This window comes from Methyloversatilis sp. RAC08 (assembly GCF_001713355.1).
Taxonomy (GTDB): domain Bacteria; phylum Pseudomonadota; class Gammaproteobacteria; order Burkholderiales; family Rhodocyclaceae; genus Methyloversatilis.
This window is the reverse complement of the sequence record NZ_CP016448.1, coordinates 395,966-453,636: the sequence shown is the minus strand read 5'-3', so window position 1 is coordinate 453,636 and position 57,671 is coordinate 395,966. Positions and strand designations below refer to the sequence as shown.

Genomic DNA, 57,671 nt, shown 5'->3' with positions numbered 1-57,671 from the left:
CGACCCGTTTTGCGATGGTTTTACCCTCATCAAGAGAAATCGCCCCCGTCGTCGGTAAAGCGGGCGGCGACGAACCCTCGTCATGTCAGCGTCCGCCGACACCGCGCCGTCACTTGACCGCAACCGTGACGTAGTACTCTGCGGAAGGTTGCACTGCAACATGCATCCGGCTACTTTCGGGACTGTCACACATCGTGAGATGGTCGCCTTCAGACCTTGAAGGTCAAGGGGCATACTTCGTAGCCCGGTTTCTCACATTGCAACGGTTCCCGCGTCACTGATGAAAAAATCGCGTACCCCTGCGCTGGCACCCGCCGTATTCAAGAAATCTGCCTTGCCGATCGATGCTGTCGCGGTGCCCTTAGAGGCGGCCCTCCCGTGGCGTTCTGGCGCTTCGTACGTCGTTGCTTCTGGCGCAAGGGTTCCACATGATTTGCAGCCCCAAGGCGACTCTGGACACGCTCTTGGGAGACACAGCGATTCACAGCATCACCAGCCGACAATTTCCGCCGACTGGCGGCGCACATCTGTGAATAAACTCCAATCAATTTGCATGCAAGATATTCGAATTTCATGAGAAAAAATCTGATTATGGCGGTAGTCGCAACTGCCCTGATGAGTTCCGCCGCCGCTCTTGCGTACGTTCTTAAACCTGATCTTCGCGCAGCAACGACAGTCCGCCTCGAAAAACTTGAAGATATTGTTCCTAAGCAGTTTGGAGATTGGAAACTCAACGAACGTGCGTCCGGAGGTTTGGTGAATCCTCAAACAGAGGAGATCCTCAATAGTCTCTATGACGAAATTCTCACGAGAACCTATGTTAATCAAAAAGGGCAGTATGTGATGCTGTCGCTTGCATTTGGTGCTGATCAATCAAAAGCGACGCAGATCCATCGCCCGGAAGTGTGTTACCCAGCTCAGGGATTTCAAATCAAGAAGGCGGAGAAAAGCGAATTACTGTTGAATGAGAAAAGTATTCCAGTGATGAAACTCGTAGCGGTCGCTGGTAGTCGAGTCGAGCCGATAATCTACTGGATCGTTGTTGGCGATCAGGTCGTACGAGGCTGGTTCGAACAGAAGATGGCGGCAATCGATTATGGTGTTCGCGGACTGATCCCGTATGGTCTTTTGTTCAGAGTATCGACCATCGGACCTGATTCGGATAAACAATTTGAAGTTCAGCAGGAATTTCTCACGTCACTGCAATCAGCTGTAGACGAAGAAAATCAGACTCGTCTTTTTGGCAACAAGAACGGTTTATGATCAGATTTACTTTGAAAATCTGATCGGTGAAGAAAAATTTCATTTTCACAGGCGTCTCGGTGGCGAGTCGTCTGCTTACCAGTCTTTTCCTGTTCGTACTGCTTGCGAGGCTTTGGGGGCCTGAGGAGTTCGGACTATTCAGTTTTTTCTTCAGTGTCGCGACAATGGTTGCTCTGCTGGTCGATTTTGGCTTTCAGGGCTACCTCCTAAGAGAGATAGGCGCGCACTCAGAGCGGGCGGCTGGATTGGTTTCTGAGGTTTTTTCGACAAAACTGGTTCTACTTGGATTCTGTTCGCTGATTGCATTGCTTGTTGTTTTTATTTTTCGAGACTCGCCGAGTGTCTCACTGGTCGTGCCGTTGTTTCTGGCAGCTTTTGCGGTGTCGTTTTCGGAGTTTTTTATTTCACCACTTCGAGCACTTGGGCGCTATGAACTCGAAACGGGATTGATTACCGCAGCGAATATCATGCTTTTTTGTGTTGTCGGACTGGCTGCCTATCGTGGCGATAACCCCGCGATGGTGGCATGGTTGATTGCGGGGGTACGATTTCTTCAACTTGCAATGTCAGCCCTTCTCTGTCGGAAAGTGGTATCTGGCATTGTGCTCGGGTTTTCGTCGATACGCTCCTCCTGGGCGGTAGGCAAAAGGGCGTTCCCCTATGGTTTCGATACTGCACTGGTCGTCGGCTGGAACCACGTTGACATCATTGCCGTGCGAATTCTTTACGGAGACCACATCGTAGGTATTTACGCTGCAGGCCAGAAAATTGTTCAAGGCGCGTGTGCTCTTGCACCTGTCATAGGGAATGTGATGATTCCGCGATTGGCACGAGAGTCGCGGGCTCAAAATCCGAAGCTGACGAGAACTTCGATCATCACGACTCGTCTTTTGTTCGGGATGGGTGTGTTTTTCGCGATCCCGATCATCGTTTTTTCTGGCCAGATTGCACCTTTAGCGTTTGGGCCGGCGTTTGCTTCCCTCTCCGACTACCTCTGGTTTTTCGGTCTGGTGATCATTTTTCGATATCTCGCCGCCGGGTATGGGGTATTGGTGACAGCCGTCGGATTGCAGGCAAAACGTGTAGTGTCACAGGTTGTCGCATTCTTGATATTTCTACTCATGATTGTCTGCATATGGATTTTCTCTCTGCAAATTGAGTTTGTGTTGGGCGCGTTGGTTTTTTGTGCAATAACCTTGGCGGTACTTTATCGATCTCTCTGGTTGGGATTCAGGCGCGGTTTTTTGGCTGCAGATAATGGCGGTAGTGCAAATTGAAAAAGAAAATCCGTGTTGGCCTGCTGTGGCACAGTGCAGACTCTGCAAACCTGGGTGTTGGCGCATTGACGTTTTCGCAGATCACGCTTGCGGAGCGCGCTGCAACCACTGCTGGCGTCGAATTGGAGTTTCTTCTGATTGGATGGGGTCGCGATCAGATCGCTTACTCGAAGCCCATCGTCGGTTCATGTCAGATTAATTTCAAGCGATTCTCATTGCGAGACAGAAAACTCGTCGACGCATTCCGCTCTTGCGACCTCGTACTCGATATTGGGGAAGGGGACAGTTTTTCGGATATTTACGGAGCGAAGCGGCTTACTTACTTGATCGGCTCCAAGCTATACGCTCTGGTTTTGAAGAAGCCTCTCGTAATGAGCCCTCAGACACTTGGGCCATTCAAGGGCAAAATCGCCGCGTGGTGTGCTGATTTCGTAATGAATCGTTCGCGCGTCGTCTGCTCCCGTGACGTGCTGTCGACCGAGTATTTCCGCAGCAGATCTTTGAAGGCCCGTTTTCATGAGGCAATAGACGTCGCTTTTGCCTTGCCTTTCAAAATGCTTGAGAAGTCTGCCGGGCGCGTATCCGTAGGCTTGAATGTTTCTGGTCTTCTATGGGCTGGCGGCTACAGCGGGAAAAACCAGTTCGGTTTGACCTTCGACTATCGCGCCATGATTGAACGACTTGTCGAGTTCTTCATTGCTCAGCCTGATGTTGACTTGTATCTGGTTTCACATGTTGTTCCCGACAATCGAGTCGAGGAAGATGACCTTCATGCTGCGCGTGAAATCGCTGGCAAGTTTCCGTCGGTGAGAGTGGTCGATAAGTTTGAAAACCCGTCTTCCGCCAAATCGTTCATTTCTGGCCTGGATTACTTCGTGGGCGCGCGTATGCACGCCTGCATCGCTGCATTTTCTTCTGGGGTAGCGGTCGTGCCGATGGCATACAGCCGCAAGTTCAGAGGTTTATTCTCGACACTGGACTATCCGTACGTGGCGGATTGCTTCAGCGATGACGCCGAGCATGTTTATGGGCTGATCACGCGGTCGTTCCATGAGCGGGCGGAAATCGCGACAAAGGTTGCGGAAGGAAACGTCAAAGCCCAGCAGCGGCTGGATGGTTACGTGGCATTGCTTGCTGAAGTGTTCGAAGAGGCTGCCAATGCTTGATCATCCTGAAGACATCGCGCGCGCCGGCCTCTGCTCGGGTTGCGGAGGGTGCGTTGTTGCAGCGCCCGACAAGATCAGGATGGAAATTGACCGCACCGGTTTCTTTCGCCCCGTTGTGTCCTCGGACCTCTCCGACGCGGAGCGCCTTGTGGTGGGTAGCCTATGCCCGGGCATATCGCTGGAACATCAGCCCAGCCAGGACTACCTTCCGGCGTGGGGTCCGGTTAAGTCATGCTGGGTAGGCCATGCTTCCGCTGAAGATGTTCGTTATGTCGGGTCCTCGGGTGGGGTTGTGACCGGGACCGCGCTTTATCTGCTTGAAACGGGGCAGATCGATTTCGTGGTGCATGTGCGCGGCTCGACTACGCACGCTCTCGAGAACGAGGTGGTATTCAGTCGCAATCGTGAATCCTTGCTGGGCGGCGCCGGTTCAAGATACAGCCCCGCTGCTCCGGCTGCCGCGATCCCTCGTGCCCTTGCAGAGCCCGGTCGTTTTGCGTTCATCGGCAAACCCTGTGATGTTGCGGCTGTGCGCAAGATGCTTGATGCACGCCCTGAACTGAACGCGCGGATTCCTTATTTGCTTTCATTCATGTGCGCCGGCACGCCGAGCGCACATGGAACGATAGAAATCATCAAGAAGTTTTCACTCGATCCCGCACAGGTGGTCGAATTCCGCTATCGAGGCCGAGGTTGGCCAGGAACGACGGCTGCCCGGACGAAAGATGGCGCTGAAGCGCAGATGGACTACAACACCGCCTGGGGAAAAATCCTGAATCGTCACCTTCAGCCGCGCTGCAAGATATGCGCAGACGGAACGGGCGAGTTCGCCGATCTGGTCGGTGCGGATGCGTGGTACGGCAAGGACGGTTATCCTGATTTTGCCGAGCGGGATGGTCGCAGCCTTGTCATCGCCCGCACGCTCAAAGGCGAAGGCCTGCTGGGCAATGCGGCAGCAAGCGGCCATCTGGTGGTCGAGACCTTTGAACCGTCGCAGATCACCCCGATACAGCCCTATCAGGTGAAACGTAAGCGAAGTCTGCTCGCCCGCCTTCTTGCATTGAAAGTCATGCAGCGGCGGACGCCGCGATACAAGGGCATGCATCTGTGGCGCCTGGCTGTCTCAGCGGGACCGGTCGAGAACCTGAAAGTGTTCCTCGGATCGGTGAAACGCATCGCCGGCAACAGGCTTTGATTGCAGTGCCTGCAATCCATTTCAAGGCGACACCCATGTCGCAAGGGGATCAGTAGTGTTCGGTTACAGCCTGAAGCAGGGATCTTTCGTGCTGTTCGCAGTCTTCTTCGGGGCCTTTCTCGCACTGGCCCTCGTGCTGACGGGACCAATACCACCTTTCATTCTGCTGTTGCCTGTCCTCGCACTTAGCGTCTTCGCGATCCCCCGCCAGGAAGGCGTGAACTACAACCGATTGTTTTTGCTCACGATCGGGTGGTTGGTCTTCACTTTGCTGTGGCCGCGCTATGTGAGCTTCAGGTTGCCAGGGGTCCCCGACATCCTGCCTGGCCGTGTGCTCTTTGGCCTGTTGCTTGTCATGTGGATTTTCCTGTTGGTCAACAGCAAGACGCTCTGGGCAGATTTTGCAGCCGTGGTGCGCCGGCACCGATTTGTTTTCGGAATCTTCTTTGCCTATGTGGCATTGCGTTTGCTGAGCGCGGTGTTCTCGCGCTACTTCGTCAACTCGGCCTACGTTCTGCTGAACGAACTGCTGACCTATTTCCCGCTGATTGCGATTGGTGCCATCGTGTTTTCAACCGCTGAGCGGCTACGCTACTTGATGATGGCGTTTGCCGGCACCGCGATTGCCTTGGGGGCGCTGGGTGTGATGGAAGCTGCACTTGGTAAAAATATCTTTGCAGCCTATCTGCCAGGCTTCTTTTCGCTTTCTTCAGAATATCTTGAGCAAATCGTCCAGGAAAAGATACGTGGCGGTTCGTATCGAGTACAGGGCACCTTCGGCCATCCTTTGCTATACGCACAGTTTCTGCTCTTCGCTACGCCATTCGTGGCTTTGTTTTTGAATCCCGAAAGAAAATTCAGAAGCTTTCTTATTTTGCTTGCGCTGGCCGTGATTGGCGTGGCCGTCGTCCGCTCTGGTTCGCGCTCCGCAGTAATCGGCGCTGTGATTGTGGGTATGTTATGGCTGGCGCTTGCGTTGTTTGGTCAGATCATTGCCAAGACCACGTCGCGAATGTCCTGGCTGGCTTTATTCGCCGTGCCACTTGTACTTACATCCGCAGTACTGATCGCCTTGCAATCGACCGACTATGTGATTGGCCGTGATCGAGCCGAGTACAACAGTTCTAACGCACGCGTTGAAATGTACCTGAAGGGCTTCGAGGTCACGTCGGAGTCTCCGGCCGTCGGCCACGGGCCAGGTCTAGCCATTGAGTTAATGGGTTTCGTTGGAACTGGCGGTGTGAGAACTCTCGACAGCTATTATGTTTCAGTAATGGTTGAATCCGGGTTTCTCGCTATAAGCGCGTTCCTTCTTTTTGGTATTTCCGGTGCCCTTGTGGCCGCAAAGGTTGGGCTTACGTCGAGAAGCGCATTCAACAGAGCTGTCGGTCGCTCGATAGCGTGCGCAATCGTGGGCGTGATGCTGATGTGTTCGATTCTGTCCACCCCACATAATCTGCCGTTTTATTTTCTTCTGATCGGGGTCTCGCTCGCGCTGAAGCAAGTCGATGAAAACGACGCGCGTGAGAGCGCTTAGTTGCTGACCATGTTCTTGAGATATCTCCGCGGGCTTGCGTGGCTGATGGCAGGGCTAGCCTCACAGCCCCTGCACGCCGCCAGCCTACCGCCAGATTGCCGTGCCTTTGGTGTCAATTACTTTGATGTTTTTTCATCGTTGCTTGCTAATTCGACCAGTACGCGCACGGAGGATGGCTTTGTAGAATTGGCTGCTGCAAGAGTGCCTTTCGCACGCTTCATGGCTACCGGTTTCTGGCCTGATGAGCTAAAGCTCTACTCGGAAGATCGTGACGGCTACTTCAGGTTAATGGACCGCGTTTTCCGAGCGGCGGAGAATAACGGTGTCGGTCTGATTCCCAGCCTGTTCTGGAATTATTCGACAGTGCCCGATCTGGTCGGGGAACCCGTGGCGAAGTGGGGCGACCCGAGCAGCCGCACGACCGCTTTTGCGCGGCAGTACATTTCCGATTTCGTGCAGCGCTACAAGGACTCACCAGTCTTGTGGGCGTACGAATTCGGAAATGAAATGAATCTGTACGTGGATCTGCCCAACGCTGCAAAGCTGCGCCCGAAAACGCTTCCTCATAAGGGCACGCCCGAATTCAGAACGGCTGGCGACGAGATTACCAACGAGGATCTGTCCGTCGCTTATCGGATTTTCGTTGAGACGGTGCGGAAGTACGACACTCGCACACTGCTGTCCACCGGTGCAGGCTTGCCGCGCAAGTACGCATTCAACAACGCTAAGAGTCGATCCTGGAAGGTGGATAGCGAAGGCGAATTCCGCACGATGCTCGGGCGGCACAATCCCGACGACTTCGGACTGCTATCGTTTCATGTCTATCCTCATCACGAGCATCAGTACTTCGGGAAGGCATCTTTCGGTCAACTGTTCGATGCGATCGTTTCCGCCGCGAAGCATTCTGGCCAACTCGTTTTTGCTGGTGAATTCGGGGCTTCACGTGAAGTGCCTGCGCAGCGGGATGCATTCGAAAAGCTGATACATGCTCTCGATGAGAGCGGCGTGAATCTTGCCGCGCTGTGGGTCTATCGATTCGACTATCAGTCGGCCACGTTCGATGTGCGTCCCGGAGGCGATACGGCCTGGATGCTGGACCGTATCTCGGCATTCAATGCTCAGTACGCGGCCAAAGGGCGTCTTTGCGGTCTTAGAAATTGAGTTCAGGCATTGAGGTGGTATGTGCGAGTCGGTCTTGCTTACGTCAATTACAACTCCAGCCGGTTCGTCATTGAAAGCCTGCGATCGCTTGATCGCAGCATGTTTGATGCGATCGTCGTCGTCGACAACTGTTCGCCGAAGGATGATGTTGCGATCATCTGTTCGACGTATCCGGAAGTCCACCTGCTGCAACTGCGGGAGAACGTAGGTTTCGGCGAGGGCTGCAATGCCGGGGCACGCTGGCTGATCGATGAACGCGGCGTAGATGTGGTGTTCTTTCTCAACCCGGATACCCGGGTTGATCCACGTGCTGTCGCCGAAATGCTGAAGGGATTCGAGGATCCGTGTGTCGGTGTTGTTGCACCACGGATCACCACCGACGAGACGCGCCCTCGCATCTGGTATGGCGGCGGCGAAATGAAATGGTGGAAGGGTTCGGTTTCGATCGACCATTTCGGCGAGCTCGATGAATCCGTCAGCATGCACGCTCGCGACGTCGGTTTCGCATCGGGATGCGCATTCATGGTGACGCGAGCGGTGTACCTCGAAGTCGGCGGCTTCCATCCGGCCTATTTCATGTACGAGGAGGATGTCGAATTCTCGCTCGCGGTGCTGCAGGCCGGCAAGCGCATTCGCTTGATACCGTCGGCGGTCGTACGCCATGTTGGCCAAGGCAGCATTCTCGGTGACGAGCAGGAAGAAACTCGCAAGGTGCGCGGCATCCTCAATCCGCGCAATCCGAAGCTGCCCTTCTACGTTCGGCTGCTGAGCCGAAATCGCTGGCTCACGGTGCGCCGTCATGGCGGCGTGCGCGGGTTTGCCATCTATGCCTTCGCAGGCAGTGCGTGGTGGATGTTGAAATTGTTCCGATTCCTGATGGCCGGCCGCCTGGACGCTGTGCGGGCCGCCCTGAAGGGTTCGATGGAAGGTCTTCTTTACCGTTTTTGAGGTCACCATGGTTGCGCAGATCGACAAGCAGTATTTGAAGTTCCGGCCGACCAAGGCTGTGTCACGCCTCGTCAGCTACGGACTGTTCGAGGGGCGTCCGCTGACGACCAAGGGCCGCTGGATCAATCCGCTGGTGTTCATGCATTTCGCGCTCGAGAAGGCGTTACCTGCCGTGCGCGAGGTCAAGGCGCCCATATTCATCATTGGAACCGGGCGCAGCGGCACCACGATTCTTGGTGTGGTGATGTCCATGCACAAGGATGTGGGGTTTCTGAACGAGCCCAAGGCGCTATGGCATGCCGGTGTGGGCTTCGAGGATGTCATCGGCAGCTACACGCGCAAACCGGCCCGTTATCGGCTCGATGCATCCGACTGTACCGAACCGATCCGCAGCAATATCAGGAAGATGTTCGGCGCCTATCTCGCTTCGGTGATGTCGAAGCGTCTGGTCGACAAATACCCCGAACTGGTGTTCCGGGTTCCATTCGTGAAGAGCATCTTTCCCGATGCCAGGTTCGTTTTTCTCGTCCGCAACGGGTGGGACACGTGTGCGTCGATCAACAAGTGGTCCCGGCGCCTGGGGGTCACCGAGTCTGGCGAGGTGCACGACTGGTGGGGTGCCGACAATCGGAAATGGGCGCTCATGCTGGACGAACTGATTGCAACGGACGAACTGCTCGCGCCGGTCATCGATGAGATCCGGGGTTTCAGCAAGCACACCGACATGGCGGCCGTCGAATGGATCGTCACCATGCGCGAGGGCATGAGGCGCAAGCGCGAGTATCCCGACGATGTGCATATGGTTCGCTATGAGGACATGGTGCAGCAGCCCCGTCAGGTCTTGGACGAGGTACTGCGCTTCTGTGGCCTTCCCGACGACTCGGTGTTTTTCGAGTATGCCGAGACCGTGCTTTCTCCGGCACCGATGCACGAACCGTTCGAACTGCCGGAAGTCATCCGGTCACAGTTCAAGCAGACGATGTGCGAACTGGGATACGGAGAGCCGACTTGACGGCGCTTTCGGTCGCGCTGATCGAACCGGTCGGCAGTCATGGCGGGATGGATTACTACGATTGCGGTTTCGCAGCAGGTCTGGCCGACAACGGCGTGCGTTGCATCTGGTATTCCTGCGACATCTCCGAAGTGCGGGGGGCACGCCCTGTCACGCTGAAGCGCACCTTCCAGGGCATCTGGGGGAAGTCCAGTCCGGTGCTGCGCGGGATGCGATACGTGCGTGGCCTGATTGCCACCCTTCAGGATGCCGGCCGTGAGCGGCTGAACCTTGTGCACCTTCATTTTTTTCATGTGGGCGCGCTTGAGTTTCTGTCGGTGCTCTTCGCTCGCATGGGCCGTTTCGGGGTTTTCGTCACCGTTCATGACGTCGAGGCATTCAAAGCCGGTGCCCGGGCCATGTGGCTGCAGAAGATCACTTACGGCATGGTGTCCGGCATCGTTGTCCACAACGAGGTGAGCCGGACAGAGTTGTTGAATCACTTTCCGATACTTGCGCCGAGGGTGTCCGTAGTGCCGCATGGGAGCTATCTCGGATTGGTGCCCCCACTCGTACCCATGCAGGACGCGCGCCGTTCGCTGAATCTTGGTGCAAGTGATCGAGTGATCCTGTTTTTCGGGCAGATCAAGTCGGTCAAGGGGCTGGACGTTCTGATCAATGCGTTTTCGCGGATCGCATCTTCCGATCATCGTTATCGTCTGGTGATTGCCGGGAAGGTCTGGAAGGACGATTTCTCCCTCTACCAGCGGCTGATCGAGGAAGGCGGCGCGGCCGAGCGCATCTCGCTGAACATCCGCTATATACCCGATGCCGAGATTCCGGCCTTCTACGGAGCGGCGGACGTGGTGGTGCTGCCCTATCGAAAGATCTATCAGAGCGGTGTGCTTCTGATGGCCATGAGTCTTGGTACGCCTGTCGTGGTCAGCGATCTTCCGGGAATGACGGCCATTGTCGAAGACAGGCGGAACGGGCTCGTCTTCAGCTCGGAGGATGAAAGCCATCTCGCGCAGGTGCTTGAGGGATTCTTCGCCGAGCCAGCACTGCGCGACACCGTCGTGCACAACGCACGTCAGGACATGCAGGATAAATTCGGCTGGACGTCGGTTGCCGGACAGTTGCGCACCTTTTACGAAAACAAATCTGCAGGACGACATCAAGCATGACAGCTTCTGCCGGCAAACCTTGTCTGCGCATTCTCGGCACTCGCGGTGTACCTGCCGCCCACGGCGGGTTCGAAACCTTCGCTGAATATCTGGCGCGCCATCTGGTCAGCAAGGGCTGGCGAGTCATCGTCTACTGCCAGGAGGACGGCGAAGGCCCGATCTTCACGGATGTCTGGGAAGGCATCGAGCGTGTGCGCATTCCGGTGTCCGCAGGCGGGCCGCGCGGAACCATCATCTTCGACTGGAAGGCCACCGTGCATGCCGCGCGATCGAAGGAGCTCTGCCTGACGCTTGGCTACAACACCGCGGTGTTCTGCACTCTGTTGCGAGTGAAGGGCATCCCGAACGTCATCAATATGGATGGCATCGAGTGGAAGCGTCAAAAGTGGGGAACGGTGGCCAAATTCTGGTTCTGGGCTAACGACTGGGCCGGATGCTGGCTGGGCAATCACCTCGTAGCTGATAACCCTGGAATCAAGGACCATCTTCTGACACGCGTTGGCGAGAAGAAGATCACCATGATTCCCTACGGTGCAGACCGACTGTCGTCAATGCCCGAGGAACCCGTGCTGGCCCTCGGCTTGGAACCGGGCCGATACTGGACGGTGATCGCGCGTCCCGAACCGGAAAATTCAATCCTCGAGATCGTGTCCGCGTTCTCGCGTCATCCGCGCGGCGCAAAACTGGCAGTTCTCGGCAAATATGAGCCGGAACGAAATGCCTACCACAGGGCAATCATGGATGCGGCTTCAGATGAAGTCGTTTTCTTGGGGGCCATCTACGATGCCCCGATCGTAAAGGCACTGCGGTTTCATTCAGAAGGCTATATACATGGCCATCAGGTTGGTGGGACGAATCCATCGCTCGTAGAAGCGATGGGTGCAGGAAATGCAATCGTCGCGCATGGGAACAAATTTAATCAATGGGTTGCTGGCGAAAGTGTCGCCTACTTCAACTGCGAAGAGGATTTGGATCACATTCTTGGTGGTCTGATTGGAAGTGTAGAGTCAATAGAAAAAATTAAGTCTGTTGTCGCTTGCCGATACAATAAAGAATTTACTTGGGGGGTGGTGCTGGGCGAATACGAGATCATGCTTCAGCGGTTTTCGTAAATTAGCGAGGGTGTTGCTTGGTCTCGTGAATTTTTGGTACGGAATGGTTTTGATAATTCAAGGTCGAAAATGGCGAATTTTTTTGCGGTAAATCGAACTATTTCGGAAAGAGTTCAAGAGACTGGTGGTCGAGCTACGGGTTTCGATTACATGCGACTAATTCTTGCTGTGTTAATTATTGTTTGGCATAGCTTGGCAACTGCATATGGAACGTCGGTTCCAAAGGGGATAATGGAATCGCCGGTGCGCGCTTTTATAGCACTCATACTTCCTATGTTTTTCGCACTTAGTGGCTTTCTGGTAGCAGGAAGCTTGGAGCGCTCTAAAACGTTGTTCGTTTTCCTTGGCCTTCGAGTGATTCGAATATTTCCGGCGTTAAGTGTCGAGGTATTGATTTCTGCGTTCATTATTGGGCCTTTTTTTACAACGTACAGCCTTGGTGAATATTTTTCAAGCGAGATTTTTCTTAAGTATTTCTTTAATATCGTCGGTCATATACAGTACGCCTTGCCTGGTGTTTTTGAAAGCAATCCGCTTCCAAATATCGTCAACGGGCAGCTTTGGACCGTTCCTTATGAACTTCAGTGTTATGTGGCGTTGGCTTTAATTGCCGGAGTTGGGGCGGTAAAGCGTCACTACGCATTTTTGTGCATACTGTTGCTTCTCACTGTACTGGCGATAGTGAAATATTTGCTGGCGAATACAGGTGAGATTTCTGTTGCTAATGGAGCAGTGCCTGGTACTGTCCTTGTTTTGAGTTTTTTGGCAGGGGTTGCGATCTATATATTTAAGGAATCGATTCCTTGGGACGGACGCTTGGCGTTTGCGTCGGCTATAGTGTCCTTGGTTCTCCTTTCTGTTCCGCTTGGAGATTTCTTTTCACCTTTGATTATTGGTTACCTTACTGTTTATCTAGGCTTGATGAACCCGGCAAAGTTTTTTCTACTCCGAGGGGCGGACTACTCCTATGGGATATTTTTGTACGGGTTCGCGATCCAGCAAGCGGTATCGGCAATCGGTGCCTGGACGCATCATTGGTGGGTGAATGTCGCGATAGTTCTGCCATGTTCTCTCCTAATTGCTGCCTTGTCTTGGCATTTTATCGAGAAGCCTGCTCTTGGTTGGCGAAAGTACTTGTATGCAGCAGAGCCGACCTGGTTGAGAGTCTTCTCCAGAGCCAAGAATGCTTGAGGCTTATTTTTTGTCTCGCGCAGCGTTTCGACGAGCGTAAATACATGGTGGCGCGGGATATCAAAGGGTGATTGTTCGCAATGAGATGACAGGCGCTTCAAACACGGGTTTTATGGCGCGCCGCCACCATTTTTCTCTTATATGTTTTCATCGCATGTGATTCAACGAGGGCTGGTGGCCGGTTGGTCCATATCATGTCATTGACAAAAAATACATATTTCCCGGCAGTGGATGGCCTGAGAGCCGTCGCTGTACTTTCTGTCCTTTTATTTCACGTAGACGCGATAGTTCCGGCTGGTTTCATCGGGGTCGATATATTTTTCGTGATCTCGGGCTTTGTCGTGGCATCAGCGGCGATGAGCTTGCCCGTGGATTCATTCCGGGAGTTTCTGAACGCCTTCTACGCGCGGCGTGTCCTCAGAATCGTTCCGGCGCTGGCGGTCGTTGTTCTGGTGACTTTCGTCGTGGATGCCCTGATCGTGCCCGACGCGTGGCTTAGCGATGCGAATCCGAAGTCGGGCCTGGCTGCGCTTTTCGGTCTGAGCAACGTATTCTTTGCCTTGACTTCGAATGATTACTGGTCGCCGCGGACCGAGTTCAACCCGTTCACCCATACATGGTCACTTGGCGTCGAAGAACAGTTCTATCTGATCTTTCCGATTTTATTTTTCGGGTGGATGCAGGGTAGACGTCGATTTGTGACATTTCTTCTGGTGAGCCTTATCGGGCTCTCTCTCCTCGCCTTGTATGTCGTTCAGGAAAGTTATTCGAGAACGATTGCGTTTTACAGTCTGCCAACGCGCTTCTGGGAACTTGGACTGGGTGTGCTGCTGTTCATGTCCCGTGACGTCTGGCGTCCGGCATTTTCGGGCATGAACCGATCCAGCGCTGAAGCGGTAGGCGCAGTCGCATTGGCTGCGATGGTCGGTTGCCTGCTATGGATTGATGCATCTCGCTTTCCATGGCCGTCAGGGCTTATACCTGTGCTGCTGACGCTACTCCTGATCATGCTGGGGACGACCCGGGACGACTGCGGAGTTGTACGGCTGCTTTCGAAGCCTGCGGCAGTGTTCGTCGGAAAGCTGTCGTACTCGCTTTACCTGTGGCACTGGCCTGTGATCGTATTCATGAAATGGACCACTGGCCTTGCCGACTGGCCACATCAGCTAGCGGCATGTGTCATTTCGTTCGCACTTGCCTGGGCTTCATGGCGGTATGTCGAGAATCCGGTTCGTTACTCGCAGAAATTGAAGTCTCTGCCAAAGGGGCGATTGGTACTGTCAGGCATCGGCGCGATGGCGGCATTTGCAGCCGTTGCGGTGCTAGTGGTATTTGCGAAACCCCACATTTCAATGAGTGTGACCAGCGATGAAGCCGTCTGGCATCCCGATGCGGTGCTTCCGGTCACCGCCGCGGATCGAACCTGTGCGGTGAAGGACGGGAAGGACAGTTTCGGCTCGGGAAGGCGGTTCGACTTCTCCCCTGTGGATTGCGAGAACGTCGATGCCCCGAGAGTGTTTGTCGCCGGTGATTCCCACGCATGGGCTTATTCTTCGATGCTTCGTTTCTACGCGGCGACAACTGGATCCAGCGTCTCGATGTTCACGTCTCCGGGGTGCAGCGTATTCAATATGCGCAACTCCTCAGCTACGATCGGACGAGGCTGTGAGGAATTCGTCGCAAGCCTGTTCGCCACACTCCAGAAGGAGGCACGGCCAGGTGATGTGTTGTTTTTGCCATCACTGCGTTTGCCGCGATTCGGTGACCAGTGGGGGGGGGCGAAAATTTCGCCAGTGGCGTCGATTGATAGGCAAGCCGCGGTTACCGAGGCAATCGGCCGACTCGAAACGCTTTCGGTAATTGGCGTGAAGGTGTTTTTCGAAGCGCCCAAGCCTGTCTTTCGAGTGCCGCTGTTCCGGTGTTCCGATTTCTTCAACAAGGACAATCCCGATTGTGACGGCGGGCTGGAGGTTTCTCGCAAGGAACTCGATGAACTTCGAACGCCTGTTCTTTCGGCGATGAGGCAGGTCAAGGATCAGGTGACCGGCGTAGAGATCTGGGATCCATACGTTCTTCTGTGCCCGGACGATGTCTGTTCGCCCGTTCGCGCTGGCAAGCCATTGTTCTTTGACGGTGATCACCTTACTGCTTATGGAAATTCCATCGTTGCCGAAAGCTTCCACCAAGCACTTCGTGCACATTGACCTGTCCTGGGTTGTGCTTCGTCGATGCTGCATCGTCTTATTTTGTTGTCTGTTGCCATCCGTGGGAGCCGTCAGGGCCAATGAGCTCCGGTTGGCCGGCATATTCAATGATTACGGCGTACTGCAGCGGGACACACCTGTTCCGGTATGGGGCTGGGCTGCTCCTGGTGCAACGGTAAGTGTCCGTTTTGGGGCGCAGACCCGGGAGGCCACCGCGTCCATAACTGACGGATACTGGCATGTGACGCTCGAGTCCATGCCGGCTGATGGAAAAGGGCGGGAACTGGACGTCTCGGCGGGCAAGACATCGGTTCGGAAGCGAAACCTCGTAGTAGGGGACGTGTGGCTGGTGTCCGGCCAGTCGAACATGGTCATCACGATGCAGGCACCACAGACAACGGTCCTGCAGGAAAAGATTGGGGCTGCGAGCAACGGCAAGATTCGGCTCTTCCAACTGCCCAATGCATCGTCCGACGTTCCGCTCAAGGATACGTCGGGGCTTTGGCGTCCTGCGGTATCGCCGAAAGCCGTGCAGTCGATGCCTGCGATCGGCTATTTGTTCGGCGAACGTATCCAGACCGAACTCACCATACCGGTTGGTATCGTCGTGGCCGCGACGCCTTCGACCGTCATACAGAACTGGATCCCGGCGGATGTCCTTCGGGCCAACCCGCTGAGTCGCCGGTTTGTCTTGCAGTACGAGTCGGCACGTGCCCGGTTATCCGCCGGATCGGCGCGCGCTGGAGGCAGCAGGATTCCGGCGGGAGCGCCTGATTCACCCTGGAATCCTTCGGCATCGTTCAACTCGAAAATCCTGCCCCTGGCACCTTTCGCGTTCAAAGGGGTGCTCTGGTATCAGGGCGAAGGCAATGTCGAGGACTCGGAGATCTATCCGTCGCTGTTGAACGACTTGGTCGACTCATGGAGGGAAGTCTTTCAGAGAGCTGATCTTCCATTCATCGTCGCAGAATTGGCACCGTATCAACGCCCCGCATCGAGCGTCAAGGACAGCGCTCGTGCAAGGTTTGGTGAAGGGTTACACGCGTTCGCTGCGCGTAAGAGCAAGGTTTGGGTGGTCACTCTGGTGGATGCAGGCAGCCGCGATGACATTCATCCCGCACGCAAGGAGATCCCTGCCGATCGCTTTGCGCGTATGGCGCTTGCAAAGGTTTATCAGCTGAAGATCGATGCCGAAGGCCCGCGATACGTCGGTATCGAGATCAGGAGCGGTGACGTCATGGTGAAGTTCGATAGTGCTGCTGCACATCTCGCTATCCGGAGTACTGACAGTGCAGGCGTGATGAGTGACGCCGATCGCGCCGTCGGTTTCGAGCTGGCGGGTGAGGACCAGGTGTTCCATCCAGCGGACGCAGAGATCACGGGCATTAATGTTGTCACCGTACGCTCTTCGAAGGTCATGAATCCTGTCGCCGTGCGCTACGCGTGGCGGGATTATCCGGAGTGCAATTTGGTCGGCGCCAACCAGATACCGGTCGCTCCGTTCAGAACGGATGACTGGCCCATGAAGGCGTTCTGACAGCGCGGACGTCGGTATCTCGGTTGCCGTGCTGTCCCACTCGCACCCCAAGCCTGTCAGTTTTCGCAGCGCATTCAGGCTGGAGATCCTTCGTGCCGTTCTAGGCCCGATCAGGCGCTCGGCCAGGTAGCTTGTCAGCGAAGCTGCGCGAGATTCAGGAATGAATCCTGAGCCATGTAGTGTCGCAGCAGAATCACGCAAAGCCACAGCACGTCACACTCTCCTGACATCTTGGGGTGGTACCGTCTGTGCGGTTGCCGACTTAACAGATGTTTCCATTTGTTAGTTTTGCTTAATCCTGTCGTGGCGTACCCGTGTACCCCCCATGAGCTGACGCGACCTGCCGTGTGACTGGGTAACAGCGCGCCACCTTTCTGCGGAGCCTGCCATCACGTCGGCAAGTTGCCTGGTTGTCCCTTTCAGCTGGTGAATTTCGAGTGTTCCTTCTGCGCTTTTCTGTTGGCCTGGCCTTGGTGTTCCTGTCGTCGTTGGCGGGTGCTGCCGGGCTTGTGGTCAGATTGGTCGACCATGTGACGGACGTTGGGATGTCCAACCATGAACTCCACGCATTCGAACGCACCGCCACGGGCGACTTGTGGCGTGCAAAACGCAGCACGGACAGCTCAGGTACGGCCAGCTTCGAGCTGGATGGGTTAGGCGCAGGCAGGAACTACATTCTGAAAGCGCAGCCTTTCGGACCGTGGGTGGAAGGTAGTTTGATCACAGCTGGCGGTACGCAAGAGTTGCGTGTGGGCAAGCTGCAGGTACAGGTGTTTGACGGGATGACGGGCCTGCCCCGGAGCGGTCAGACCCTCGCACTAAAGCGGTGGTCAGCGGACGGCGCCCATACGTGGGTCATGAGCGGAATCAGCGATGCGCAGGGCTGGGTGAAGATTGATCCGCCAGGTGTGGGTACGGAGCGCTACATCGTAACGGCGACCAGTCCGACGGTTGGCTATGAAAAGGTCAGCGAGATCCTTTTGACCAAAGGGCCGCACAGGTTTGTGCTTGGCAATGATCCGGTCGTGATTGAAATGGCGGATTCGCTCAGCGGTTCGGCGCTGACAGGAAAAGTAGTTGAGGTATGGGATCGATCGACGTCCGAATTCGTCATCAGGCGCACGACCGACGGCAGCGGCCATGTAAGGCTTGATCTCGATGGGCTTCTGTCCGGTCGGCGCTATGTCGCCAAGTCCCAACCCTATCTTCAGCAGGTGCAAGCGGAAATCGCGTCCGCCGGGGTGAAAAAGCTCGTTGCAGGCGCCTTGCAGGTTCAGGTGGTTGATGCACGAAACAATTTGCCCTTTGCCTGGAAGGACGTATCGCTGCAGGAGCGTTTGCCGGACGGAAGCCATCAGGGTGCAGGTGTCTTCCGCACCGACGGCGAAGGACGGGTAAGGCTGGATCCTGCCGGTTTCGGTAGCCGCAGTTATGCGATTCGCGCGGTGAGCCCGGTTGACGGCGTCAGCAAGACGAGCGAAGCCTACAGTTCCCCCGGCAGCTATCGATTCATGGTCGCTCAGGGTGCCGTTACCGTGCGCCTTATCGATCATGTAACCGACGCGGGGCTTGCAGGGCTCGAATTGCACGCCTACGAGCGTTCTGCCACTGGCGATACATGGCGCGCAAAAAAAACGACCGACGCTCAGGGAAATGCCAGCTTCGATCTTGACGGGCTAGGCGGCGGTCGCAACTATGTTCTGAAGGTGCAACCCTTCGGCTTCTGGGTCGAGAGCGAGTTGCTCACGGCGCCGCGAAATTTCGGCTTTCGGGTCGGGACACTGCAGGCACAGGTGGTGGACGGCGTGACCGGGCAGGGCAGGGCGGGGCAGCAGGTCGGCCTCAAGAAATGGTCGCCCGACGGCGCCCACACCTGGGTCATGGGGGGCAAGACCGACGCGTCGGGCTGGATCAAGCTCGACCCACCCAATGTCGGAACCGTGCCCTATGTCTTTACAGCGACCAGCCCCACCGATGGCGTGGAGAAGATCAGCGATGTCTATCGGAGCAAGGGCCCGCATCGATTCGTGATGGGCAATGCACCGATCGTTGCGCAACTTCGCGATGCGGTGACCGGTGCGGGCATTGCAGGGAAGCTTGTCGAGATTTGGGAAGTGACAGACAACGCACCAGTCCTCCGGCTGAAGCGTACGACCAGTGAATCAGGTCAGGCCAGCTTTGATGTGGATGGCCTTGCGTCAGGCCGTAAGTATTTTCTGAGGACGCAGCCCTATCTTCAGACGGTTCAGAGCGCAGTGATCAATGCTGCCGGAGCGCAACTGCTGAATGCCGGCACCCTGCAGGTGCAGTTGATCGACGCAAGGAGTGGCAAAGGCCTTTCGCTGCGATCGGTGTCACTGCTTGAGGTAGTGAGCGATGGCGCCCTCAGGTCGGCAGGTACGTTCTCCGCTGACGTGGAGGGGCGCGTCCGGCTGAATCCGGAAGGGCTGGGCAGTCGCAGATATGTCCTTCGCACCACAAGTCCGATAGACGGGACGACGAAGACCAGTCAAACCTACAGCGCTGTGGGAAGCCATCAGTTCAGGCTGGCTGCGAGTGCGCTCACGGTCAAACTGATCAATCACGTAACCGATGCGGGCATGCCGAATGTCGAACTGAATGTGTTTGAGCGGACTCCTGCGGGTGATGTCTGGCGTGTCAAGCGCGCGACCGAAGGCGAAGGCACGGCTAGTTTCGATCTCGATGGGCTCGGTGAAGGACGCAACTATGTAGTCAAGACGCAACCCTTCGGCGCCTGGGTCGAAAGCGAACTGATCACGGAACCGCGCGGTCTCGGTTTCCGGGTGGGCGCACTGCAGGTCCAGGTAATCGATGGACAGACCGGGCAAGGACGCGCGGATCAGGCGGTGACGCTCAAACGCTGGTCGCCGGACGGTGCGCATGTATGGGTGATGGCAGGACGCACTGATGCTCAGGGCTGGGCGAAGCTCGACCCACCCAACGTTGGAACGGTGCCTTATGTCTTGACGGCAACCAGCCCGACGGATGGTCGCGAAAAAATCAGCGACATCTATCGTGGCAAGGGGCCGTATCGCTTTGTACTCGGTAACGATTCGGTGGTTGTGCGCGTTCAGGATTCGGTCAGTGGAGCAGCGATTTCCGGCAAGAATGTTGAGGTTTGGGAAAAGACAGGCGCTACTCAAGTCCTTCGCCTGACGCGAACTACGGATACCGCTGGCGAGGTGAAATTCGATCTCGATGGCCTTGCCGAGGGCCGCCGTTACGTCTTGACGACAAAGCCGTATCTGCAGGCCGTTCAGAGCGCAGAGATCTCATCGGCCGGATCGAAGGTGATCAAGGTCGGGGCGCTGCAGGTTCAGTTGATCGACGCCCGTAACGGGCTGCCGCTTGCTTGGAAGGATGTGTCGCTGCAGGAGGTGCTGGCAGACGGAAGCTTCAAGGGAGAAGGGGCGTTCCGGACGGACGGTGAAGGACGGGTGCGTCTGGACCCCGATCGGCTCGGCAGCCGGAAATTCGCACTCAGGGCGGTCAGTCCGCTCGATGGCGCGACCAAGACAAGTGCGACCTACAGCGCCGCTGGGAGTTATCAGTTCAAGCTCGCTCAAGGGGCGCTCACGGTCAAGCTTATCGATCACATGACCGAGGCTGGCGTCGCGAACGTCGAGCTTCACGCTTACGAAAGGACTGCTGGGGGCGACGTCTGGCGGGCCAAGCGTCTGACAGATGCCCAGGGCGGCGCCAGCTTCGATCTCGACGGTCTTGGCAGCGGGCGAAACTATGTCCTCAAGACTCAGCCCTTTGGCGTGTGGGTCGAAAGTGATCTGCTGACTGAACCACGTGGCTATGGCTTCCGCGTGGGTTCGGTTCCGGTCACTCTCATCGATGGTGCAAGGGGTACCGTGCTGTCGTCGGTCACCGTTATTGCATTCGAGAAATTGCCGGATGGCGCGCTGAAGGTTGCGAAACAGGGCATTTCCGATGGTACTGGCTTGATACGTTTCGATTTCGAGGGTTTGGGACAGGGGCGCGAATATGTGATGCGTGCCACCAATCCATTCGCCGACGGGCAGGATCATTTCAGCGATGTGCTGGCGTCACGGGGCGCGTATCGTTTCGCGATGATTCAGGGCGAAGACGAAGATCTGGACCGTACGCTACCGAGTATCGAGATCATGGATCCGGTGACCGATTCGCGCATTGCCTTCAACGGATTCCGCATCAGTGGTGTAGCCGATGACAACGTGTCGATTCGGGAAGTCCGACTCAAGCTTTCCCTCCCATCCGGCGCGACGATAGACAAGTCGGCTACTTGGCGTCCATCGAGCAAGACGTGGTTTGTTGAAACGGGTGCGCTTCCGGTCAGTTCGCCAGGAACCGTGACTATCGCGATGACTGCGGTAGACAAGTCTTGGAATGAGGCGACAGCGACCTTGTCGCTCGCGCTCATCAAAGACGTCACGCCACCGACAATCAGGGTCAACTCACGGCAGAGCGGAACTCAGGTTCCGACTGGGGGGTTCGTGGTCAGCGGAGCGGTCATTGACGACACGCTCGGTGTCGAACTGACTGCTGAAGTGAGTGGCGGCGGCATGGTCGGTGTGTCCAAGTTGGTTGAGGTGGCGCAGCGCACGGGCCGCTGGAGTGTGGTGGTTGCCCCCGAAGCCCTACTGGCTGGCGGTGTCTCCGTTGCGCTCGTCGCACGTGATGGCGGAGGCAACGAAAGCAGTCAGACCTTGTCCCTGACCCCGGTGGCCACGTTCAGCCGCGTCTGGCATGTCCTGCAGCGAACCTCGTTCGGCCCTTCACCGGACGCCTATCTGGCTGCAAGTCCTGGCGGCATGGGTGTCGATGCCTGGCTTTCCGCGCAACTTGTTCCAGATGAAGTGGCTGATGATGGCTGGGTATCGAGAGCAGAGAGCTTCGGCAGCAGCGTCAATATCGCGACCGGTGCCCTAAGGCAGGCTGCATACAGTGATCGTGCCTTGCGGGAAGTGATGACCTGGTTCTGGGACAACCACTTCAATACCCTCTTCAATTCGCATCACAACAGTCTGTTCGAGCAGAACGAGAACAATGCTTTCCGGACATTGGCTGTGGGTCGATTCCGTGATCTGCTTGCTGCGAGTGCCAAAAGTCCTGCGATGCTCTACACGCTGGATGGTCGGCACAATCGGATGGGGCGCCCCAATGAGAACTACGCCAGAGAACTCATGGAATTGCACACGATGGGCGTCGATGGCGGATACACCGAGCGCGATGTGGCGGAAGTGGCCCGCGCGATGACTGGCTGGACGGTGGTCGATGGCCAGTTCGCTTTCGATGCAGCGGGCCACGATGTCGGAGCCAAGAACGTTCTCGGAGTAGTGATCCCTGCCGGAGGCGGACAGGCGGATGGCGAGAGAGTCCTGGACATCGTGGCGTCACATCCCTCGACTGCACGCTTCATCTGCAGGAAGCTGGTGACGTACTTTGTGTCGGATGTGCCTGTCGATGCTCTCGTGACGAGCTGCGCGCAGACGTTCATCAGTCAGCAGAACGCGCCGGATCAGATCAGACAGGTGCTGATGGTGATTCTTTCTTCCTCGGCGTTTCGAGGGGACAGCCATGTGCGGGCGAAGCTGAAGACGCCTCTGGAGTTCGTACTCGGTTCGGTCCGGCAACTTGGCGGCGAAAATGTCGGAGACGACATCCCGATCGAACTGCAGCGTCAGGGAATGCCCCTGTTCCTCAATCCCGTGCCGACTGGTTACAGCGATCTCGGATCCGCATGGCTCAGCAGCAGCATGCTGCATTCACGCGCGCGTTTTGCCGATCGACTGCTGGCTTACGCGCCTGCCGGGGCGCAGGTCCAGTTCAACCTTTCGGGCCTGATGAACGACGAGGGATTCGATACTGCGGAAGGCGTGTGCGGCAGGTTGCTGGAACGCCTGCTGGGCCCGACTTTCGTGAAACGCCACATGGATGTCGCAATGAACATCTTGACGGAGGGGGGGCTTTACCCCTGGCTTCCGAGCGCCCCGGATCGCGAGGTCCGCCTGCGGCGTCTTGCCAAGGCGCTGCTGCTGCTTCCTGATTATCAGTACCAATGACGCCAATCGAATCTATTTCCTCAGGGACGATGCAATGAAACGACGTGAATTTCTTCGTGCCCTGGGTCTTGGGGCCATCGCTTGCGGAAGCGGAATGCCGCTTGCGCATGCCGCGAGCGACAGGGTGCTGGTCCTTGTTTTCATGCGCGGTGGATGGGATGGCTTGAATGTCGTTGTTCCGCATGGTGACGACAGCTATTACGCGCTCCGTCCGACGATTGCCGTGCCCGCACCCGCTACGGGGGGCAGTAGCGCAGCATTGGACCTCGATGGGTTCTTCGGCTTTCACTCTGCGATGACTGACCTGTGGCGTCTGTATCAGGAAGGGTGGGTTGCAGTCCTGCCTGCTGTTCACTATTCGAACTCGTCGCGTTCGCATTTCTCAGGCCAGGACGTCATTGAATCTGCCACGACCCCCGCAGTCGTCAATGGTTGGCTGGCGAGATACATTCAGGCGTTCGGTGCCGGCGATTCATCACGCGCGCTGAGTTTCGGTGTGAAGCCGCCTTTGAGCCTGATGGGCCTTCCATCTCCCGCGTCTGCGTATCAGGACATATCCGGGCTGAATCTCGCATCGGCTGCTACCGATCAGACGCTGCTTTCCAATCTGATCCAGGAGACCTATGCGTGGCCAGCAGAAAGCCGGAATCCGAACGGAAGCGCCTTGAAGACAGTTGGCTCGAATCTCGTGCCCGAGTTGGAGTCCTTGCGCTCGATAGGTCAGGCCGCCGCCGGGGGCGGGGCAATCTATCCGTCCAGCGTTTTCGGAAGGCAGATGCGGCAAGCCGCAGCGCTCATCAAGGCAAGGTCAGGCCTCGAAATCATTACGGTCGATTGCGGAGGATGGGATACGCACAGCAATCAGGGAAACGATGCGTCGGGCCGTATGGGTCGGTTGCTGACCGATTTCTCGTCGACCATAGGCGCCTTCTTCCAGGATCTGGGCGGCACTGCGTCGCGTGTGACGGTACTTACAGCGACCGAGTTCGGTCGTACTGCGGCCGAGAACGGCAGCCTCGGTACCGATCATGGCGACGCGTCTGCGTGGCTGGCGATGGGGCCGAACGTGCGAGGCGGACTGCATCTGGGGAGCGGTTGGCCCGGACTCGGAACCGATCAGCTGGTAGACGCCCGTGCCCTGAGGCATACAGTCGATTTCAGGTCTGTTTACGCGAACGTGTTGAGTCGTTTCATGGGTGCATCGGGAGTGGGGTCAGTGCTTTCGGGCTACTCGGGACACGAGGTAGACATCATCGCCTGACGGCGCGGCCTTTCATCCTCCGCTTCAGCGCGCGAACGGAAAAAACACCGGTACAAGCAGCAGGACGGTGGCGCCATAGGCGATCGAAACCGGCAGACCGACGCGTACGAAGTCGAGCATGCGGTAGCGGCCGGGTGAGTACACCATCAGATGGGTCTGGTAGCCGAACGGAATCAGGAAGCCGGCGCTGGCTCCGTACATGACGGCCATGATGAAGGGCATCGGGTCGGCGTCGAAGGCGCGTGCCGTCGACAGCGCGATGGGGAAGGCCAGCGCGGCGGCTGCGTTGTTGGTGACCAGCTCGGTCAGGATCACCGTCAGCAGATAGATGCCGATGAAGGCGCCGATCACGCCGTGACCGTCGTACAGCATGCGCAGCGCACCGGTCATCAATTCGGCGGCGCCGCTGCTGTCGAGCACCTGGGCGATCGCCAGCGATGAACCGATGGTGAGCACCAGGTCGAACGGGAAGCGCCGCCGCATTTCCGCGAGGGTGAGCAGCCCGCTCAGCACGAGGCCCGCCAGCAACAGCAGCAGGCCGGTGAACAGCGGCAGGATTTCGAGACCCGAAAGCGCAATCACTGCCGCGAAGGCGGTCAGCGTGAGCCGGCTCTGCATCGGTGTGAGGCGCGGCCGCACGGTGCCGCCCACCAGGTGGAAGTTGCGGTCGATGTTGCGGTGATTCGCGAAATCGGGGCCGACCGCGAGCAGCAGGCTGTCGCCGACGTGCAGCGGCACCCGGCCGAGCTGACCGGTGAGCCGCTTTTCACCGCGGCGTATGCCGACCACGCCCGCATCGAACATGGTGCGGAAGTCGACCTCGCGCAGGGTTTTGTTGGCCAGTTCGGACTGGCTGGACACGACCACTTCGAGCAGGTTGGACCGCAGCAGCGCGTCGGCTTCGACACCGAACACCTGCAACCCGTCGAAACGTTGCAGCGCGCTCATCTTGTCGATCTCGCCGGTGAAGATGAGCACGTCGCCCACTTCGATCACTTCAGCCGGCGCGACCGGGGAAATCAGCCGGCCGTCACGCATGATTTCGAGCAGGAACAGCCCTTCGAGATTGCGCAGGCTGTTCTGTTCGATGCTGCGGCCGATCAGCGACGAGGTGTGCTCGACCCGCGCTTCGAGAAAATACGCCTGCTGCGCTTCGCGGCTGTTGGCCGAATGGCGCGGCAGCAGCCGCACGCTGAACGCGAGTACGACGATGCATACGAGCGCAACCGGTACGCCCACCCATGCGGGATCGAACATGCCGAGCGGCGACATGCCCGCATTCACCATCAGCGAACTCACCACCAGGTTGGTCGAAGTGCCGACCAGAGTGGTGACGCCCCCGGCAATCGCGGCAAACGACAGCGGAATCAGCAGCAGCGATGCCGGGTGATGGCGCTGCTTGGTGACCACGCCGAGCAGCGCACCGACGACGGCGGTGTTGTTCAGGAACGCCGAAAACAGCGCGGTGATCGAGGTGAAACGCATGACCGCGCCGACGGGCGAGCCGCGCAGCAGCTTGTCCGACACCCGTTCGAGTATCGGAGAGCGTTCGATGACCAGTGACACCAGCAGCAGCATGACCAGCATGGCCAGCGCCGGGTTGGTGTAGCTGGCAAGCCATGCCTTCTGGTCGAGCAGGCCGAACAGGTAGTAACAGCTTGCGAGGCCTGCGAACAGCGGTGCCGGTGCAATGCGCCCGTGCACCAGCAGGATCAGCAGCAGCGCGATGGACGACAGAACAATCCAGGCAGTCATCGCATGCGGCTCAGCCGCCAAGCCCCCAGGCTGCGAAATGCGGATTCGCGAAATCCGGCTTGCCGTAGGTGAACGCCGAGCCATCGATCTGCTCGATGTGCCCGCCGGCAGCGATCAGCACGGCGTGGCCTGCGGCGATGTCCCATTCCATCGTGCGTCCGAGACGCGGATAGACATCGGCTTCGCCGGCGGCAATCAGGCAGATCTTCAGTGACGAACCGGCGTTGCGCAGCTCGGCGACCTTGCGGCCCGCAAGATAGGCATCGAGTGCCGCCGCGTCACCGTGCGAGCGGCTCGCGACCACGGTCAGGCCGGCTTCAGGCGTGGCGCGGCAACGGATTTCACGTACACCCGCCGCGTCGTCCACCCAGGCGCCAACGCCTGAAACGCCGGAGAACATGCGGCCCTGAGCCGGCGCCTGAACCACGCCCAGCACCGGCTGGCCGTTCTCGATCAAGGCGACATTCACGGTGAATTCGCCGTTGCGGTTGATGAACTCTTTAGTGCCATCGAGCGGATCAACAAGCCAGAACGATGCGCCGTCGGCAGGGCGCTGGCCTGCTTCCGTCGATTCTTCCGACACGATGAACACGTCGGGCGTCAGCGCCTTCAGCCGTGCCACGATGAGGTCGTCGGCCTTGCGGTCTGCGAGGGTGACCGGAGAGTTGTCTGATTTATCAGTGACTTCGAAATCCGTCGCATAGACGTCCATCACGCATTGCCCGGCGTCGCGGACGATGTCGAGCAGTGCTGCGTGCAGTGCCTTGAGGTCGGCGGTGGTTCTCATGAGCGCTTCCAGATGAGGGGGCTGATGGCAACAAACCTGGTCATTAAATAATTAATTCACACTGTTTGCGCACTGAATGGTTTTACTCTACATGACGCCTGCCACACCTGTCTGTGAATAATGGACGCTCGAAACCTGTCTGCCGACATCCTCAACGAACGCCGCCGTCAGGCGGTGAAACTGCGCCTGTCGGGCATGACGGTGGCGGCGGTGTCGAGCGCGGTCGAGCTGAGCGCGCCGACGGTGATTGCCGCGCACAAGGCGTATCTGGCGGGCGGGTGGGAGGCGGTGCTGGTGAAGCGCCGAGGCCGGGTTTCGGGCAGCGGGCGCAAGCTCGACAGCGCGACCGAACAGCGGCTCGCCCGCGCATTCGAAAATCTGCCCGATGCGCTCGGGCTGCCGTTCGGGCTGTGGAGTGACGAAGCCGTTGCCGCATGGTTCGAACAACAGAAGATTGCCGTGCCGCCCCGACGCAGTCTCGCGCGCTATCGCATCGACTGGGGTGTGCAGCCGGAATTCGACCGGGACGGCGAGGCGACGTTGCGCGAACAGAGCCCGGCCGTGTCCGGTGGTGAGCCCTGGTGGACCGGTGCCATGGCGTGGCGCCCGACCACGGTGCCTTCAAGCGGGCAATGGCTTCTCTTTGTGCGCGGGCGGCGCGGGCAGTTGTATTGGATGCTCTGCCCGCACGCGCCGCGAGCCGATGACTGGACCAACCTGTGGTCAAGGCTGGCAACGATGACTGCGGCGCCGATGTATCTGCTGGTCAGCGGCGTGTCACTCGAGCCGGGCGGCATCTTGAGCACCTGGATGCGCGACCAGTCACCCGGCGTGAGCGCGACGGCGACCACGCTGGCGGTGCGCCCCAGTCGCCGCTCCGGCAACGACTCTGCGGTGCCGGCTGCATCCTCACGCCGGTCGGCCCCTTCGCGTCGCGCCACGCAGTCGGCGGCGCCCGCCACTTTTTCTGCAAACTCTTCGAGAACCCTCATGCAGACCACTCCCGAACTCGTCGATCCGGACACCCTCACTCATCTGCAGCGGCTGGAAGCCGAGAGCATCCACATCATGCGCGAGGTGGTGGCGGAGGCTGAAAACCCGGTCATGCTCTATTCGGTCGGCAAGGACAGCGCAGTCATGCTGCACCTCGCGATGAAGGCCTTCTATCCGGCGGTGCCGCCGTTTCCGCTGTTGCACGTCGATACCACGTGGAAATTCAGGGCGATGTACGAATTCCGCGATGAGATGGCGAAAAAGCTGGGCATGGATCTGCTCGTGCATGTGAATCAGGAGGGGCTGGCCAAGGGCATCAACCCGTTCACGCACGGTTCGGCCATCCACACCGACGTCATGAAGACCGAGGGGCTGAAGCAGGCGCTGGACAAGTACGGCTTCGACGTGGCGTTCGGCGGTGCCCGCCGCGACGAAGAGAAGTCGCGCGCCAAGGAACGCATCTTTTCCTTCCGCAGTGCGCAGCACCGCTGGGACCCGAAAAGCCAGCGGCCGGAGCTGTGGAGTCTGTACAACACGCGCAAGCACAAGGGCGAGTCGATCCGCGTGTTCCCGATCTCGAACTGGACCGAGCTCGACATCTGGCAATACATCTATCTGCAGAACATCCCGATCGTGCCGCTCTATTACTCGGCGCCGCGACCAGTGGTGGAGCGCGACGGCACCTTGATCATGGTGGACGACGAGCGCATGCCGCTGCGCCCGGGCGAGGTGCCGCAGATGAAAAGCGTGCGCTTCCGTACGCTGGGTTGCTACCCGCTGACCGGCGCCGTCGAATCGACCGCCACCACGCTGACCGACATCATCCAGGAAATGCTGCTGACGACGACTTCGGAACGGCAGGGCCGCGTGATCGACCACGATTCCACCGGTTCGATGGAAAAGAAAAAGCAGGAGGGCTACTTCTGATGCGCCCCCACACTCATATTCGTTCGTTGCCCCCCAAGGGGGCTGAGGCCTCATTTGGGGCGGCCCGGCAGGAGGCCTTCTGATGTCAAACGTTTCCGATCTGATAGCCGAAGACATCGGCGCCTACCTGAAGCAGCACGAGCACAAGAGCCTGCTGCGCTTCATCACCTGCGGCAGCGTCGATGACGGCAAGAGCACGCTGATCGGCCGCCTGCTGTACGAATCGAAAATGCTGTTCGAAGACCAGTTGGCCGCGCTCGAAGCCGACTCGAAGAAGGTCGGCACGCAGGGCGGCGATCTCGACTTCGCGCTGCTGGTCGACGGTCTGTCGGCCGAGCGCGAGCAGGGCATCACGATCGACGTCGCCTACCGCTTCTTCTCGACCGACCGGCGCAAGTTCATCGTCGCCGACACGCCGGGTCATGAGCAGTACACGCGCAACATGGTGACCGGTGCATCGACCGCCGACCTGGCGATCATCCTGGTCGATGCGCGCTACGGCGTGCAGACGCAGACGCGCCGGCACAGCTTCCTGGTGTCGCTGATCGGCATCAAGCGCGTGGTGGTCGCCATCAACAAGATGGATCTGGTCGGCTACTCGGAAGCCACGTTCCGCCGCATCGTCGACGACTACCGCGCCTTCGCCGCCCAGCTCGGGCTGGAGGACATCGTCGCGATTCCGATGTCGGCGCTCAAGGGCGACAACATCACGACGCCCAGCGATGCCATGCCCTGGTATCACGGCTCGACGCTGATGGGCTATCTCGAAACCGTGGAGGTGGATCAGAAGCGGCGCCTGAAAAGCCCGTTCCGGCTGCCTGTGCAGTGGGTCAACCGGCCCAATCTCGATTTTCGCGGCTTCGCCGGTACGATCGCCGGCGGCAGCATCACGCCGGGTGCGGCCATCCGGGTTCAGCCGTCGGGGCGAACCAGCACGGTCAAGCGCATCGTCACCGCCGACGGCGACCTGCCGCGCGCGATCGCCGGCCAGTCGATCACGCTGGTGCTGGACGACGAAGTCGACATTTCGCGTGGCGACGTCATTTCGACGCTCGACTCACCGGCCGAAGTGGCCGACCAGTTCGAGGCGACCCTCGTCTGGATGCAGGACGAACCGCTGATGCCCGGCCGCGCCTATCTGATGAAGATCGGTGCGCGCACGGTCACCGTCACGGTCACCGACATCAAGCACAAGGTGAACGTCAATACCCTGGAACATCTCGCAGCGAAGCAGCTCGCGCTGAACGAGATCGCGGTGTGCAAGCTCAGCGTCGACCGGCCGATCGCGTTCGACCCGTACGAGCGGGTGCGTGAAACCGGCGGCTTCATCCTGATCGACCGCATCAGCAACGCCACCATCGGTGCCGGCATGCTGAGCTTCGCGCTGCGCCGTTCGCACAACATCCACATGCAGCACGTGGATGTGGACAAGACGTCGCGCGGTGCGATGAAAGGCCAGCGCCCCTGCGTGCTGTGGTTCACCGGCCTGTCGGGGGCCGGCAAATCGACGCTGGCGAACCAGGTCGAAAAGCGCCTGCATGCGCTGGGCCGCCACACCTATCTGCTGGACGGCGACAACGTGCGCCACGGGCTGAACAAGGACCTCGGTTTCACCGAAGCCGATCGCGTGGAAAACATCCGCCGCGTGGCCGAAGTGTCGAAGCTGATGGTCGACGCCGGCCTGCTCGTCCTGACCGCCTTCATTTCACCGTTCCGGTCCGAACGCCGCATGGCGCGCGGTCTGATGGAAGAGGGTGAGTTCATCGAAGTCTTCGTCGATACGCCGATCGCCGTGGCCGAAGAGCGCGATCCGAAGGGGCTGTACAAAAAGGCGAGACGCGGCGAGATCAAGAATTTCACCGGCATCGATTCGCCCTACGAAGCGCCCGAGCACGCCGAGATCCGCGTGGATACCAGCACGCAGGACATCCAGGCAACGGTGGACATCATCATGCAGCACCTGCGCGAGCGAGGCATCCTGGTCGGCGAGATCGGCGCGGCCGACTGAGTTTCAGCGATGTAATCCAGGCGCGGAGGCCTGCGGGGATGCTCCCCTGGTGGAGCTTCCCCTGCATGAGCGGCCGTCTGTGGGAGCTTCCCCTTGCGGGGGCTCCCGCCCCTGTGGGAGTGGCGCCCCCTTGTGGGGGGCTCCCGCCCCTATGGGAGTGGCGCCCCCTTGTGGGAGCGGCGGCCTCGCCGCGATACGCGCTCTGCAATGCGATGGTCGTGGCACTCATCGCGGCGAGGCCGCCGCTCCCACAAAAAACCCCGCCGCTCACTGCCCAAAACCCCGCAGCTCAGTGCCCAAAACCCCGCAGCTCACTGCCCAAAACCCCGCAGCTCACTGCTCAACCCCTGGCAGCTCGCCTGCGGTGCAGGCCGCAGAAAATCGCGCGGTCTGAGGGGTTTGTCACCCAATCGCGCAGGGTTGTCATCGAACGCTCAATCTGGTGCGATATCCTGCACTGCAATATTGTGTGGAATCGACCATGACCTTACTTGTCACCGGCGGTGCCGGCTTCATCGGCAGCAACTTCGTTCTTGACTGGCTGGGCGGATCGGACGAGCCGGTCGTCAATCTTGATGCGCTGACCTATGCCGGCAACCGGCAGAACCTGGCGTCGCTCGACGGCGACCCGCGCCACATCTTCGTGCAGGGCGACATCTGCGATCGTGACCTGATCGACCGGCTGCTGCTGGCGCACCGCCCGCGTGCCATCGTGCATTTCGCGGCCGAGTCGCACGTTGATCGTTCGATTCACGGCCCGGGCGCCTTCATGCAGACGAATGTCAACGGCACCTTCACGCTGCTCGAAGCGGCGCGCGGATACTGGGGCGCGCTGGACGGTGACGAGAAGGCGGCGTTCCGCTTTCACCATGTCAGCACCGACGAGGTGTATGGCTCGCTCGGGCCGACCGACGCGCCCTTCACCGAAACCCATGCCTACGAGCCGAACAGCCCGTATTCGGCGAGCAAGGCGGCGAGCGACCACCTGGTGCGCGCCTGGCACCACACTTACGGCCTGCCGGTGGTGACCACCAACTGCTCGAACAATTACGGCCCGTTCCACTTTCCGGAAAAGCTCATCCCGCTGATCATCGTCAATGCGCTGGCCGGCAAGCCGCTGCCGGTGTACGGCGACGGGCAGCAGGTGCGCGACTGGCTGTACGTGAAGGACCACTGCTCGGCGATCCGCGAAGTGCTGGCGCGCGGCCGGCTGGGCGAGACCTACAACATCGGCGGCTGGAACGAGAAGCCGAACATCGACATCGTGACAACCGTGTGCGCGCTGCTCGACGAGTTTCAGCCGGACGCGGCCGGCCCGTATGCGCGCCTGATCAGCTATGTGAAGGACCGTCCGGGCCACGACCGGCGCTACGCCATCGACGCGCGCAAGATCGAGCGCGAACTGGGCTGGCGGCCGGCGGAAACCTTCGATACCGGCATCCGCAAGACGGTGCGCTGGTATCTCGACAACCAGCCCTGGGTGCATAACGTTCTGACTGGCGGCTACCGCGACTGGGTCACTCAGCAGTACGGCGCGGAGCAGGGCACATGAAGATTCTTCTGTTCGGCAAGGGTGGTCAGGTCGGCTGGGAATTGCAGCGCGCGCTGGCGCCGCTGGGCAATGTGATCGCGCTCGATTTCGACAATTCGGGCGAGCTGTCGGGTGACTTCAGCCAGCCGGACGCGGTGGCGGCCACGGTGCGCAAGGTGGCGCCCGCCCTGATCGTGAATGCCGCCGCGCACACCGCGGTGGACAAGGCCGAAAGCGAACCCGAACTGGCCCGCATGCTCAACGCCACCACGCCCGGACGCATCGCCGCCGAAGCGGCCGCACTGGGCGCGCACCTGATCCATTACTCGACCGATTACGTGTTCGATGGCAGCGGAGACGCGCCGCGCGACGAAACCGCGCAGACGAATCCGCTCAGTGTGTACGGCCGCACCAAGCTCGAAGGCGAACAGCTCATCGCGGCCTCGGGTGCGCACCATCTCATCCTGCGCACCAGCTGGGTGTATGCGGCGCGCGGCGGCAACTTCGCGAAGACCATGCTCAGGCTTGCCAGGGAACGCGACCGGCTGACGGTGATCAGTGACCAGTTCGGCGCGCCGACCGGTGCCGAGCTGCTGGCCGACATCACCGCGCACACCGCACGCGCGCTGCGCCACAACCCGCAGCTTGCCGGGTTGTATCACTGTGTCGCCGCGGGCGAAACGTCGTGGCACGGCTACGCGATGCACGTGATCGAGACCGCGCGGGCGGCCGGGCACGACATCAAGGTGGGCGCAGACGCCGTGCTGCCCATCCCCACGTCCGACTACCCGACACCGGCCGCACGACCACTCAATTCACGGCTGGACACACGCAAGCTGCACGACACGTTCGGGCTGGTGCTGCCGCACTGGCAGCTGGGCGTCGATCGCATGCTGGCCGAGATTCTCTGAACGACATCCGGAACGGATTCGGGCGCACACCATGACACGCAAGGACATCGCATGACACGAAAAGGCATCGTACTGGCCGGCGGATCCGGCACCCGTCTGCATCCGGTCACCATCGCGGTATCGAAGCAACTGATGCCGGTGTACGACAAGCCGATGATCTACTACCCGCTCAGCACGCTGATGCTGGCCGGCATTCGCGACGTGCTCATCATTTCGACGCCGCAGGACACGCCGCGCTTCGAGCAGCTGCTGGGCAACGGTTCGAACTGGGGCATGAACATCGAGTACGCGGTGCAGCCCAGCCCGGACGGTCTGGCGCAGGCCTTCATCATCGGTGAAGACTTCGTCGGCGATGCGCCGTCGGCCCTGGTGCTGGGCGACAACCTGTTCTACGGCCACGAGTTTGCCGACGACCTGAAGGCGGCCAGTGCGCGCACCGCGGGCGCCACCGTGTTCGCCTATCCGGTGACCGACCCGGAACGCTATGGCGTGGTCGAATTCGACGCTGACGGGCATGCGATCAGCCTGGAAGAAAAGCCCGCCAAGCCGCGCAGCCGTTATGCGGTCACCGGCCTGTACTTCTACGACCAGCAGGTGGTGGAGATCGCGAAGGCGTTGAAGCCGTCGCCGCGCGGCGAGCTTGAAATCACCGACCTGAACCGCGTGTATCTCGAACGCGGTGCGCTCGACGTGCAAGTGATGGGCCGCGGTCATGCGTGGCTGGATACCGGCACGCACGATTCGCTGATCGACGCGGCGCAATTCATCCAGACGCTGGAAAAGCGTCAGGGCCTGAAGATTTCCTGCCCGGAAGAGATTGCCTGGCGGCAGGGCTGGATCGGCGACGAGCAGTTGCGGCGCATCGCCGCGCCGCTGGCCAAGAGCGGCTACGGGCAGTATCTGCTGCGCATCATCGACGAGAGGGTGTTCTGATGAAGGTGGTCGAAACCGGTATCGCCGGCCTGCTGGTGCTCGAGCCCAAGGTGTTCGGCGACGCGCGAGGCTTCTTCATGGAAAGCTTCAACGCGCGGGCGTTCCGCGAGGCGACCGGGCTCGATGTGCCATTCGTGCAGGACAACCATTCGCGCAGCGGCAAAGGCGTGCTGCGCGGTCTGCATTACCAGGTCAATCAGCCGCAGGGCAAGCTGGTGCGGGTGGTGCAGGGCGCGGTGTTCGACGTGGCCGTCGATCTGCGCCGCAGCTCGCCCACCTTCGGCAAATGGTACGGCGTGGAACTGAGCGGCGAAAACCATCGCCAGTTCTGGGTACCCGCCGGCTTCGCGCACGGTTTCTACGTGCTGAGCGAATCGGCAGACTTCCTGTACAAGACCACCGATTACTACGCGCCCGAGTACGAGCGCAGCCTCGCCTGGAACGACCCGACAGTCGGCGTCGAATGGCCGCTGCAAGGCTCGCCCCTGCTGTCCCCCAAGGACATCGCCGGCAAGCCGCTTGCCGAGTGCGAGGTGTTCGCCGACCTCTGACAAGGCTGCGGGGGCGGCCCCTGTGGGAGAAGTGACCCAGTGTGACCTGGGGGCGGCCTCTGTGGGAGCGGCGGCCTCGCCGCGATCGTACCGCGACCATCGCAGTGCAAAGTGCCCATCGCGGCGAGGCCGCCGCTCCCACAGTCCGCCGCTCCCACAGTCCGCCGCTCCCACAGTCCGCCGCTCCCACAGTCCGCCGCTCCCACAGTCCGCCGCTCCCACAGTCCGCCGCTCCCACAGTCCGCCGCGCTCCCACGAAAATCGCGCGGATCGTGGCGGGATGCTGTGTGTCGATACAAACCGTGTGGATGCCACATCGCCGTAGATCGTGGGGGCCGGTTGGCGTGATTCACGCCTGCCATGGACTGCGCGCACTGCGCAGCTACCCCAGTGGAATCAAGCCCCTCGGGGCGCACCCCCCCCTGTGGGAGAAGTGACCCAGTGTGACCTGGGGGCGGCCCCTGTGGGAGCGGCGGCCTCGCCGCGATCGTGCCGCGACCATCGCAGTGCAAAGTGCCCATCGCGGCGAGGCCGCCGCTCCCACAGAGGAAGCTCCCACAGAGGAAGCTCCCACAGAGGAAGCTCCCACAGAGGAAGCTCCCACAGGCCACTGCTCCTCCTCAAAACGCCGCTGCAGCCGACGGGGCCGGAGCGATGTTTCATGGCTGGATTCTTGTTCGGCCGACGGGGCGGGTGCTCATATGCCGTGAGGCTATCCCGGGGTGGGTTTCGCCTGCTAACATGATGTTTTTATGACAGGGAGTTCGGTCATGAAGCAGCGATACGGCGGTGGAAAAGGTGGTGCGGAAGCAACTGCAGAGAGATCGCCGCAGCCGTCTTTGACGTCGTCCGTCGATATGCTGAAGCGCTTGCTCGATCTCCCGCCCGATGCGACGTTCATGGGCTTCGGGCTTGAATGCCGCATCAGCCTCAGATACCTCTGCCGCGCCTTGACACCGCACGAGCGGGCTGACAATCACTGGCTGGATTCGCCCGAGACCGCCGTCACCTTCTCCAACTGGACCGATGCCCAGAACGCGGAGGTCTCGTACCCCACGTCGCGCCTGGTGCTGATGTTCGATCTGGGCGACGAAATCCGCGTGTACCCGGCGCGGTAACGCACACCGGCGAGCCCTGCACGGATCGGTCGGTGCGCGCACCCGCGCTACACTCGCCGGCCAGATGATCCAGGCCTGATTGATTCCCATGAAGTTTGACGTGATCGTGATCGGTGCCGGCGCGGCGGGCATGATGTGTGCCGCCACGGCCGGCACGCGCGGACGCTCGGTGTTGCTGATCGATCACGCGGCGAAGCTGGCCGAGAAGATCCGCATTTCGGGCGGCGGGCGCTGCAATTTCACCAACCGCGATCTCACGCCGGCGAGCTTCCTGTCGCAGAACCCGCATTTCTGCCGCTCGGCGCTGTCGCGCTACACGCCGCAGCATTTCATCGCACTGGTCGAGCGCCACGGCATCGCGTACCACGAAAAGACGCTGGGCCAGCTGTTCTGCGACGATTCGTCGATGCAGATCATCGACATGCTGAAGGCCGAGTGCGACGTGGCGGGCGTGCGCTGGCAGATGCCGTCGGCGGTGACGGCTGTGACCCGCACCGATACGGGGTTTCGCGTCGACACCGACGTCGGTCCGCGCGAGTGTGCCTCGCTGGTGGTGGCGACCGGCGGACTGACGGTGCCGAAGATAGGCGCCACACCCTTCGGTTACCGGCTGGCCGAACAATTCGGGCTGGCCGTGGTGCCGCCGAAGCCGGCGCTGGTGCCGCTGGCGCTTGACCCGGCGTGGCTGGCGCGCTTCGGCGAACTGTCGGGCGCGTCCTTCGATTCGGTGGCGTCGTGCCATGGTCCGGCGTTCCGCGAACAGACCTTGCTCACGCATCGCGGCCTGTCGGGCCCGGCGATTCTGCAGGCGTCCAGTTACTGGCAGCAGGCCGGTGCGCGCGAGCCGGTCGTCATCGATCTGCTGCCCGAGGTGCACGACGCGGAAGGCTGGCTGCACGGCGCGCGCGCCGGCAGGCATACGCTGGCTGCCTTGCTGGCCGATCATCTGCCGAAGCGCTTTGCGCAGCAGTGGGTGGACGTCGAAGGCGCGGGCAGCTGGAACGCCGCGCTGGTCGAGTTGCCGCGTGCCGCGCTCGGCGACATTGCGCGGCGCCTGAAGGGCTGGCCGATACAGCCTGCCGGCACGCTGGGCTACAACAAGGCGGAGGTGACGCTGGGCGGTGTGGATACGCGCGGCCTCGACCAGAAGACGATGGCCGCCCGTGCCGTGCCCGGGCTGTTCTTTATCGGTGAGGTGGTGGACGTGACCGGCTGGCTCGGTGGCTACAACTTCCAGTGGGCCTGGTCGTCCGGCTGGTGCGCGGGGCAGGCCGCCTGAGTCGTCGATGCGCGTCGTCCAGCCGCGCGCTACCGGCAGCGCCTGAATACATCTGAGCCGGTGGTTGGCGTGGGCAGCCGTCATGCAGTGCTCCGCATTGCGCCAAATGTCGATCGCCGGGGTGCGCAAGGGCTCAAGTCAGGCGAAAATTCTTCGGGTGCGGCGGTGGTGGCGTGTCGGACGCGGACTACGTGGCGTTTGCGTAGCGTGCCACCTCGACGCGAGCCCGGTGCGAGACGCTTCGGCGATCGACGCGTCTGCACGCGTTGTTGATGTAAACGTTGGCCTGGCAAGCTTTTCCGGCTGATTTAAAGTTCATCGGCATGTTTCGTCGAGGCGCTTCCGAGCGGTAATCTTGCGGGCGCAAGGCGTATCCCGCCGCATGCCGCGACGGACATCGCCCCGCGGCGGACCCCGTCCTGCGGATGGCTGTTGAAATAGCATTTGCATCGCTTCGTTAAATCCCGTATAAGCACGTCTGTAGGTGATTTCAAGCATGAACGTGTTGTGCGTCGGTTCTCGATTTTCAAGTCAGTACTCCGCTTGCCATATTCCCCTTGAGGTTTCCCTGCACTACGGTCATTGCACAACGTGATGGCCTGTTTAAATCTGTATTCAAAGGAATTGAAAATGGCAACTGGTACTGTTAAGTGGTTCAACGACGCCAAGGGTTTTGGTTTTATTTCGCCGGACGACGGTGGTGAAGACCTGTTCGCGCACTTCTCCGCCATTCAAGGCAACGGCTTCAAGTCGCTCCAGGAAAACCAGAAGGTTTCCTTCGAAGTGACCCGCGGCCCGAAGGGTCTGCAAGCCTCGGAAATCAAGCCGCTCTGATTCTTCAGGCAGCGTGACACCGCCGCAAGGCGGTCTCCGATGAAAAAAGCGCACTGCAAAGTGCGCTTTTTTTTCGTCTGCAGGTTTTCGATCAGCTGGTTAGGGGGCGGTGCATGTTTCTTGTGTGAGCGGTGGTGATCCTGGTGGAGCGGCGGCCCCTTGTGGGAGCGGCGGCCTCGCCGCGATACTCACTCTGCACTGCGGCCATCGCGGCACGATCGCGGCGAGGCCGCCGCTCCCACAGGGGAGCAACCCTCCCACAGAGGAGCAACCCTCCCACAGAGGAGCAACCCTCCCACAGTGCGCCGCTCCTTTCCACAGTGCGTACCTCCCGCCAGCGCGGCTTGCGCGCGCGATCGGGCAGCGACTTCATCAAAGCCACACTGCGTCCCAGTGGGGGTAGTCGCCGACATGCCGCACAAGACCCGCGCGTAGCGGATTGGCGACCAGGTAGCGCGCAGCCGCGGCGAGGTCTTCGTCGCGGCGCAGCGCGTGGTCGTGGAATCCCGGTTGCCACAGCGCCGCGCCGGCGGCGTGGGCGCTGAATGACTTCATCTGCTGAACGACGCGGCTCAGGTTGAAGGTAGGGCCGAGCTGCAGCATCCAGTGCAGGTGATCCGGCATCAGTACGAACGCCAGTGTTGTGGCATGGCCACGCGCGTCCGAATTCATCAGAGAGCAGATCACCCGGCGTGCCGCGGACAGATCTCCAAACACTGGCTCGCGTTCGCGCGTCACGGTCGTGACCAGATAAACCTGGCCCGGAATCGATATCCGGCCCGTCCGGAGTCGTCGCGATGCGGGCAGCTCATTCATGAAAAAGAGAATAGACCGCATTTACCCATAACGGGTAAAAAGATCGCGGGAAGCGTTCGCTGGATCTGTGAGCAATGCGGCTGGCGAGCCGCGAGCTTCTTATGGGAGCAGCGGCCTGTGGGAGCGGCGGCCTCGCCGCGATCGTGCCGCGACCATCGCCGTGCATAGTGCGTATCGCGGCGGTGCCGCCGCTCCCACAGCTGGAGCGTCCAGCATCGCGATAGCCAAAGCTGGAGCGTCTAGCATCGCGATAGCCACAGCCGGAGCATCCTGCATCGGGAATCCCGCAGGCAGAACTTCTGGAGCGATCGCCTGTTGCATCGATCCTGACGGAAGCAGCGCCGGTGCGGCTGGCGAGCCGCGAGCTTCTTGTGGGAGCGGCGGCCTGTGGGAGCGGCGGCCTCGCCGCGATCGTGCCGCGACCATCGCCGTGCAAAGTGCGTATCGCGGCGAGGCCGCCGCTTGTATGTTCTGTCTCGGCAAGTTGTAGTGAGAACTTGTCGGGGTGGAGGGACTAACGCCGCTTCTGGCTTTTGCACAGACCGTGGGAGATATCGTCCCGCCCCTCACCATCGAGCACCCATGAGGAATCCATCGACGCGGCCCTCGCCGGCCCTGATCGACCATATCCTGCAAGCGATTGCCTGGTGAGTCCCGACAAGTCCCTAAACCTTAGTCGGGAGCGCCTGTTCATGACAAGTCAGCCTTCGCCGATTCACATCGGCATCGACGTATCCAAAGCCAGCCTCGATATCGCACTGGGCGAGCACGGCCCGGTGCAGCGCATCGACAACACCCCTCTAGCCATCCGGGCCTGGCTGCGCACCTTGCCCAGCGGCCCGCTGCACATCGGCTGCGAGGCCACCGGCACCTACCACCTCGCGCTGCGCGACGCCGTGATCAAGGCCGGGCACCCGCTCTACCTGATCGACGGCTACCGCCTCTCGCGCTACCGCGGCGCCACCAGCGTGCGGGCCAAGACCGACCCGATCGACGCCCGGCTCATCGCCCGCTACGTCGCCAAAGAGGGCTCGCACCTGCGCCCCTACACGCTGCCGCCCGAGGCCACGCAACGCGTGCAGCAACTGCTGCGTCGTCGCGCCACCCTGGTCCGGACCGCCGTCATCTTGCGCCAGAGCCTGTTCGATCTGCCCGGCTTCAAGCGCGAGGTGCGCGCCTTGCTGGCCAAGGCCGACCGGCTCGCCCAGCAGATTCAGGCCCAGATCGTGGAAAAGCTCAAAGCCAGCGACTGGATCGACGATCACCGCCGCTGCCAGGGTATCGAAGGCGTCGGTCCGCTGAGCGCCGCCGCCTTGTGCGCGACCTTCCATCGGGGCGCCTTCAAAAGCGCAGACGCCTTCATCGCCTATCTCGGGCTCGATGTGTGCGTGCGCCAATCGGGAAACCAGAACGCCCGCGGCACCCTGAGCAAAAAGGGCGACCCGGAGGTGCGCCGACTCCTGCACAACGCCGCCATGGCAGCCAGCCGCTCAGCCACCTGGAAACCCTTCTATCAGGCCTGCATCGCTCGCGGATTCTCCTGCACTCAGGCCCTCGTCGCACTCGCGAGAAAGATCGCTCGCGTTGCGTTCTCTCTCATGAAAACCGGCTCGCAATACCAACCCAGGGAGCACAAAAACACTTGTGCTCAGACATAGAATCTCCCACAGCTGGAGCGTCCAGCATCGCGATAGCCACAGCTGGAGCATCCTGCATCGGGAATCTCGCAGGCAGAACTTCTGGAGCGATCGCCTGTTGCATCGATCCTGACGGAAGCAGCGCCGGTGCGGCTGGCGAGCCGCGAGCTTCTTGTGGGAGCGGCGGCCTGTGGGAGCGGCGGCCTCGCCGCGATCGTGCCGCGACCATCGCCGTGCAAAGTGCGTATCGCGGCGGGGCCGCCGCTCCCACAGCTGGAGCGTCCAGCATCGCGATAGCCACAGCTGGAGCGTCCAGCATCGCGATAGCCACAGCCAGAGCGTCCAGCGTCGCAATCACCTCAGCCCGAGCGCCCAGCGTCGTGATGCCCACCGACCAAGCAGCGCCGCTCGTCGCGCGTGAAGGTGCTGCGGTGCTTACTTCTCTTTGGCGTGGGCGGCGAGCTTGAGCCAGGTTTCGACGACGGTGTCGGGGTTCAGCGACATGCTCTGGATGCCTTCGTCCATCAGCCACAGTGCGAAATCGGCGTGGTCCGACGGGCCCTGGCCGCAGATGCCTACGTACTTGCCGAGGCGGTTGGCGGTGCGGATGGCCATCGACAGCAGCATCTTGACCGCCGGGTCGCGTTCGTCGAAGGCGCCGGCGACGAGGCCGGAGTCGCGGTCGAGGCCGAGCGTGAGCTGGGTCAGGTCGTTCGATCCGATCGAGAAGCCGTCGAAGTACTCGAGGAACTGCTCTGCCAGCAGCGCGTTCGACGGAATCTCGCACATCATGATGAGGCGCAGGCCGTTCTCGCCGCGCTTCAGGCCGTGCTCGCCGAGCAGCTTAACGACTTCGGCCGCTTCGCCCAGATTGCGTACGAAGGGCACCATGATTTCGACGTTGGTCAGGCCGAGCTCGTTGCGCACGTAGCGCATGGCGCGGCATTCCAGTTCGAAGCAGTCGCGGAAGCTGTGCGCGATGTAGCGCGACGCGCCGCGGAAGCCGAGCATCGGGTTTTCTTCGTCCGGCTCGTAGATGTCGCCGCCGAGCAGCTTCTTGTATTCGTTCGACTTGAAATCCGACAGGCGCACGATGACCGGCTTGGGCCAGAAGGCAGCGCCGATGGTGGCCACACCTTCGACCAGCTTGTCGACGAAGAAGGTTTCCGGATTCGCGTAGCCGCGAGCGCGGCGGCGGATCTCATCGCGCAGCCGGGCCGGTGCCTGGTCGATTTCGAGGATGGCCTTCGGGTGGATGCCGATCGTGTTGTTGATGACGAATTCGAGCCGCGCCAGACCCACACCTTCGTTCGGCAGCTGCGCGAAATCGAAGGCCAGTTCGGGATTGCCGACGTTCATCATGATCTTCAGATCGAGATCGGGCAGGTTCGACAGATCGGACGTGACCACTTCGAAATCCAGCCGGCCGCGATAGATGTTGCCGGTGTCGCCCTCGGCGCAGCTGGCGGTCACCAGTTCGCCCTCGGTCAGCGTTTCGGTCGCGTCGCCGCAGCCGACGATGGCCGGAATGCCCAGTTCGCGCGCGATGATGGCGGCGTGGCAGGTGCGCCCGCCGCGGTTGGTCACGATGGCGGCGGCCTTCTTCATGACCGGTTCCCAGTTCGGGTCGGTCATGTCGGTGACGAGCACGTCGCCGGCCTGCACCTTGTCCATCTCGGTAGCGCTTTCGACGATGCGCACCGGGCCGGCGCCGATCTTCTGGCCGATGGCGCGGCCGCTGGCCAGCACCTTGCCGTACTGCTTCAGGCGGAATTTATGCTGCGTCATGCCGGATTCGTGCGACTTCACGGTTTCCGGGCGCGCCTGCAGGATGTAGAGCTGGCTGTCGATGCCGTCCAGGCCCCACTCGATGTCCATCGGGCGACCGTAGTGACCCTCGATCGTCATCGCGTAGCGCGCCAGTTCGAGCACCTGTTCGTCGGTCAGCGAAAAGCGCTGGCGGTCGGCGTCGGTCACATCGACGGTCTGCACGCTGCGGCCGGCCGACGCACTGGCGGTGAATTCCATCTTGATCATCTTGCTGCCGAGGTTGCGGCGGATGACCGCCGGGCGACCCTGGGCCAGCATGGGCTTGTGCACGTAGAACTCGTCCGGATTGACCGCGCCTTGCACGACGGTTTCGCCCAGACCATAGCTGGACGTGATGAACACGACGTCGCGGAAACCCGATTCGGTGTCGAGCGTGAACATGACGCCGGCAGCGCCCTTGTCGGAGCGCACCATGCGCTGCACGCCCGCCGACAGCGCGACTCCCGCGTGCATGAAGCCCTTGTGCGCGCGGTAGCTGATCGCGCGGTCGTTGTAGAGCGACGCGAACACTTCGCGGATCGCATGCAGCACGTTGTCGATGCCGGATATGTTCAGGAAGGTTTCCTGCTGGCCGGCGAAGGAGGCATCGGGCAGGTCTTCGGCGGTGGCCGAGCTGCGTACCGCGAACGAGCCGTTGCCGGCGGCATCGAGTTCGGCGTACGACGCGCGGATGCCGGCTTCTAGTGCGGCCGGGAAGGGCGTGTCCATCATCCACTGACGGATCTGCGCGCCGGTGCGCGCGAGTGCATTCACGTCATCCACATCCAGCGCCTCGAGTGCGGCGTGGATGCGATCGGCCAGCGCGTCCTGTGCGAGAAACTCGCGGAAGGCCTCTGCCGTGGTGGCAAAGCCGCCGGGTACGCGCACTGACTTGGGCAACTGGCTGATCATTTCGCCCAGTGACGCATTCTTGCCACCGACGCTTTCGACGTCGGTCATGCGCAGCTGTTCGAACGGGATGACGTAGCGAGACATGGGTATCCTCTCTTGAACAAGGGGCGATCGCTTGTTGCGGCGACCGTGCAGTCTTCCGATGCACCGGATGGGTGCGCGGAAACGCGGTATTTTAGTTAATGTCGGTGGTGCACTGCGGAAAATTTTGCGCCGACTGTGCGGTTTGCGCACCGAACTGGATCAGAACACATCATGAGAACCGTCTTCTTCATTTCCGACAGCACCGGCATCACCGCCGAAACGCTCGGCCGCAGCCTGCTTTCGCAGTTCGAGGGCGTGAAGTTCCGGCACACCCGCGTGCCCTTCGTCGATTCGGTCGACAACGCGCTCGACTGTGTCGAACGCATCACCGAGTCGCAGATGCGTGACGGCGTGCGGCCCATCGTGGTCACGTCCATCGTCAATGCCGAGGTGGCGCGCACCGTGCGACAGGCCGACGCGCTGTTCCTCGATCTGTTCGAGCACTTCGTCGGGCCGCTTGAAGATGAACTGGGGCAGGCCGCCAATCACAACGTCGGCCGGCAGAAGGGGCTGGAAGAGAGCGCCGATTACCAGAACCGCATCGAGGCGATCAATTTTTCGCTGGCGCACGATGATGGCATGTCGCACAAGGAGCTGGAAAAGGCCGACGTGATCCTGGTCGGCGTGTCGCGCTCGGGCAAGACGCCGACCAGCCTGTACATGGCGATGCAGTTCGGCGTGAAGGTCGCCAATTACCCGCTGATTCCGGAAGATTTCGAGCGCGGCAAGCTGCCGACCGAACTGGTGAAGCACCGCAGCAAGCTGTTCGGCCTGACGATCGCGCCCGAGCGTCTGTCGCAGATCCGCGAAGAGCGCCGGCGCGGCAGCCAGTACGCCTCGCTGTCCAACTGCCGCTACGAAGTCGATGCGGCGCAGAAGCTGATGCGCATGGAAGGCATACGCTGGCTGGAATCGACGCACAAGTCGATCGAGGAGATTGCCGCCGTGGTGCTGCAGGCGGTGCATGTCGAGGACGACAGCTGACGCCTTGGTGTTGCTTTGCGGTGCTTTGTGGTGCAATGGCCGCCCCGCACGATCCCGCGCCGCCCCATGTTCAATCCCACCCGCGACCAGGCCCGGCAGTTCTTTCTCGACACCTGGGCCAAGCGCCACAGCGGCCAGCCGCTGACGCAGATGGAAACCATCGCGCTGACGCTGATCGGCCGCCATCCGGAGTACCACGCGCTGCTCGACCAGGGCGAACGCGCGCTGACGCGCGAATATCCGCCCGAGCTGGGTGAGACGAACCCCTTCCTGCACCTGTCGCTGCATCTGGCGATCGAGGAACAGCTGGCGATCGACCAGCCGCCAGGGCTGCGCGCCGCCTTCGAGGCGCAGCGCGCGAAGATGGGTGACGAACACGAGGCGCTGCACCGGGTGCTCGACTGTCTGGGCGAGAGCATCTGGCGCGCCCAGCGCGACCGCCAGCCGCCCGACGGCGCGGCCTATGTGGCCTGCGTGCGGGCCGGGCTCGACGACTGAATTCTTACTTTGACGACACCATGACCGACAAGACCGGACTCATCCTTCCCACCGAATTCCACGGTCAGCCCGCGCTGTCGCTCGAAGCAGCCGACGGCGCGCGCTGCGTCGTCAGCCTGTTCGGCGGTCACATCCTGTCGTGGGTGCCGGCCGGCGGCAAGGAGCGGCTCTATCTGTCGCCCGATGCGCGCTTCGACGGGCAGGCGGCGATCCGCGGCGGCATTCCGGTCATCTTTCCGCAGTTCGCGGCGCGTGGTGACGGGCCGCGCCACGGCTTCGCGCGCACCCGGGTGTGGCAAGTGACCGAACAGCGGGCGGCCGCCGATTTCGTCACCGTGACGCTGACACTGCAGGACGACGACGCCACGCGCGCACTGTGGCCGCATGCCTTCCTGCTCGAACTGACCGTGATGCTGAGCGGCAACCGGCTCGATCTCGAACTGAGCGCCGAAAACACCGGGGATGCGCCCTTCGCGTTCGCCGCCGCGCTGCACACTTATCTTCGTGTCGGCGAAGTCGAGAACTGCCGCGTCGAAGGCCTGCGCGGCAAGCGCTACCTGGACGCGACCGCAGGTGACCGGGCGACGCAGGACAAATTCGATGCGGTGGTGGTCGAGGACGAAATCGACCGCGTGTACGTCGGCGCGCCCGACAGCGTCGTGCTGAACGAACCCGGCCGCGCACTCGGTCTGCAGAGCACCGGCTTTCCGGACCTCGTCGTGTGGAACCCGTGGGAACACAAGTGCCGCGCGCTGCCCGACGTCCCGGATCGCGACTTCCGCCATTTCCTTTGCCTCGAACCGGCGCTGGCCGAGAAGCCGCTCGAACTGGCGCCCGGCGCGCTGTGGAGCGGCCTGCATACGCTGGTTTCCGCCTGAGGGAAAAGCTGCACGGGGCGGACGCTCAGTCGGCGTCGTCGCGGATCCAGCCGATGCGGCCTTGCGTGACGTCGTTCAGGCGCGCCATGAAAGCCGCTGCGGCGGGCTCAGGCAGCTCGATGCGCATGTCGACCAGCGAGCCATGGCTCACCGTGCCCAGCGTCGCGCCAGCCGCATCGATCTCGCGCCGCACCGTGCCTTCGAGCGCATAGGGCAGGGTGCAGCGCAGCGTGATGCGGCGGGTCAGCGGCACCTTGGTCGCGGAAAGCAGCGCCTGCGCCACCGCGTCGGTGTAGGCGCGCACCAGACCGCCAGCACCGAGATTGATGCCACCGTAGTAGCGCACCACGGTCGCCAGCACGCCTTCCAGATCCTGATGGCGCAGCACTTCGAGCATCGGCCGCCCGGCCGTGCCGCTGGGTTCGCCGTCATCGACCGCCGCCGACTGTCCGCCCGCCAGCAGCGCCCAGCACACATGCGTCGCCCCCGGATGCTGCCGCCACAGCTCGATCACCCGCGCCTGCGCCGCCGCGCGGTCGCGCATCGGCTCGACGCAACCGATGAAGCGGCTCTTCTTGATGAGCAGTTCGCTGTGAACCGCGGCGGCAAGGGTGTTCGGCATGGCGGCGCAGCTTACCGGCAGCACCCGACCTTGTGGAATCGGCCTTTGTGGGAATGGCGGCCTGTGGGAGCAGCGCCCTGTGTGAGCGACCCCTGTGGGAGCGGCGGCCTGTGGGAGCGGCGGCCCCGCCGCGATCGTGCCTTGATGGTCGCATTGCAAAGTGAGTATCGCGGCGAGGCCGCCGCTCCCACAAAGAAAGCAGCGCGCTTGCCGGCCTACGCGCCGATATGCCGGAGGGTCGTGCGAGCGGTCTGCATCGGAGTGACTTCTGTGGGAGCAGCGCCCAGTGGGAGCGGCGGCCTGTGGGAGCGGCGGCCCCGCCGCGATCAGTGCCTTGATGGTCACATTGCAGAGTGAGCATCGCGGCGAGGCCGCCGCTCCCACAAAGAAAGCAGCGCGCTTGCCGGCCTACGCGCCGATATGCCGGAGGGTCGTGAGCGCGGTCTGCATCGGAGGGACTTCTGTGGGAGCAGCGGCCTGAGTGAGCAACCCCTGTGGGAGCGGCGGCCCCGCCGCGATCGTGCCTTGATGGTCGCATTGCAGCGTGAGCATCGCGGCGAGGCCGCCGCTCCCACAAAGAAAGCAGCGCGCTTGCCGGCCTACGCGCCGATATGCGGGAGGGTCTTGCGAGCGGTCTGCATCGGAGTGACTTCTGTGGGAGCAGCGCCCAGTGGGAGCAGCGGCCTGTGGGAGCGGCGGCCCCGCCGCGATCAGTGCCTTGATGGTCGCATTGCAGCGTGAGCATCGCGGCGAGGCCGCCGCTCCCACAGAAAGTAGCAGCGCGCTTGCCGGCCGATGTGCCGATGTGCCGGAGAGCGACCCCCGGTTGTAGCGGTGGCCTGCGGCTGGTTCTGCACACCTGAGAACCTCAGTTACAATGTTGCCATGCAACAAGAACTTCTTGTCTCCGACCTGCGTCACGCCGGTCCGCCATAGCGTTTCAGCGCTGCTGCCGGCGCCCTGATTGCGGGCGCCGTGTCCGTTCCTCCCCCTTCGATATTCGTGCCGCACCGCCGCAGGCAGGTGCGTGCTCCCGTCCCGTGCAGGCGGAGCGCAAATAACTTCAGGATTCATATGTCGCTCAAAACACTGCGCCAGGACTGGTTGTCCAATGTGCGCAACGATCTGCTGGCCGGCCTCGTGGTCGCGCTGGCACTGATTCCCGAGGCGATCGCCTTTTCCATTATTGCTGGCGTCGATCCCAAGGTCGGGCTCTACGCCTCCTTCTGCATCGCCACCGTGATTGCCTTCGTCGGCGGTCGGCCGGGCATGATTTCGGCGGCCACCGGCGCTATGGCACTGGTCATGGTGTTGCTGGTGAAGGAGCACGGGCTTCAGTACCTGCTGGCGGCCACATTGCTCACGGGTGTGCTGCAGATCGTGGCCGGCGTGTTCCGGTTGGGGGCGCTGATGCGCTTCGTGTCGCGCTCGGTCATCACCGGCTTCGTCAATGCGCTGGCCATTCTCATCTTCATGGCGCAACTGCCGGAACTGACCGGCGTCGGCTGGCAGGTGTATGCGATGACGGCCGCCGGGCTGGGCATCATCTATCTGTTCCCCTACGTCACGAAGGCCGTGCCGTCACCGCTGGTCACCATCGTCGTGCTGACCGCGGTGGCGATAGCGCTCGATCTGGACATCCGCACCGTGGGCGACATGGGTGAGCTGCCGGACAGCCTGCCGGTGTTCCTGCTGCCCGACGTGCCGCTGAATTTCGACACCCTGCGCATCATCTTCCCGTACGCGCTGACGCTGGCCGTGGTCGGGCTGCTGGAATCGATGATGACCGCGTCCATCGTCGATGACCTGACTGACACAAACAGCAACAAGAACCGCGAATGCGTGGGGCAGGGCGTGGCCAATATCGCCAGCGGCTTCATCGGCGGCATGGCCGGATGCGCGATGATCGGCCAGTCGGTCATCAACGTGAAATCGGGCGGCCGCGGGCGTCTTTCGGCGCTGACCGCCGGTGTGGTGCTGCTGATTCTGGTGGTGTTCGCGGGCGACTGGGTGGCGCGCATCCCGATGGCGGCGCTGGTGGCGGTGATGATCATGGTGTCCATCGGCACCTTCAGCTGGAGCTCGCTGCGCAACCTGCGCGAGCACCCGGCCAGTTCTAGTGTGGTGATGGTCGCGACTACGGTGATGACCGTGCTGACGCACGACCTCGCGCAGGGCGTGCTGGTCGGCGTGCTGCTGTCGGGCTTCTTCTTCGCGCACAAGGTCGGTCGCATCCTGCACATCACGTCGCAGACCGGCGACGAAGGTCGTGAACGTACGTATCTAATCAGTGGCCAGGTGTTCTTCGCTTCGGCTGACCGCTTCGTTGCGGCCTTCGACTACCGCGAAGTGATCGATCGCGTGCGCATCGACGTCAGCCGCGCGCATTTCTGGGACATCACCGCGATCAGCGCGCTCGACAAGGTGGTGATCAAGTTCCGTCGCGAAGGCACCGACGTCGAGGTGATCGGCATGAACGAAGCCAGCGCCACGCTGGTGGACCGGTTCGCCGTGCATGACAAGGATGGCGCCGACATGCTGATGGGAGGTCACTGATCATGAATATGGACAACAAGGTGCTCGCCTGCGTCGACCAGTCGCCCTGGGCCGACCATGTCGCCGACTACGCCGCGTGGGCGGCACAGCGGCTCGACGCGCCGCTGGAATTCCTGCATGTGATCGACCGCCACCCCGAGCGCGGCTCGGGCAAGGATCACAGCGGCAGTATCGGCGTCGGCGCGCAGGAGGCGTTGCTCACCGAACTGAGCGAACACGACGCCGCCTTTGCCCGCGCCGCGCGCGAGCAGGGGCGCGTGTTCCTGAACCGGCTGCGCGAGCGTGCCGCCGGTGCGGGTGCCGGCTGCATCGACACCCGCCAGCGTTATGGCGAACTGGAGGAAACACTGGTCGAACAGCAGCAGGACGTTCGCCTGCTGGTGATCGGCCGGCGCGGTGAATCGGCAGCGACCACACAGCGCGACCTCGGCCGCAATGTCGAACGTGTGGTGCGTGCGCTGACACGGCCCATCCTCACCGTCACCGACGCGTTCCGTGCGCCGCAGAAGGTGCTGGTGGCCTACGACGGCGGCGGCATCACCCGGCGCGGCATCGACATGCTGGCCGCCAGTCCGCTGTTGCGCGGTCTTGACGTGCATGTGCTGATGTCCGGTCCCGAGCGTCCGGGGGCACCGAAAGATATCGACCAGGCTTGCGCCACGCTGAGCGCCGGCGGCCTGACCGCGAGCGGCCGCATCATTCCGGGCGACCCGGAACAGGTGATTGCGCAGTACGCCGCGAACGAGGCCATGGACCTGCTGGTGATGGGCGCCTGGAGTCACTCGCCGCTGCGCTGATCAAGCCGATCGGTGCGCAGCGCCGCAATGATCGGTTACAGGCCGCAGCATGAGCGGCCTCTGTGGGAGCGGCGGCCTGTGGGAGCGGCGGCCCCGCCGCGATCGTGCCTTGATGGTCGCATTGCAGAGTGAGTATCGCGGCGAGGCCGCCGCTCCCACAAAGAGAGCAACGCCCTGAGGGAGCAACCCCTGTGGGAGCGGCGGCCCCGCCGCGATCAGTGCCTTGATGGTCGCATTGCAAAGTGAGTATCGCGGCGAGGCCGCCGCTCCCACAAAGGTAAGCAGCGCGCTTGCCGGCCTACGCCCCTGGCGATGTCCGGATCGCGGTGCGGGGCCCGGCCTGCGTTCAGCGGATGCCGTCGGTCGACAGTGCTTCGCTGCAGTGCTGCGGCAGCATCATGTTTCGCGACGGATCGTCGATTGCGGTGGCGCGGATGAACGGGGCTTGCGACAGCACGCCACCGAAAATCGTGGCGAAGGCGACGTCGGCGGCGTCGCGGCCGGTGCCCAGGCGCACCAGTCCCATCGGGATGGCGGTGCCGGACGGATCGAAGATGTACCAGCGGTCGCCCAGATACACCTCGACATAGGCATGGAAGTCCGGCGGGCCGAGTATCGGGTCGGCGCCGTAGTCGGTGCCGGTCACGAAGCGGGCCGGAATGTTGATGGCGCGGCACAGCGCGATCATCAGGTGGGCGAAATCGCGGCAGATGCCGACGCGTTCGATCACGGTGTCGACCGCGGACGTGCTCGAATTCGAGCTGTTCGACGTGAAGGCGACGTGGCTCAGCACCCAGTCGCGGATCGCCTGCACGCGGCTGTGGCCCTGCCACATGCTGCCGAATTCGCGCGTCGCCAGCCGGATCAGCCGGTCGGACTGGCAATAGCGGCTGGGGTAGATGTAGCCCATGACTTCGGGCGGCAGGCGGTGCACCGGCACTTCGGCCAGTTGTGCCGGGTCGGCCCAGTGATGCACCAGATCGACGGTCGCCTGGTATGAAACGGTGAGCGGCCCGGGTTCGGCGCGCAGCCGCATGTAGCGGTTGCCGGTCAGCGGATCGGCGTGGATGTGCGGCTCGACCGCCTGGCTCAGCGTCAGGGTTTCGCCCGACACGGTCTGACTGGCAGTTTGCGCGACATGGATGTTGAAAACGAAGTCGGCGCCCTGGAAGTCGATCTGGTAGTTCAGTTCAATCTGCAGTTCGATGCGGATCATGGTGCGGGCTCCGCGGGGTGGGGTCGCGTGCGCGACCCGGGAGGTTGTCGGAAAGAGGGAAACACGGCGGATGGCGAGCAACGCATTGTTTACAGCACCACCCGGGGCGAAGCATGACGCGTGCCACGGCGTGTTTCCGTGCGCTGGCGAACAGTGCCCGTGGTGACACGAGCCGGCCCGATATGCGTGCCGCCGTACATACACCGGTCCGCGGCACGCCCACAGTCCTCGCTCGAACAACGAGGAAAGACAACAACATGAAGAACGCCAACAAGAAGACCGATGCGCAACTGCTGGCCGACGTGCAGGCCGAACTGAGCTGGGATCCGTCGATCAAGGCGGATGACGTCAGCGTGCGCGTCAAGGACGGCGTCGTGACGCTGGGCGGCCACACGACCACGTTTGCCGACAAGTGGCACGCCGGGTGCGCCGCACAGCGCGTATCGGGCGTCGCATCGCTGGTGTCCGAAATCAAGGTCGAACTGGCCAAGGGCGAAGGTCGGGACGACACCGAAGTGGCCCGCAATGCCGAGATCGCGCTGTACTGGATGGCCGGTCTGCCGAAGGGTTCGATCAAGGTCAAGGTCGACAACGGCATGATGTCGCTCAACGGCGATGTGGTCTGGGCCTACCAGATCGATGCCGCCAACGCTGCCGTGAGCCGGCTGCAGGGCGTGACCGACGTCAGCAACAATCTGGTGCTCACGCCGCGCTCGTGCAACGACACGGTGCAGTCGGACATCGCCGCTGCACTGAAGCGTTGCGCGAGTGCCGGCGCCACGCCTGTCGATGTCGCCGTGAAGGGGTCGCAGGCCACGCTGACCGGTCAGGTTGCGAGCGCTGGGGAGCGTGAACTGGCGCGGCGTGCCGCATGGAGCGCGGCCGGCGTGAACAAGGTGGTCGACCACATCACCATCGCCGCCTGAGCCGCATGAAGCCGCCGCCCGCAGCGCATCGCTGCGGGTGCGTCAGCGCACAGACCAGCCAGTGCAGTCCGCGCAGGCTGGCCCGAACGAGTGCTGTCGGGAAGCCTTGCCCGGCAGGCCGAAGTGATCAACGGGGGAGCCTGCATGACGGCACTACAGCACGTGCGCGACGCCGGCCAGAGTCTCTGGCTGGACAGCATCAGCCGCGGCCTGATCGATGACGGCCGGCTGGCGCGCTACATCGAGCAGTACGCCATCACCGGTCTGACGTCGAATCCGGCCATTTTCGACGCTGCGCTGGGTGAGGGGAGTGCCTACGACGAAGACATCCGCGCCGCTGCGCGCGACGGCCTGTCCGGCGAAGCGCTGTTTGCCGGGCTGGCGCTGGCCGACCTCCGGCGCGCGGCGGCGCTGTTGCAACCCTGCTTCGACGCCAGCGGTCATGCCGACGGCTGGGTGTCGATGGAGGTGTCGCCGCTGCTCGCTGCCGACAGTGCTGCAACGGTCGCCGCGGCGCGGCAGATCCATGCCGACGCGGCGTGCGCCAATCTGCTGGTGAAGATTCCGGGTACGCCGGAAGGCTTGCCGGCCATCGAACAGACCGTGTTCGCCGGCATTCCGGTCAACGTGACGCTGCTCTTTTCGCGCGAGCAGTATCTGGCCGCCAACGACGCCTGCCTGCGCGGCATCGAGCGGCGCATCGCGGCCGGGCTCGATCCGAAAATCGCCACCGTGGCATCGCTGTTCGTCAGCCGCTGGGATGTGGCGGCCAACAGCGTGATTTCGGTGTCGCTGCAGAACAGGCTCGGCATCGCCGTCGCCCGCCAGGTCTGGCGCAGCCATGTCGATACGCAGGCATCGCCGCGCTGGCAGGCTGCAGTGGCGAGCGGTGCCCTGCCACAGCGCCTGCTGTGGGCCAGCACCGGCAGCAAGGATCCGGCCGTAGCCGACACCCTGTATGTCGATGCGCTGATCGCGCCCGGCAGCATCAACACCTTGCCCGAAGCGACCTTGCTCGCGTTCGCCGATCATGGCCGGCCGCAGCCCGCCATGCCGGACGACGGCGGCGACTGCGATGCGGTGATCGCGCGCATCGACGTCGCAGGCGTGAAGGTCGCACTGCTCGCAGACCGACTTCAGCGCGATGGCGTGGGCTCGTTCGCCAAGGCCTGGCGGCAACTGCTCAAGCGCATCGACAGTCGCGCCAGCCCCGGCCCCGTCCTCATGCCCCGGGTGGCCGTCTCTTGACCGCCGCCCTGCTGGAACGCGCACCGCGCGACGCACTGCTGGCCCGCATGCATGCCTGGTGGCGTGCCGCCAACTACCTGTCGGTCGGACAGATCTATCTGCGCGCCAATCCGCTGCTCGAAATGCCGCTGACGCGCGAACACATCAAGCCGCGCCTGCTCGGCCACTGGGGCACCACGCCCGGGCTGAATTTTCTTTATGTACACCTGAACCGGCTGATCAAGGAGCACGACCTCGACCTGATCAACATCATCGGTCCGGGGCACGGCGGACCGGCGCTGGTCGCGTCGACCTATATGGAAGGCTCGTACGGCGAAATCTGGCCGGCGATCACGCAGGACCGTGCCGGCATGCAGGCGCTGTTCCGCCAGTTCTCATGGCCGGGCGGCATTCCGAGCCATGTCGCGCCGGAAACGCCGGGCTCGATCCACGAAGGTGGCGAGCTGGGTTATTCGCTGGCGCACGCCTATGGCGCCGCCTTCGACAATCCCGGGCTGATCGTCGCCTGCGTCATCGGCGATGGCGAGGCGGAGACCGGCGCGCTGGCCGCCAGCTGGCACTCCAACAAATTCCTGAATCCGGCACGCGACGGCGCGGTGCTGCCCATCCTGCACCTGAATGGCTACAAGATCGCCAATCCGGCGGTACTGGCGCGCATCGGCCGCGATGAACTGACCGAATTGCTGCGCGGCTACGGCTACGCGCCGCATTTCGTGTCGGGCGATGACCCGATGACGATGCACGGTCAGCTGGCCGACACGCTGGACACCATGCTGGCGGACATCCGTGCCATCCAGACCGCCGCGCGCGCGGTTGATGCCCCGGTGCCGCCGCCGCGGCCCCGCTGGCCGATGCTGGTGTTCGAGTCGCCCAAGGGCTGGACCGGCCCGGCCGAGGTTGATGGCCTGCCGTCCGAAGGCACCTGGCGCGCGCATCAGGTGCCGATCACCGATTTCAGCAAGCCGGAACACGTGCGCCAGCTCGAAGAGTGGCTGCGCAGCTACCGGCCGGAAGAACTGTTCGATCACGCCGGCACGCTGCATCGCGAGATTGCCAGCCTTGCGCCATCCGGCGCGCGCCGCATGGGCGCGAACCCGCATGCCAACGGCGGCCTGCTGCGGGTGCCGCTGCGCATACCGCCCTGGCGCGACTTCGCCGTGGCACTGGCTGCGCCCGGCGCGGTCCAGGCCAGCGCGACCAGCGTGCTGGGCAGCTTTCTCGCCGAGGTGATGAGCGCGAATCTGCCGGCGCGCAACTTCCGGGTGTTCGGACCGGATGAAACCGCGTCGAACCGCCTCGGTGCGGTGATCGACGTGACCGGCAAGGCCTGGATGGCGGAGTGCGAGTCGGTCGATGTCGACCTGTCGGCCGATGGCCGGGTGATGGACGTGCTGAGCGAACACCTGTGCGAAGGCTGGCTGGAAGGCTATCTGCTGACCGGCCGCCATGGCCTGTTCTCGTGCTACGAAGCGTTCATCCACATCATCGATTCGATGTTCAACCAGCACGCCAAGTGGCTCAAGGTGTGCAACGACATTCCGTGGCGCGCGCCGATCTCGTCCCTCAACTACCTGCTGACGTCGCACGTGTGGCGGCAGGACCACAACGGCTTTTCGCATCAGGATCCGGGCTTCATCGATCACGTCGCGAACAAGAACCCGGACGTCGTGCGCATCTACCTCGCACCCGATGCGAACTGCCTGCTGTCGATCGCCGATCACTGCCTGCGCAGCAGCAACCAGGTCAATCTGATGATTGCCGGCAAGCAGCCGGAATGGCAGTGGCTCGACGCCGAAGCGGCCGCGCTGCACTGCGCCGTCGGGGCCGGGATCTGGCACTGGGCGGGCACTGAGCACGGCGACGATGCGCGCGAGCCCGATGTGGTGATGGCCTGCGCCGGCGACGTGCCGACGCTGGAAACCCTCGCCGCGGTGATGCTGCTGCGCGAGTACGTGCCCGACATCCGCATCCGCGTCGTCAATGTGGTCGATCTGATGGCGCTGCAGCCGGCGTCCGAACACCCGCATGGCCTGAGCGATACGGCATTCGATGCACTTTTCACGCGTGATGCGCCCATCGTGTTCGCCTTCCATGGCTATCCGTGGCTGATCCACCGCCTGACGTACCGGCGAACCAATCACGGCAAGCTGCACGTGCGCGGCTACAAGGAAGAGGGCACCACCACCACGCCATTCGACATGGTGGTGCTGAACCACATGGACCGCTACCAGCTCGCGCTCGATGCGATCTGCCGCATTCCGCGGCTGGCCGATCAGGTGGACGACGCCAGGGCGAGGCATCGCGCCAGCATCGCCACCCACAAGGCGTGGATCGCCGAGCAGGGCGAAGACCTGCCGGACATACGCAACTGGCACTGGCTCGCTGCGTCGCCCGATGCTGCGCTCAGGTCGCCTTGAGGGCCGGCAGCAGCCGGTCGTACTCGGTTTTCACGACCGCGTAGCACTCGCAGGTGCGCTGTTCCAGCCCGGCGCGGTCGAGCACCGTGATGTGACCACGCCGGTAGCTGATCAGGCCGCATTCCTGCAGCCGGCCGGCCGCTTCGGTCACGCCTTCGCGGCGCACGCCGAGCATGTTGGCGATCAGTTCCTGCGTCATCACCAGTTCGTTGGTCGGCAGCCGGTCGAGGCTCAGCAGCAGCCAGCGGCACAGCTGCTGGTCGAGCGAATGGTGGCGGTTGCACACGGCGGTCTGGGCCATCTGCGTGATCAGCGCCTGCGTGTAGCGCAGCAGCAGGTGCAGCACCGGTCCGGCGCGGTTGAATTCCACCATCATCAGGTTGGACTTCAGCCGATAGCCCTTGCCGGCGCTCTGCACCACGGCCCGGCTGGTGGTCGATTCGCCGCCCATGAACAGCGACACGCCGACCAGGCCTTCCTTGCCCACCACGGCGATCTCGGCCGAGGCGCCGTTCTCCATGACATAGAGCAGCGACACGATGGCCGTGACCGGAAAGTACACATGGCTGAGGCGGGTGCCCGATTCGTACAGCACCCTGCCCAGCGGCATGTCGACCGGTTCGAGGTTCGGAAGCCAGCGTGCCCATTCGGCATCGGGCAGTGCGGCGAGCAGTTCGTTGCTGCGGGCGAAATCAGCGGGAGCTTGCATGTGCATCTTCAGCGTGTCCTGTGTGGGCCCTGATCGCGTCTCAACCAAGATCGCTCATGAAGCCTGTTCAAACCGTAGTACGCGGATGACACAAAAGGGGCTGCGGTTGTCAACCGCATGCTGTCGAGGCGTCGAAGTGCGATGAAAGTATAGCGACATCCTGTTTGCTGCGCGTTGTGGAGGTGCGACACCGCACAGACCCCGCTTGGCCACCCGCGCAACATGCAATGCATCGCTTCTGACCCGGACGCCGGCACACGCCTCGGTGCGACCGATCTGATGGAGGTACCGACCTTGCAGCCGAGCCAGCTTGTTGCCCTGCATGCCACCCAGCCGCGCGACGCGGAGGTGCCGCATTTCGACCCCGACCGGCTGCGATGGCACCGCATCAGGGTGCGCCGGCTGATCCGCCGCATCAAGGCGGGCTATGGCGACCCGAAAGACGAGCCCTTTACCGGGCTCTACCACGCAACACAGCAGGATCAACCAGAGGAAATGACCATGAGCTACCAGGACAGGGACAAGCACGGCATGTACAAGGGCGAGGGCGCCACGCCGGGTCCGCTGATGCGCCACGGCCCCGGGCCCGGCCTGATGGGGACCGACACGCTGATGGGCAACGACGTGTTCAACAAGGACGGCGAAGACTGAGGGTCTTTTGAGACTGAATCGTGGACCACGATTCAGTCTCAAAAGACCCTCTGCGACATCCAGGAAATCATGCTCGACATGCGCAACAGCAAGGTCAGTTGCGCCGTGATGTCGTTCGGCGGATTTCTCGGCATCGGCGACAAGCTGTTCGCCGTGCCGTGGGGCGCGCTGACGCTCGATACCGAGAACAAGCGCTTCACGCTCGACGTTGCGAAGGAGCGCCTCGAGGGCGCGCCGGGTTTCAATCAGGATTGCTGGCCCGACATGGCCGATCAGTCGTGGGCGCAGCAGATTCACGACTATTACGGTACCCGCCCGTATTCGGTCGATTCGAAGCTCTGAACGCAGCGGCCTCGCGGCTGCAAAGCGGGCCGGGACAGGTTGCCTGTCCCGGCCCCGTGTCCATCCAGGTACAGGGCGTCGCGGGCATCGGCCCTTACACCGCCACGCCCTGCAGCAGGTCGGCCAGTTCGTCGGCATGCTGCTCTTCCACGGCCAGTATCGATTCGAGCATGCGACGCGTGGTCGGGTCCTGCTCGCCCAGATAGAGAATGAATTCGCGATAGCTGTCGATGGCGATGCGCTCGGCGACCAGATTTTCGCGAATCATTTCGGCCAGCGTGCCGCCTTCGACGTATTCGGCGTGACTGCGCGCGGTCAGCGTGTCGGGCGAAAAATCGGGCGAACCGCCCAGTTGCACGATGCGCGCGGCCAGTTCGTCCGCGTGACCCTGCTCTTCCTTCGAATGCGTCAGGAACTCGCCGGCGACCGACTGCGAATGAATGCCGCTGGCCATGAAGTGATGACGCCGGTAGCGCAGCACGCACACCAGTTCGGTGGCGAGCGCCTCGTTCAGCAGTTTGAGCACTTGCACGCGATCGGCGTCGTAGCCGGCGGTGACGGCGCCATCTTCGACATGCTTGCGGGCGCGCTTACGCAGGGCGACAACATCTGACAGCTGTGATTCCGTGTTCATGGGGTTCCTCGAAAACGGTCTGGGACAGCGGGCGGGCAGAGCCCGCGGGTGGGCAAAACCGGTCGTCGGACCGGGCGCCCCTGGCGGGGGGACCCGACGTCGGTCAATCCTGGGGCGAGCAATCCGGCCGGTCGGTGCGGTGGAGCACTTAGGGGCCTTGCACGTTGGATGCGAACCGCCCCTGGGGCATCCGGCCCGGCCCACGTTCGC

The 57,671-nt window shown here is 61.7% G+C and carries 43 protein-coding genes; 35 read left to right on the top strand and 8 right to left on the bottom strand.

Annotated elements, in window-relative coordinates:
- Positions 1-573: 573 nt before the first annotated feature.
- The 15 genes from epsI to BSY238_RS02005 all read left to right on the top strand — a co-directional run bounded on the left by epsI (position 574) and on the right by BSY238_RS02005 (position 24,098).
- The gene (gene epsI, locus BSY238_RS02070) at positions 574-1,263 is read left to right on the top strand and encodes an exosortase-associated protein EpsI, B-type (protein WP_069037694.1); all 690 of its coding nucleotides are present in this window, start codon (positions 574-576) and stop codon (positions 1,261-1,263) included.
- Positions 1,264-1,289: 26 nt separating this feature from the next.
- Positions 1,290-2,540, top strand: a complete 1,251-nt coding sequence (locus BSY238_RS02065; RefSeq protein ID WP_069037693.1) for an oligosaccharide flippase family protein — start codon at positions 1,290-1,292, stop codon at positions 2,538-2,540.
- Positions 2,537-3,706, top strand: a complete 1,170-nt coding sequence (locus BSY238_RS02060; protein WP_083223880.1) for a polysaccharide pyruvyl transferase family protein — start codon at positions 2,537-2,539, stop codon at positions 3,704-3,706. The genes BSY238_RS02065 and BSY238_RS02060 overlap by 4 nt, the downstream gene beginning before the upstream one ends.
- Complete coding sequence (locus tag BSY238_RS02055) at positions 3,699-4,901, top strand: Coenzyme F420 hydrogenase/dehydrogenase, beta subunit C-terminal domain (protein ID WP_069037692.1); 1,203 nt, start codon at positions 3,699-3,701, stop codon at positions 4,899-4,901. Before BSY238_RS02060 ends, BSY238_RS02055 begins: the two co-directional genes overlap by 8 nt.
- Positions 4,902-4,956: 55 nt before the next feature.
- Positions 4,957-6,438 (top strand): O-antigen ligase family protein, encoded by a 1,482-nt coding sequence (locus tag BSY238_RS02050; RefSeq protein WP_069037691.1) that lies wholly within the window; start codon positions 4,957-4,959, stop codon positions 6,436-6,438.
- A gap of 9 nt (positions 6,439-6,447) precedes the next feature.
- On the top strand, positions 6,448-7,599 hold the full coding sequence (locus BSY238_RS02045) for a cellulase family glycosylhydrolase (RefSeq protein ID WP_223300367.1): 1,152 nt from the start codon (positions 6,448-6,450) through the stop codon (positions 7,597-7,599).
- A 99-nt stretch (positions 7,600-7,698) separates the two neighbouring features.
- On the top strand, positions 7,699-8,547 hold the full coding sequence (locus BSY238_RS02040; RefSeq protein ID WP_190295045.1) for a glycosyltransferase family 2 protein: 849 nt from the start codon (positions 7,699-7,701) through the stop codon (positions 8,545-8,547).
- Positions 8,548-8,554: 7 nt separating this feature from the next.
- A complete protein-coding gene (locus BSY238_RS02035) occupies positions 8,555-9,559 on the top strand; it encodes a sulfotransferase family protein (RefSeq protein WP_069037688.1) in 1,005 nt (334 codons plus the stop codon).
- A complete protein-coding gene (locus BSY238_RS02030) occupies positions 9,556-10,722 on the top strand; it encodes a glycosyltransferase family 4 protein (RefSeq protein WP_069037687.1) in 1,167 nt (388 codons plus the stop codon). The genes BSY238_RS02035 and BSY238_RS02030 overlap by 4 nt, the downstream gene beginning before the upstream one ends.
- Positions 10,719-11,834: a DUF1972 domain-containing protein gene (locus BSY238_RS02025; RefSeq protein ID WP_069037686.1), complete on the top strand. Its 1,116-nt coding sequence runs from the start codon at positions 10,719-10,721 to the stop codon at positions 11,832-11,834. The genes BSY238_RS02030 and BSY238_RS02025 overlap by 4 nt, the downstream gene beginning before the upstream one ends.
- Before the next feature lie 69 nt (positions 11,835-11,903).
- Entirely contained in the window at positions 11,904-13,025 is a 1,122-nt protein-coding gene (locus tag BSY238_RS17905) for an acyltransferase family protein (RefSeq protein WP_083223877.1), read from the top strand.
- Between the two features lie 194 nt (positions 13,026-13,219).
- On the top strand, positions 13,220-15,229 hold the full coding sequence (locus BSY238_RS02020) for an acyltransferase family protein (protein WP_069037685.1): 2,010 nt from the start codon (positions 13,220-13,222) through the stop codon (positions 15,227-15,229).
- Entirely contained in the window at positions 15,114-16,766 is a 1,653-nt protein-coding gene (locus BSY238_RS02015) for a sialate O-acetylesterase (protein WP_083223876.1), read from the top strand. The genes BSY238_RS02020 and BSY238_RS02015 overlap by 116 nt, the downstream gene beginning before the upstream one ends.
- Before the next feature lie 437 nt (positions 16,767-17,203).
- A complete protein-coding gene (locus BSY238_RS02010) occupies positions 17,204-22,837 on the top strand; it encodes a DUF1800 domain-containing protein (RefSeq protein WP_069037683.1) in 5,634 nt (1,877 codons plus the stop codon).
- Between the two features lie 34 nt (positions 22,838-22,871).
- Positions 22,872-24,098 carry a DUF1501 domain-containing protein gene (locus BSY238_RS02005; protein WP_083223875.1) on the top strand — a complete coding sequence of 409 codons (1,227 nt, stop codon included), beginning with the start codon at positions 22,872-22,874 and terminating at the stop codon, positions 24,096-24,098.
- Between the two features lie 24 nt (positions 24,099-24,122).
- On the opposite strand, the gene BSY238_RS02000 is transcribed toward BSY238_RS02005, so the two are convergent.
- Both BSY238_RS02000 and cysQ read right to left on the bottom strand, forming a co-directional pair.
- Positions 24,123-25,853, bottom strand: a complete 1,731-nt coding sequence (locus BSY238_RS02000) for an SLC13 family permease (protein ID WP_069037681.1) — start codon at positions 25,851-25,853, stop codon at positions 24,123-24,125.
- 10 nt (positions 25,854-25,863) lie between these two features.
- Positions 25,864-26,640: a 3'(2'),5'-bisphosphate nucleotidase CysQ gene (cysQ, locus tag BSY238_RS01995; protein ID WP_069037680.1), complete on the bottom strand. Its 777-nt coding sequence runs from the start codon at positions 26,638-26,640 to the stop codon at positions 25,864-25,866.
- Positions 26,641-27,630: 990 nt separating this feature from the next.
- Here cysQ and cysD point away from each other — a divergent pair.
- The 9 genes from cysD to BSY238_RS01950 all read left to right on the top strand — a co-directional run bounded on the left by cysD (position 27,631) and on the right by BSY238_RS01950 (position 37,725).
- Entirely contained in the window at positions 27,631-28,560 is a 930-nt protein-coding gene (gene cysD, locus BSY238_RS18620; RefSeq protein ID WP_069040382.1) for a sulfate adenylyltransferase subunit CysD, read from the top strand.
- Positions 28,561-28,642: 82 nt separating this feature from the next.
- A complete protein-coding gene (cysN, locus tag BSY238_RS01985) occupies positions 28,643-30,568 on the top strand; it encodes a sulfate adenylyltransferase subunit CysN (RefSeq protein WP_069037679.1) in 1,926 nt (641 codons plus the stop codon).
- Between the two features lie 481 nt (positions 30,569-31,049).
- Entirely contained in the window at positions 31,050-32,120 is a 1,071-nt protein-coding gene (gene rfbB, locus BSY238_RS01980) for a dTDP-glucose 4,6-dehydratase (protein ID WP_069040381.1), read from the top strand.
- Positions 32,117-33,010 carry a dTDP-4-dehydrorhamnose reductase gene (gene rfbD / locus BSY238_RS01975; RefSeq protein WP_069037678.1) on the top strand — a complete coding sequence of 298 codons (894 nt, stop codon included), beginning with the start codon at positions 32,117-32,119 and terminating at the stop codon, positions 33,008-33,010. Before rfbB ends, rfbD begins: the two co-directional genes overlap by 4 nt.
- Before the next feature lie 51 nt (positions 33,011-33,061).
- A complete protein-coding gene (rfbA, locus tag BSY238_RS01970; RefSeq protein ID WP_069037677.1) occupies positions 33,062-33,943 on the top strand; it encodes a glucose-1-phosphate thymidylyltransferase RfbA in 882 nt (293 codons plus the stop codon).
- Positions 33,943-34,494: a dTDP-4-dehydrorhamnose 3,5-epimerase gene (gene rfbC, locus BSY238_RS01965; protein WP_069037676.1), complete on the top strand. Its 552-nt coding sequence runs from the start codon at positions 33,943-33,945 to the stop codon at positions 34,492-34,494. The genes rfbA and rfbC overlap by 1 nt, the downstream gene beginning before the upstream one ends.
- A 770-nt stretch (positions 34,495-35,264) precedes the next feature.
- The gene (locus tag BSY238_RS01960) at positions 35,265-35,612 is read left to right on the top strand and encodes a hypothetical protein (RefSeq protein ID WP_150123860.1); all 348 of its coding nucleotides are present in this window, start codon (positions 35,265-35,267) and stop codon (positions 35,610-35,612) included.
- Between the two features lie 88 nt (positions 35,613-35,700).
- Positions 35,701-36,891 carry an NAD(P)/FAD-dependent oxidoreductase gene (locus tag BSY238_RS01955; protein ID WP_069037674.1) on the top strand — a complete coding sequence of 397 codons (1,191 nt, stop codon included), beginning with the start codon at positions 35,701-35,703 and terminating at the stop codon, positions 36,889-36,891.
- 630 nt (positions 36,892-37,521) lie between these two features.
- Complete coding sequence (locus BSY238_RS01950; RefSeq protein ID WP_019917894.1) at positions 37,522-37,725, top strand: cold-shock protein; 204 nt, start codon at positions 37,522-37,524, stop codon at positions 37,723-37,725.
- 372 nt (positions 37,726-38,097) lie between these two features.
- Here BSY238_RS01950 and BSY238_RS01945 read toward each other — a convergent pair whose 3' ends face one another.
- The gene (locus BSY238_RS01945) at positions 38,098-38,463 is read right to left on the bottom strand and encodes an REP-associated tyrosine transposase (protein ID WP_236952607.1); all 366 of its coding nucleotides are present in this window, start codon (positions 38,461-38,463) and stop codon (positions 38,098-38,100) included.
- 770 nt (positions 38,464-39,233) lie between these two features.
- On the opposite strand from BSY238_RS01945, the gene BSY238_RS01940 reads away from it, so the two are divergent.
- Positions 39,234-40,199, top strand: a complete 966-nt coding sequence (locus BSY238_RS01940; RefSeq protein ID WP_069037672.1) for an IS110 family transposase — start codon at positions 39,234-39,236, stop codon at positions 40,197-40,199.
- Positions 40,200-40,613: 414 nt separating this feature from the next.
- Here BSY238_RS01940 and ppsA read toward each other — a convergent pair whose 3' ends face one another.
- Positions 40,614-42,983 carry a phosphoenolpyruvate synthase gene (ppsA, locus tag BSY238_RS01935; RefSeq protein WP_069037671.1) on the bottom strand — a complete coding sequence of 790 codons (2,370 nt, stop codon included), beginning with the start codon at positions 42,981-42,983 and terminating at the stop codon, positions 40,614-40,616.
- A gap of 171 nt (positions 42,984-43,154) precedes the next feature.
- Between ppsA and ppsR the strand changes: the two genes are divergently transcribed.
- The 3 genes from ppsR to BSY238_RS01920 all read left to right on the top strand — a co-directional run bounded on the left by ppsR (position 43,155) and on the right by BSY238_RS01920 (position 45,343).
- Positions 43,155-43,967 (top strand): posphoenolpyruvate synthetase regulatory kinase/phosphorylase PpsR, encoded by an 813-nt coding sequence (gene ppsR, locus BSY238_RS01930; protein WP_069037670.1) that lies wholly within the window; start codon positions 43,155-43,157, stop codon positions 43,965-43,967.
- Positions 43,968-44,033: 66 nt separating this feature from the next.
- Complete coding sequence (locus tag BSY238_RS01925) at positions 44,034-44,465, top strand: DUF1841 family protein (protein WP_069037669.1); 432 nt, start codon at positions 44,034-44,036, stop codon at positions 44,463-44,465.
- Positions 44,466-44,485: 20 nt separating this feature from the next.
- Positions 44,486-45,343: a D-hexose-6-phosphate mutarotase gene (locus BSY238_RS01920; RefSeq protein ID WP_069037668.1), complete on the top strand. Its 858-nt coding sequence runs from the start codon at positions 44,486-44,488 to the stop codon at positions 45,341-45,343.
- Between the two features lie 25 nt (positions 45,344-45,368).
- On the opposite strand, the gene BSY238_RS01915 is transcribed toward BSY238_RS01920, so the two are convergent.
- Complete coding sequence (locus BSY238_RS01915) at positions 45,369-45,965, bottom strand: IMPACT family protein (RefSeq protein WP_069037667.1); 597 nt, start codon at positions 45,963-45,965, stop codon at positions 45,369-45,371.
- 1,074 nt (positions 45,966-47,039) lie between these two features.
- Between BSY238_RS01915 and BSY238_RS01910 the strand changes: the two genes are divergently transcribed.
- Positions 47,040-48,521: a SulP family inorganic anion transporter gene (locus BSY238_RS01910; protein WP_069037666.1), complete on the top strand. Its 1,482-nt coding sequence runs from the start codon at positions 47,040-47,042 to the stop codon at positions 48,519-48,521.
- Between the two features lie 2 nt (positions 48,522-48,523).
- Positions 48,524-49,318 carry a universal stress protein gene (locus tag BSY238_RS01905; RefSeq protein ID WP_083223874.1) on the top strand — a complete coding sequence of 265 codons (795 nt, stop codon included), beginning with the start codon at positions 48,524-48,526 and terminating at the stop codon, positions 49,316-49,318.
- 346 nt (positions 49,319-49,664) lie between these two features.
- On the opposite strand, the gene BSY238_RS01900 is transcribed toward BSY238_RS01905, so the two are convergent.
- Positions 49,665-50,534 (bottom strand): transglutaminase-like domain-containing protein, encoded by an 870-nt coding sequence (locus tag BSY238_RS01900; protein WP_069037664.1) that lies wholly within the window; start codon positions 50,532-50,534, stop codon positions 49,665-49,667.
- Positions 50,535-50,791: 257 nt separating this feature from the next.
- Between BSY238_RS01900 and BSY238_RS01895 the strand changes: the two genes are divergently transcribed.
- From BSY238_RS01895 to BSY238_RS01885, 3 genes are all read left to right on the top strand, one after another.
- Positions 50,792-51,460, top strand: coding sequence for a BON domain-containing protein (locus BSY238_RS01895; RefSeq protein WP_069037663.1), 669 nt, complete (start codon positions 50,792-50,794; stop codon positions 51,458-51,460).
- 144 nt (positions 51,461-51,604) lie between these two features.
- Positions 51,605-52,708 carry a transaldolase gene (locus BSY238_RS01890; protein WP_069037662.1) on the top strand — a complete coding sequence of 368 codons (1,104 nt, stop codon included), beginning with the start codon at positions 51,605-51,607 and terminating at the stop codon, positions 52,706-52,708.
- A 47-nt stretch (positions 52,709-52,755) separates the two neighbouring features.
- Positions 52,756-55,125, top strand: a complete 2,370-nt coding sequence (locus BSY238_RS01885; RefSeq protein WP_069040380.1) for a phosphoketolase family protein — start codon at positions 52,756-52,758, stop codon at positions 55,123-55,125.
- Here BSY238_RS01885 and BSY238_RS01880 read toward each other — a convergent pair.
- Positions 55,112-55,834, bottom strand: coding sequence for a Crp/Fnr family transcriptional regulator (locus BSY238_RS01880; protein WP_069040379.1), 723 nt, complete (start codon positions 55,832-55,834; stop codon positions 55,112-55,114). The genes BSY238_RS01885 and BSY238_RS01880 overlap by 14 nt on opposite strands.
- Positions 55,835-56,113: 279 nt before the next feature.
- On the opposite strand from BSY238_RS01880, the gene BSY238_RS18615 reads away from it, so the two are divergent.
- Both BSY238_RS18615 and BSY238_RS18610 read left to right on the top strand, forming a co-directional pair.
- Positions 56,114-56,485 (top strand): hypothetical protein, encoded by a 372-nt coding sequence (locus tag BSY238_RS18615; RefSeq protein ID WP_223300232.1) that lies wholly within the window; start codon positions 56,114-56,116, stop codon positions 56,483-56,485.
- A gap of 69 nt (positions 56,486-56,554) precedes the next feature.
- Complete coding sequence (locus BSY238_RS18610) at positions 56,555-56,827, top strand: PRC-barrel domain-containing protein (protein ID WP_223300231.1); 273 nt, start codon at positions 56,555-56,557, stop codon at positions 56,825-56,827.
- Positions 56,828-56,921: 94 nt separating this feature from the next.
- Here BSY238_RS18610 and BSY238_RS01870 read toward each other — a convergent pair whose 3' ends face one another.
- The gene (locus BSY238_RS01870; RefSeq protein ID WP_069037661.1) at positions 56,922-57,461 is read right to left on the bottom strand and encodes a ferritin-like domain-containing protein; all 540 of its coding nucleotides are present in this window, start codon (positions 57,459-57,461) and stop codon (positions 56,922-56,924) included.
- Positions 57,462-57,671 lie beyond the last annotated feature (210 nt).

Bases quoted from the DNA above. Each gene is read 5' to 3' on its own strand.
- BSY238_RS01895 (WP_069037663.1), top strand. From the start codon at position 50,792: ATGAAGAACGCCAACAAGAAGACCGATGCGCAACTGCTGGCCGACGTG.
- epsI (WP_069037694.1), top strand. From the start codon at position 574: ATGAGAAAAAATCTGATTATGGCGGTAGTCGCAACTGCCCTGATGAGT.
- BSY238_RS02055 (WP_069037692.1), top strand. From the start codon at position 3,699: ATGCTTGATCATCCTGAAGACATCGCGCGCGCCGGCCTCTGCTCGGGT.
- BSY238_RS01870 (WP_069037661.1), bottom strand. From the start codon at position 57,461: ATGAACACGGAATCACAGCTGTCAGATGTTGTCGCCCTGCGTAAGCGC.
- cysQ (WP_069037680.1), bottom strand. From the start codon at position 26,640: ATGAGAACCACCGCCGACCTCAAGGCACTGCACGCAGCACTGCTCGAC.
- BSY238_RS01885 (WP_069040380.1), top strand. From the start codon at position 52,756: ATGCATGCCTGGTGGCGTGCCGCCAACTACCTGTCGGTCGGACAGATC.
- BSY238_RS01940 (WP_069037672.1), top strand. From the start codon at position 39,234: ATGACAAGTCAGCCTTCGCCGATTCACATCGGCATCGACGTATCCAAA.
- ppsA (WP_069037671.1), bottom strand. From the start codon at position 42,983: ATGTCTCGCTACGTCATCCCGTTCGAACAGCTGCGCATGACCGACGTC.
- cysD (WP_069040382.1), top strand. From the start codon at position 27,631: ATGCAGACCACTCCCGAACTCGTCGATCCGGACACCCTCACTCATCTG.
- BSY238_RS02040 (WP_190295045.1), top strand. From the start codon at position 7,699: ATGTTTGATGCGATCGTCGTCGTCGACAACTGTTCGCCGAAGGATGAT.
- BSY238_RS02015 (WP_083223876.1), top strand. From the start codon at position 15,114: ATGTCTGTTCGCCCGTTCGCGCTGGCAAGCCATTGTTCTTTGACGGTG.
- BSY238_RS17905 (WP_083223877.1), top strand. From the start codon at position 11,904: ATGGCGAATTTTTTTGCGGTAAATCGAACTATTTCGGAAAGAGTTCAA.
- BSY238_RS18610 (WP_223300231.1), top strand. From the start codon at position 56,555: ATGCTCGACATGCGCAACAGCAAGGTCAGTTGCGCCGTGATGTCGTTC.
- BSY238_RS01955 (WP_069037674.1), top strand. From the start codon at position 35,701: ATGAAGTTTGACGTGATCGTGATCGGTGCCGGCGCGGCGGGCATGATG.
- BSY238_RS02005 (WP_083223875.1), top strand. From the start codon at position 22,872: ATGAAACGACGTGAATTTCTTCGTGCCCTGGGTCTTGGGGCCATCGCT.
- BSY238_RS01890 (WP_069037662.1), top strand. From the start codon at position 51,605: ATGACGGCACTACAGCACGTGCGCGACGCCGGCCAGAGTCTCTGGCTG.
- BSY238_RS01905 (WP_083223874.1), top strand. From the start codon at position 48,524: ATGAATATGGACAACAAGGTGCTCGCCTGCGTCGACCAGTCGCCCTGG.
- rfbA (WP_069037677.1), top strand. From the start codon at position 33,062: ATGACACGAAAAGGCATCGTACTGGCCGGCGGATCCGGCACCCGTCTG.
- BSY238_RS02035 (WP_069037688.1), top strand. From the start codon at position 8,555: ATGGTTGCGCAGATCGACAAGCAGTATTTGAAGTTCCGGCCGACCAAG.
- BSY238_RS02025 (WP_069037686.1), top strand. From the start codon at position 10,719: ATGACAGCTTCTGCCGGCAAACCTTGTCTGCGCATTCTCGGCACTCGC.
- BSY238_RS02020 (WP_069037685.1), top strand. From the start codon at position 13,220: ATGTCATTGACAAAAAATACATATTTCCCGGCAGTGGATGGCCTGAGA.
- BSY238_RS01910 (WP_069037666.1), top strand. From the start codon at position 47,040: ATGTCGCTCAAAACACTGCGCCAGGACTGGTTGTCCAATGTGCGCAAC.
- BSY238_RS18615 (WP_223300232.1), top strand. From the start codon at position 56,114: ATGGAGGTACCGACCTTGCAGCCGAGCCAGCTTGTTGCCCTGCATGCC.
- BSY238_RS01880 (WP_069040379.1), bottom strand. From the start codon at position 55,834: ATGCAAGCTCCCGCTGATTTCGCCCGCAGCAACGAACTGCTCGCCGCA.
- rfbB (WP_069040381.1), top strand. From the start codon at position 31,050: ATGACCTTACTTGTCACCGGCGGTGCCGGCTTCATCGGCAGCAACTTC.
- BSY238_RS01915 (WP_069037667.1), bottom strand. From the start codon at position 45,965: ATGCCGAACACCCTTGCCGCCGCGGTTCACAGCGAACTGCTCATCAAG.
- BSY238_RS01900 (WP_069037664.1), bottom strand. From the start codon at position 50,534: ATGATCCGCATCGAACTGCAGATTGAACTGAACTACCAGATCGACTTC.
- ppsR (WP_069037670.1), top strand. From the start codon at position 43,155: ATGAGAACCGTCTTCTTCATTTCCGACAGCACCGGCATCACCGCCGAA.
- BSY238_RS01960 (WP_150123860.1), top strand. From the start codon at position 35,265: ATGAAGCAGCGATACGGCGGTGGAAAAGGTGGTGCGGAAGCAACTGCA.
- BSY238_RS02045 (WP_223300367.1), top strand. From the start codon at position 6,448: ATGTTCTTGAGATATCTCCGCGGGCTTGCGTGGCTGATGGCAGGGCTA.
- BSY238_RS02000 (WP_069037681.1), bottom strand. From the start codon at position 25,853: ATGACTGCCTGGATTGTTCTGTCGTCCATCGCGCTGCTGCTGATCCTG.
- rfbD (WP_069037678.1), top strand. From the start codon at position 32,117: ATGAAGATTCTTCTGTTCGGCAAGGGTGGTCAGGTCGGCTGGGAATTG.
- BSY238_RS01920 (WP_069037668.1), top strand. From the start codon at position 44,486: ATGACCGACAAGACCGGACTCATCCTTCCCACCGAATTCCACGGTCAG.
- cysN (WP_069037679.1), top strand. From the start codon at position 28,643: ATGTCAAACGTTTCCGATCTGATAGCCGAAGACATCGGCGCCTACCTG.
- BSY238_RS01950 (WP_019917894.1), top strand. From the start codon at position 37,522: ATGGCAACTGGTACTGTTAAGTGGTTCAACGACGCCAAGGGTTTTGGT.
- BSY238_RS01925 (WP_069037669.1), top strand. From the start codon at position 44,034: ATGTTCAATCCCACCCGCGACCAGGCCCGGCAGTTCTTTCTCGACACC.
- rfbC (WP_069037676.1), top strand. From the start codon at position 33,943: ATGAAGGTGGTCGAAACCGGTATCGCCGGCCTGCTGGTGCTCGAGCCC.